General features: G+C 73.2%; 55 protein-coding genes and 1 pseudogene (1 of these 56 only partly in view). 34 read left to right on the top strand and 22 right to left on the bottom strand.

What is annotated here, in order from left to right; all coding sequences use genetic code 11:
* The 4 genes from ACZ4WV_RS20155 to ACZ4WV_RS20140 all read left to right on the top strand — a co-directional run.
* Positions 1-1,208 carry the 3' portion of a sensor histidine kinase gene (locus ACZ4WV_RS20155; RefSeq protein WP_465748500.1) on the top strand. Its footprint begins 55 nt before the window's first position, so the window shows 1,208 of its 1,263 coding nt (coding positions 56-1,263); its start codon lies off the left edge, out of view; its stop codon occupies positions 1,206-1,208.
* Complete coding sequence (locus tag ACZ4WV_RS20150) at positions 1,205-1,888, top strand: response regulator transcription factor (protein WP_465748498.1); 684 nt, start codon at positions 1,205-1,207, stop codon at positions 1,886-1,888. Before ACZ4WV_RS20155 ends, ACZ4WV_RS20150 begins: the two co-directional genes overlap by 4 nt.
* Positions 1,889-2,123: 235 nt before the next feature.
* Positions 2,124-2,771: a Pr6Pr family membrane protein gene (locus ACZ4WV_RS20145; protein ID WP_465748496.1), complete on the top strand. Its 648-nt coding sequence runs from the start codon at positions 2,124-2,126 to the stop codon at positions 2,769-2,771.
* A gap of 431 nt (positions 2,772-3,202) precedes the next feature.
* Entirely contained in the window at positions 3,203-4,603 is a 1,401-nt protein-coding gene (locus ACZ4WV_RS20140; protein ID WP_465748494.1) for a S41 family peptidase, read from the top strand.
* A 47-nt stretch (positions 4,604-4,650) separates the two neighbouring features.
* Here ACZ4WV_RS20140 and ACZ4WV_RS20135 read toward each other — a convergent pair whose 3' ends face one another.
* Positions 4,651-6,258 carry an ABC-F family ATP-binding cassette domain-containing protein gene (locus tag ACZ4WV_RS20135; protein WP_465748492.1) on the bottom strand — a complete coding sequence of 536 codons (1,608 nt, stop codon included), beginning with the start codon at positions 6,256-6,258 and terminating at the stop codon, positions 4,651-4,653.
* A 527-nt stretch (positions 6,259-6,785) separates the two neighbouring features.
* Here ACZ4WV_RS20135 and ACZ4WV_RS20130 point away from each other — a divergent pair.
* The 4 genes from ACZ4WV_RS20130 to ACZ4WV_RS20115 all read left to right on the top strand — a co-directional run bounded on the left by ACZ4WV_RS20130 (position 6,786) and on the right by ACZ4WV_RS20115 (position 11,319).
* Entirely contained in the window at positions 6,786-8,003 is a 1,218-nt protein-coding gene (locus ACZ4WV_RS20130) for a trypsin-like serine peptidase (protein ID WP_465748490.1), read from the top strand.
* Between the two features lie 209 nt (positions 8,004-8,212).
* Positions 8,213-9,850, top strand: coding sequence for an ABC-F family ATP-binding cassette domain-containing protein (locus tag ACZ4WV_RS20125; protein ID WP_465748488.1), 1,638 nt, complete (start codon positions 8,213-8,215; stop codon positions 9,848-9,850).
* A gap of 116 nt (positions 9,851-9,966) precedes the next feature.
* Entirely contained in the window at positions 9,967-10,650 is a 684-nt protein-coding gene (locus tag ACZ4WV_RS20120) for a nitroreductase family protein (RefSeq protein ID WP_465748486.1), read from the top strand.
* Between the two features lie 99 nt (positions 10,651-10,749).
* A complete protein-coding gene (locus tag ACZ4WV_RS20115) occupies positions 10,750-11,319 on the top strand; it encodes a GNAT family N-acetyltransferase (protein ID WP_465748484.1) in 570 nt (189 codons plus the stop codon).
* Between the two features lie 20 nt (positions 11,320-11,339).
* Here the strand turns inward: ACZ4WV_RS20115 and ACZ4WV_RS20110 are convergent, their stop codons facing one another.
* From ACZ4WV_RS20110 to ACZ4WV_RS20100, 3 genes are all read right to left on the bottom strand, one after another.
* Positions 11,340-12,299 carry an aldo/keto reductase gene (locus tag ACZ4WV_RS20110; RefSeq protein ID WP_465748482.1) on the bottom strand — a complete coding sequence of 320 codons (960 nt, stop codon included), beginning with the start codon at positions 12,297-12,299 and terminating at the stop codon, positions 11,340-11,342.
* A gap of 161 nt (positions 12,300-12,460) precedes the next feature.
* Positions 12,461-13,099: a GDSL-type esterase/lipase family protein gene (locus tag ACZ4WV_RS20105; RefSeq protein ID WP_465748480.1), complete on the bottom strand. Its 639-nt coding sequence runs from the start codon at positions 13,097-13,099 to the stop codon at positions 12,461-12,463.
* Positions 13,100-13,361: 262 nt separating this feature from the next.
* Entirely contained in the window at positions 13,362-14,108 is a 747-nt protein-coding gene (locus tag ACZ4WV_RS20100) for a LysR family transcriptional regulator (protein ID WP_465748478.1), read from the bottom strand.
* Between the two features lie 109 nt (positions 14,109-14,217).
* Between ACZ4WV_RS20100 and ACZ4WV_RS20095 the strand changes: the two genes are divergently transcribed.
* The 4 genes from ACZ4WV_RS20095 to ACZ4WV_RS20080 all read left to right on the top strand — a co-directional run bounded on the left by ACZ4WV_RS20095 (position 14,218) and on the right by ACZ4WV_RS20080 (position 19,336).
* Positions 14,218-15,108: an NAD-dependent epimerase/dehydratase family protein gene (locus tag ACZ4WV_RS20095; RefSeq protein ID WP_465748476.1), complete on the top strand. Its 891-nt coding sequence runs from the start codon at positions 14,218-14,220 to the stop codon at positions 15,106-15,108.
* Positions 15,105-16,013 carry an aldo/keto reductase gene (locus tag ACZ4WV_RS20090; protein WP_465748474.1) on the top strand — a complete coding sequence of 303 codons (909 nt, stop codon included), beginning with the start codon at positions 15,105-15,107 and terminating at the stop codon, positions 16,011-16,013. The genes ACZ4WV_RS20095 and ACZ4WV_RS20090 overlap by 4 nt, the downstream gene beginning before the upstream one ends.
* Positions 16,014-16,198: 185 nt before the next feature.
* Positions 16,199-17,722: a carbohydrate binding domain-containing protein gene (locus ACZ4WV_RS20085; RefSeq protein ID WP_465748472.1), complete on the top strand. Its 1,524-nt coding sequence runs from the start codon at positions 16,199-16,201 to the stop codon at positions 17,720-17,722.
* A 204-nt stretch (positions 17,723-17,926) separates the two neighbouring features.
* The gene (locus tag ACZ4WV_RS20080) at positions 17,927-19,336 is read left to right on the top strand and encodes an SDR family NAD(P)-dependent oxidoreductase (protein WP_465748470.1); all 1,410 of its coding nucleotides are present in this window, start codon (positions 17,927-17,929) and stop codon (positions 19,334-19,336) included.
* 107 nt (positions 19,337-19,443) lie between these two features.
* Here ACZ4WV_RS20080 and ACZ4WV_RS20075 read toward each other — a convergent pair whose 3' ends face one another.
* The gene (locus tag ACZ4WV_RS20075) at positions 19,444-20,187 is read right to left on the bottom strand and encodes an SDR family oxidoreductase (protein ID WP_465748468.1); all 744 of its coding nucleotides are present in this window, start codon (positions 20,185-20,187) and stop codon (positions 19,444-19,446) included.
* Between the two features lie 115 nt (positions 20,188-20,302).
* Here ACZ4WV_RS20075 and ACZ4WV_RS20070 point away from each other — a divergent pair, with 115 nt between their 5' ends.
* On the top strand, positions 20,303-20,953 hold the full coding sequence (locus ACZ4WV_RS20070; RefSeq protein ID WP_465748466.1) for a TetR/AcrR family transcriptional regulator: 651 nt from the start codon (positions 20,303-20,305) through the stop codon (positions 20,951-20,953).
* A gap of 100 nt (positions 20,954-21,053) precedes the next feature.
* Here ACZ4WV_RS20070 and ACZ4WV_RS20065 read toward each other — a convergent pair whose 3' ends face one another.
* Together ACZ4WV_RS20065 and def are read right to left on the bottom strand one after the other, a co-directional pair.
* Positions 21,054-21,578, bottom strand: a complete 525-nt coding sequence (locus ACZ4WV_RS20065; RefSeq protein WP_465748464.1) for a hypothetical protein — start codon at positions 21,576-21,578, stop codon at positions 21,054-21,056.
* Between the two features lie 203 nt (positions 21,579-21,781).
* Entirely contained in the window at positions 21,782-22,456 is a 675-nt protein-coding gene (def, locus tag ACZ4WV_RS20060) for a peptide deformylase (protein ID WP_465748462.1), read from the bottom strand.
* A gap of 60 nt (positions 22,457-22,516) precedes the next feature.
* On the opposite strand from def, the gene ACZ4WV_RS20055 reads away from it, so the two are divergent.
* Positions 22,517-23,053 (top strand): winged helix-turn-helix transcriptional regulator, encoded by a 537-nt coding sequence (locus ACZ4WV_RS20055; RefSeq protein ID WP_465748460.1) that lies wholly within the window; start codon positions 22,517-22,519, stop codon positions 23,051-23,053.
* A 43-nt stretch (positions 23,054-23,096) separates the two neighbouring features.
* Here ACZ4WV_RS20055 and ACZ4WV_RS20050 read toward each other — a convergent pair whose 3' ends face one another.
* Both ACZ4WV_RS20050 and hemC read right to left on the bottom strand, forming a co-directional pair.
* Entirely contained in the window at positions 23,097-23,633 is a 537-nt protein-coding gene (locus tag ACZ4WV_RS20050) for a VanZ family protein (RefSeq protein ID WP_465748458.1), read from the bottom strand.
* Between the two features lie 111 nt (positions 23,634-23,744).
* A complete protein-coding gene (gene hemC / locus ACZ4WV_RS20045) occupies positions 23,745-24,680 on the bottom strand; it encodes a hydroxymethylbilane synthase (protein WP_465748456.1) in 936 nt (311 codons plus the stop codon).
* Between the two features lie 88 nt (positions 24,681-24,768).
* On the opposite strand from hemC, the gene ACZ4WV_RS20040 reads away from it, so the two are divergent.
* The 5 genes from ACZ4WV_RS20040 to ACZ4WV_RS20020 all read left to right on the top strand — a co-directional run bounded on the left by ACZ4WV_RS20040 (position 24,769) and on the right by ACZ4WV_RS20020 (position 28,831).
* A complete protein-coding gene (locus ACZ4WV_RS20040; protein WP_465748454.1) occupies positions 24,769-24,933 on the top strand; it encodes a hypothetical protein in 165 nt (54 codons plus the stop codon).
* Between the two features lie 173 nt (positions 24,934-25,106).
* Complete coding sequence (locus ACZ4WV_RS20035) at positions 25,107-26,312, top strand: cytochrome P450 (RefSeq protein WP_465748452.1); 1,206 nt, start codon at positions 25,107-25,109, stop codon at positions 26,310-26,312.
* A gap of 129 nt (positions 26,313-26,441) precedes the next feature.
* Positions 26,442-27,599, top strand: coding sequence for a type III polyketide synthase (locus ACZ4WV_RS20030; RefSeq protein WP_465748450.1), 1,158 nt, complete (start codon positions 26,442-26,444; stop codon positions 27,597-27,599).
* A complete protein-coding gene (locus ACZ4WV_RS20025) occupies positions 27,596-28,288 on the top strand; it encodes an NUDIX domain-containing protein (protein WP_465748448.1) in 693 nt (230 codons plus the stop codon). Before ACZ4WV_RS20030 ends, ACZ4WV_RS20025 begins: the two co-directional genes overlap by 4 nt.
* A 108-nt stretch (positions 28,289-28,396) precedes the next feature.
* Complete coding sequence (locus ACZ4WV_RS20020) at positions 28,397-28,831, top strand: SHOCT domain-containing protein (protein ID WP_465748446.1); 435 nt, start codon at positions 28,397-28,399, stop codon at positions 28,829-28,831.
* Positions 28,832-28,912: 81 nt separating this feature from the next.
* Here the strand turns inward: ACZ4WV_RS20020 and ACZ4WV_RS20015 are convergent, their stop codons facing one another.
* Positions 28,913-31,405: a Tex family protein gene (locus tag ACZ4WV_RS20015; RefSeq protein WP_465748444.1), complete on the bottom strand. Its 2,493-nt coding sequence runs from the start codon at positions 31,403-31,405 to the stop codon at positions 28,913-28,915.
* Between the two features lie 234 nt (positions 31,406-31,639).
* Between ACZ4WV_RS20015 and ACZ4WV_RS20010 the strand changes: the two genes are divergently transcribed.
* The 4 genes from ACZ4WV_RS20010 (at position 31,640) to ACZ4WV_RS19995 (ending at position 34,309) form a co-directional block, all read left to right on the top strand.
* Positions 31,640-32,557 (top strand): aminoglycoside phosphotransferase family protein, encoded by a 918-nt coding sequence (locus tag ACZ4WV_RS20010; protein ID WP_465748442.1) that lies wholly within the window; start codon positions 31,640-31,642, stop codon positions 32,555-32,557.
* 213 nt (positions 32,558-32,770) lie between these two features.
* Positions 32,771-33,283, top strand: coding sequence for a DUF6232 family protein (locus ACZ4WV_RS20005; RefSeq protein ID WP_465748440.1), 513 nt, complete (start codon positions 32,771-32,773; stop codon positions 33,281-33,283).
* Positions 33,280-33,612, top strand: coding sequence for a hypothetical protein (locus ACZ4WV_RS20000; protein WP_465748438.1), 333 nt, complete (start codon positions 33,280-33,282; stop codon positions 33,610-33,612). The genes ACZ4WV_RS20005 and ACZ4WV_RS20000 overlap by 4 nt, the downstream gene beginning before the upstream one ends.
* A 64-nt stretch (positions 33,613-33,676) precedes the next feature.
* Positions 33,677-34,309, top strand: a complete 633-nt coding sequence (locus ACZ4WV_RS19995) for a TetR/AcrR family transcriptional regulator (protein ID WP_465748436.1) — start codon at positions 33,677-33,679, stop codon at positions 34,307-34,309.
* A gap of 34 nt (positions 34,310-34,343) precedes the next feature.
* Here the strand turns inward: ACZ4WV_RS19995 and ACZ4WV_RS19990 are convergent, their stop codons facing one another.
* Positions 34,344-35,141 carry a hypothetical protein gene (locus ACZ4WV_RS19990; protein WP_465748434.1) on the bottom strand — a complete coding sequence of 266 codons (798 nt, stop codon included), beginning with the start codon at positions 35,139-35,141 and terminating at the stop codon, positions 34,344-34,346.
* A 20-nt stretch (positions 35,142-35,161) separates the two neighbouring features.
* A complete protein-coding gene (locus ACZ4WV_RS19985) occupies positions 35,162-36,094 on the bottom strand; it encodes a pentapeptide repeat-containing protein (RefSeq protein WP_465748432.1) in 933 nt (310 codons plus the stop codon).
* Between the two features lie 129 nt (positions 36,095-36,223).
* Here ACZ4WV_RS19985 and ACZ4WV_RS19980 point away from each other — a divergent pair, with 129 nt between their 5' ends.
* Entirely contained in the window at positions 36,224-36,883 is a 660-nt protein-coding gene (locus ACZ4WV_RS19980) for a GNAT family N-acetyltransferase (RefSeq protein WP_465748430.1), read from the top strand.
* A 29-nt stretch (positions 36,884-36,912) separates the two neighbouring features.
* Here ACZ4WV_RS19980 and ACZ4WV_RS19975 read toward each other — a convergent pair whose 3' ends face one another.
* The gene (locus ACZ4WV_RS19975; protein ID WP_465748428.1) at positions 36,913-37,716 is read right to left on the bottom strand and encodes an SGNH/GDSL hydrolase family protein; all 804 of its coding nucleotides are present in this window, start codon (positions 37,714-37,716) and stop codon (positions 36,913-36,915) included.
* A gap of 212 nt (positions 37,717-37,928) precedes the next feature.
* Positions 37,929-38,294 (bottom strand): annotated as a pseudogene (locus ACZ4WV_RS19970) (winged helix-turn-helix transcriptional regulator); the annotation flags it as partial.
* A gap of 85 nt (positions 38,295-38,379) precedes the next feature.
* Here ACZ4WV_RS19970 and ACZ4WV_RS19965 point away from each other — a divergent pair.
* Positions 38,380-39,594, top strand: coding sequence for a pyridoxal phosphate-dependent aminotransferase (locus ACZ4WV_RS19965; RefSeq protein WP_465748426.1), 1,215 nt, complete (start codon positions 38,380-38,382; stop codon positions 39,592-39,594).
* Positions 39,595-39,615: 21 nt separating this feature from the next.
* Positions 39,616-39,948, top strand: coding sequence for a YnfA family protein (locus tag ACZ4WV_RS19960; protein WP_465748424.1), 333 nt, complete (start codon positions 39,616-39,618; stop codon positions 39,946-39,948).
* 101 nt (positions 39,949-40,049) lie between these two features.
* Here the strand turns inward: ACZ4WV_RS19960 and ACZ4WV_RS19955 are convergent, their stop codons facing one another.
* From ACZ4WV_RS19955 to ACZ4WV_RS19940, 4 genes are all read right to left on the bottom strand, one after another.
* Complete coding sequence (locus tag ACZ4WV_RS19955; RefSeq protein WP_465748422.1) at positions 40,050-41,717, bottom strand: purple acid phosphatase family protein; 1,668 nt, start codon at positions 41,715-41,717, stop codon at positions 40,050-40,052.
* Between the two features lie 231 nt (positions 41,718-41,948).
* A complete protein-coding gene (locus tag ACZ4WV_RS19950) occupies positions 41,949-42,203 on the bottom strand; it encodes a hypothetical protein (RefSeq protein WP_465748420.1) in 255 nt (84 codons plus the stop codon).
* A gap of 105 nt (positions 42,204-42,308) precedes the next feature.
* Positions 42,309-42,725, bottom strand: a complete 417-nt coding sequence (locus ACZ4WV_RS19945; protein ID WP_465748418.1) for a (2Fe-2S) ferredoxin domain-containing protein — start codon at positions 42,723-42,725, stop codon at positions 42,309-42,311.
* 94 nt (positions 42,726-42,819) lie between these two features.
* Positions 42,820-44,475 (bottom strand): FAD-binding dehydrogenase, encoded by a 1,656-nt coding sequence (locus tag ACZ4WV_RS19940; protein ID WP_465748416.1) that lies wholly within the window; start codon positions 44,473-44,475, stop codon positions 42,820-42,822.
* Positions 44,476-44,792: 317 nt separating this feature from the next.
* Here ACZ4WV_RS19940 and ACZ4WV_RS19935 point away from each other — a divergent pair, with 317 nt between their 5' ends.
* Positions 44,793-45,731, top strand: a complete 939-nt coding sequence (locus ACZ4WV_RS19935) for an SGNH/GDSL hydrolase family protein (protein WP_465748414.1) — start codon at positions 44,793-44,795, stop codon at positions 45,729-45,731.
* 124 nt (positions 45,732-45,855) lie between these two features.
* Here ACZ4WV_RS19935 and nicT read toward each other — a convergent pair whose 3' ends face one another.
* Positions 45,856-46,971 carry a Nickel transporter NicT gene (nicT, locus tag ACZ4WV_RS19930; protein ID WP_465748412.1) on the bottom strand — a complete coding sequence of 372 codons (1,116 nt, stop codon included), beginning with the start codon at positions 46,969-46,971 and terminating at the stop codon, positions 45,856-45,858.
* Between the two features lie 278 nt (positions 46,972-47,249).
* On the opposite strand from nicT, the gene ACZ4WV_RS19925 reads away from it, so the two are divergent.
* Together ACZ4WV_RS19925 and ACZ4WV_RS19920 are read left to right on the top strand one after the other, a co-directional pair.
* Entirely contained in the window at positions 47,250-49,100 is a 1,851-nt protein-coding gene (locus ACZ4WV_RS19925) for a CocE/NonD family hydrolase (RefSeq protein ID WP_465748410.1), read from the top strand.
* 82 nt (positions 49,101-49,182) lie between these two features.
* The gene (locus ACZ4WV_RS19920; RefSeq protein ID WP_465748622.1) at positions 49,183-49,878 is read left to right on the top strand and encodes an aspartate/glutamate racemase family protein; all 696 of its coding nucleotides are present in this window, start codon (positions 49,183-49,185) and stop codon (positions 49,876-49,878) included.
* Between the two features lie 16 nt (positions 49,879-49,894).
* On the opposite strand, the gene ACZ4WV_RS19915 is transcribed toward ACZ4WV_RS19920, so the two are convergent.
* Positions 49,895-50,233: a hypothetical protein gene (locus ACZ4WV_RS19915; RefSeq protein WP_465748409.1), complete on the bottom strand. Its 339-nt coding sequence runs from the start codon at positions 50,231-50,233 to the stop codon at positions 49,895-49,897.
* Positions 50,234-50,536: 303 nt separating this feature from the next.
* Here ACZ4WV_RS19915 and ACZ4WV_RS19910 point away from each other — a divergent pair, with 303 nt between their 5' ends.
* The 3 genes from ACZ4WV_RS19910 to ACZ4WV_RS19900 all read left to right on the top strand — a co-directional run bounded on the left by ACZ4WV_RS19910 (position 50,537) and on the right by ACZ4WV_RS19900 (position 52,202).
* A complete protein-coding gene (locus ACZ4WV_RS19910; protein WP_465748408.1) occupies positions 50,537-51,055 on the top strand; it encodes a hypothetical protein in 519 nt (172 codons plus the stop codon).
* Between the two features lie 13 nt (positions 51,056-51,068).
* Entirely contained in the window at positions 51,069-51,686 is a 618-nt protein-coding gene (locus ACZ4WV_RS19905; protein ID WP_465748406.1) for a class I SAM-dependent methyltransferase, read from the top strand.
* Between the two features lie 87 nt (positions 51,687-51,773).
* Positions 51,774-52,202, top strand: a complete 429-nt coding sequence (locus tag ACZ4WV_RS19900) for a hypothetical protein (RefSeq protein WP_465748404.1) — start codon at positions 51,774-51,776, stop codon at positions 52,200-52,202.
* Positions 52,203-52,321: 119 nt separating this feature from the next.
* Here the strand turns inward: ACZ4WV_RS19900 and ACZ4WV_RS19895 are convergent, their stop codons facing one another.
* Both ACZ4WV_RS19895 and ACZ4WV_RS19890 read right to left on the bottom strand, forming a co-directional pair.
* Positions 52,322-52,594 carry a hypothetical protein gene (locus ACZ4WV_RS19895; RefSeq protein ID WP_465748402.1) on the bottom strand — a complete coding sequence of 91 codons (273 nt, stop codon included), beginning with the start codon at positions 52,592-52,594 and terminating at the stop codon, positions 52,322-52,324.
* On the bottom strand, positions 52,591-52,965 hold the full coding sequence (locus tag ACZ4WV_RS19890) for an ATP-binding protein (protein ID WP_465748400.1): 375 nt from the start codon (positions 52,963-52,965) through the stop codon (positions 52,591-52,593). Before ACZ4WV_RS19890 ends, ACZ4WV_RS19895 begins: the two co-directional genes overlap by 4 nt.
* 296 nt (positions 52,966-53,261) lie before the next feature.
* On the opposite strand from ACZ4WV_RS19890, the gene ACZ4WV_RS19885 reads away from it, so the two are divergent.
* Together ACZ4WV_RS19885 and ACZ4WV_RS19880 are read left to right on the top strand one after the other, a co-directional pair.
* Positions 53,262-54,125 (top strand): helix-turn-helix domain-containing protein, encoded by an 864-nt coding sequence (locus tag ACZ4WV_RS19885; RefSeq protein WP_465748398.1) that lies wholly within the window; start codon positions 53,262-53,264, stop codon positions 54,123-54,125.
* Positions 54,122-54,415 carry a DUF397 domain-containing protein gene (locus ACZ4WV_RS19880; RefSeq protein ID WP_465748396.1) on the top strand — a complete coding sequence of 98 codons (294 nt, stop codon included), beginning with the start codon at positions 54,122-54,124 and terminating at the stop codon, positions 54,413-54,415. The genes ACZ4WV_RS19885 and ACZ4WV_RS19880 overlap by 4 nt, the downstream gene beginning before the upstream one ends.
* Positions 54,416-54,528: the final 113 nt, after the last annotated feature.

The following is a 54,528-nucleotide window of genomic DNA, read 5'->3' as shown; positions in this document are numbered from 1 at the left end:
GGGCCCGGCTGCGCTGGGTGCATCTGGTGCTGGGCGGCGCCCTGCTGATGCCGTACTGGCTCCTGTCGGTGGTGACGCTCGGCGCTCTCAACCCCGGCCAGGGGCACCTGGAACAGGTGCTGCTGCAGCTGGTCGCGCTGTTCACCTCGCTGCCGATGGCCGCCGTCACCGCGCTGGTGCCGACCGTCCGGGCGCTGGAGGGCGCGGCCGCGCGGGCGCTGTGCATGGTGGCGCGGCCGGACGAGCTGGCCACCGGGCCGGGCCGCTCGTGGGCGGCGAGGTGGCGCGCCGCGGCCTGGTTCGTCCTGCACCTGTTCTGTGGCGGAGTGGTCGCCGGGATGACGCTCGCCGGGGTGCCGTTCTCGGTGGCGCTGATGACGGGCCTCGGTGAGTCCGGGGGCCTCACCCGGGACTGGGCGGACCGCTTCCCCGGCTCGATGCTCACCGGCCCCGCGCTGGGCCTGGCCGTGCTGCTGCTGATCGTCGGCACCAACGCCGCCGGCGGCGCGCTGCTCGCCCGCTGGGCACCCGCCCTGCTCGGGCCGACCCCGGAGGAGCGGCTGGCCGCCGCCGAGCGGCGGGCCACCGTGCTGGCCCAGCGCAACCGGCTGGCCCGCGAGCTGCACGACTCGGTCGGGCACGCGCTCAGCGCGGTCGGAATCCAGGCCTCGGCCGCCGCCCGGGTGCTGCGCACCGACCCGGACTTCGCCGCCGAGGCACTGCGGGCGATCGAGGAGGCCGCCCGCGGGGCCGTCGCCGAACTGGACACCGTGCTCGGGCTCCTGCGCGAGGAGGAGGCCGCCGCCGAACCGCCACGGCCGACGCTCGCCGAGCTGGACGACCTGCTGCGCCAACTCGCCCGCACCGGCGTCACGGTGGACGCCGAACTGGACCCGGGCCTGGCCGGGCTCCCCGCCGAGGTCTCGCGCGAGGCGTACCGGATCGTGCAGGAGGGCCTGACCAACGTGCTGCGGCACGCCGGGCCCGCCCCGGCCGGACTGCGGGTCGCCCTCGGCACCGGCCGGCTGGAGATCGAACTGACCAACCCGCTCGGCGCCGCCCGCCCCAGCCGCCCCGGCGGCGGGCGCGGACTGCGCGGGATCGGGGAACGCGCCACGGCCCTGCGCGGCGGCAGCGCGGCAGGACCGAGCGAGGACGGAACGACGTGGCGGCTGGCCGTCTGGCTGCCGGTGGGAGGGACATCGTGAACGAGGGCACCCGGCACGGCGACATCCGAGTGGTGATCGCGGACGACGAGCGGCTGGTCCGGATGGGCCTGCGGGCGGTGATCAACGCCGAACCGGACCTCACCGTGGTCGGCGAGGCCGCCGACGGCGCCGAGGTCATCCCGCTGGTGCGCGAGCTGCGCCCGGACGTGGTGCTGATGGACGTCCGGATGCCCGGCATCAACGGGATCCGGGCCACCGAGCAGCTGGTCGGCGGCATGGCCGAGCCGCCGAGGATCCTGGTGGTCACCACCTTCGAGCACGACGACCACGTGTACGACGCGCTGCGCGCGGGCGCCGCCGGCTTCCTGCTCAAGCGGGCGCGGGCGGAGGAGATGGTCCAGGCGGTGCGGCTGGTCGCGCGCGGGGACTCGCTGCTCTTCCCGGCGGCCGTGCGCCAACTCGCACTGCGCCACGGCGCGGGCGGGCAGCGGGAGGCGTCCGTGGCCCCGGGGCCGATCGGGCGGCTGACCGAGCGGGAGGGGCAGGTGCTGCGGCTGATGGCCACCGGGCTCAACAACGGCGAGATCGCCCGGCAGTTGGTGGTGAGCCAGGAGACGGTGAAGACGCACGTGGGGAGCGTGCTGGCCAAACTGGGGGCCCGGGACCGCACCCAGGCGGTGATCGCGGCGTACGAGTCGGGCTTCGTGCTGCCCGGCTGACTCCACGGGAGAAAGGTCGGCGGCGAAGGCCGCGTGCGCCGCCCGGCGCGTGCGGGTCGGGGTCGGTCGTGGTCGGGGTCGTGGTCGTGGTCGTGGTCGTGGTCGTGGTCGTGGTCGTGCGACGACGCACCGGATCGAACGGAGGTTCCCTCCGGGCGGTACCGGCACGTAGAGTGCGGTCCTCCCCCTCGCCGTCCGATACCGCCCGTATCGCCTGGAACGAACTGGTGGCCGCATGACAGTCCGGACCCGCCCCGCGCTGTGGTGGCGCACGGGCATCGTGCTCTCCGCGGCCCTCGGCCTGTCCCTCGGGACGTCGTCGCTGGTGTACTTCACCGTGCAGAGCAACGTCATCGTGCTCGGCTACTACATCGGCGCGGTGTACTGGATGATCAAGCGCGACACCGTGGACGCGCCGGCGCCCCGGCTACGCGGCGCCGCGACGCTGTACATCCTGATCATCGGGCTGGTCTCGCACATCCTGCTCCAGCACGGCGCCGACCCCCTGCCCGGACTGGTCAGCGGGCCCGACCGGCTGGCGCACTGGTCGTCCTTCTTCCTGCACTACGTGACGCCGCTGGCGGTGCTCACCGACTGGCTGCTGCTGAAGCCGCGCAACGCGGCGGCCTGGCGGGACATCCCGCTCTGGCTGACCTTCCCGCTCGGCTACGCGGCGATCGTGCTCGCCCGCAACGCACTGTTCGCCGACTTCCCGACGCCGTACCCGTACTTCTTCTTCGACCCGACCACCGAGGGCTACGGGTACGTGTGGGGCCAGATCGCCCAGCTGACCGTCGAGTTCACCGCGCTCGCCGCACTCGTCGTCGGGCTCGACCGGCTGGGCACGCTGGTCGCGGCGAAGCTCCGACCAGCGAACGCGTGAGGCGGGCGGCGGCAGCCTCGCGGATCGTGGCGCGCCCCCGCTCCGCGTGCTCGATGATGTCCACCCGCCGTCACAGGCCGTGCTGTCGATCCCTCCCAGGGACCGTTCGGCCCGCCCGGCGGTAGGCCCGGAGGAGGACACGGGTACGGCGCGTCGGATGACGCCCGGCCGGCGCGGCCGGGCGTAGCGTCGGAGGCCGCGGTGGCGGAGGGGTTCCGCGGGGGAGGCCGGGGATTCGGCGGAGGCCGGGAATGACGCACAAGCCCAGGACGACGCACCGACGGGCCGGCAGGGCGGCGGCCGCGGCGGTGGCACTGGCGACGACGGCGGGGGTGGCGACCACGGCCGGACCGGCGATTGCGGTCACGGCGACGACGGTCACCGCGACGGGGACGGCGGTCACGGGGCCGGCGGCGGGGACGGGGATGGAAATGGCGCCGGAAACGGCCGCGACGCCGGGCCGGCCGGGGGGTTCGCCGGAGGGCGTCTGGCGGATGGACGGCTACGGCACGGTGGTGGCCGTCTCCGGGAGCCGGCTGACCACCTACGACGTGACGGCGCACAGCTGCGTGCCCGGGTGGTTCACCGCGACGCAGGCCGGCCCGCCCGGACCGGACGGCACCACCCGCTACGTCCAGGGCATCGACGCGCTGACGCTCACGCCGCGGGGGCGGGACCGCGTGCTCGACCGCGAGGAGGGCGAGGTCGGCACCAAGACGCTGGTCCGGCTCGACGCCCTGCCGCCGCTGTGCACCCGCCCGGCGCCGAACGACCCGCTCGCCGTCTTCGACCGGTTCTGGGAGACCTTCGAGGAGAACTACCCCTTCTTCGCGGCCAAGGGCATCGACTGGCACGCCGTCCGGGACGAGCAGCGGCGCAGGATCACCCCGGCGACGACGGTCGAACAGCTGGAGGAGGTCTTCGTCGCCATGCTCCGGCCGCTCGGCGATGCGCACACCGGGCTGGCCCGGGTGGTCGACGGGCAGCCCCAGCCGGTCTTCGGCGGCCGACGGCCCGGCACGACGCAGCGCACCAAGGAGCTGACCGAGCGGGCCCGGCAGGCGTCCGCCGCCCAACTCACCGGTCCTGAGCAGCTCTTCGCCGGCGGGAAGCTCGGCGTGGGCAGGCTCCCCGACGGCATCGGCTACCTTCGGGTGAGCAGCTTCGACGCCTACACCGACGGCGACTACGGCAGCCAGGTCGCCGAACTGGACCGGGCGCTGGACGCCCTGGGGGCCGGGCCCGGCCGGCTCCGCGGCCTGGTCGTCGACGTACGGCTGAACGGCGGCGGTTCGGACGCGCTCGGGCTGCACATCGCCGCCCGGCTCACCGACCACCCGTACCTCGCCTACCGGAAGACGGCGCGTGACGACCCGGCCGACCCGACGAAGTTCACCCGGCCCGAGCCGATCGCCGTGCGGCCCTCCGCAGGCCCGCACTTCACCGGGCCGGTGGCGGTGCTCACCTCCTCGATCTCGGCCAGCGCGGCGGAGACCTTCACCCAGGCCCTGATGGGGCGCCGCCCGCTCGTGACCCGGATCGGCGAGAACACCCAGGGCGTCTTCTCCGACGTCCTGCTCAAGCCCGTCTCGCCGGACCTGATGGTCGTCCTGCCGAACGAGAAGTACCTCACCCGGAACGGCGACACCTTCGACGGTCCGGGCATCCCGCCGGACCTCCGCACCCCAGTGTTCACCCCCGACGAGCTGGCCGGGCTCAAGGACTCGGCCCTGAGCACGGCCCGCCGGGTGCTCACCGAGGAGGCCCAGGACGGCCGCGGTGGTCAGGACGGCCAGGACGGCCGGGACGGCCCGGGTGACCGGAACCGGTAGGTGACCGCCGCGCCGGCCCGACCGCGCCTCCCCGGCACCCGCTGCCGCTACATCGGGTCCACCGCCCGCAGTTCGCCGTCCAGCTCCAGCCACCTGGTCAGCCCCAGGCCGCGCAGGAACGGCAGGTCGTGGCTGACCACGATCAGCGCGCCCTGATAGGCGGCGAGCGCCTGGGTGAGCTGGCGGACGCTGGCGAGGTCGAGGTTGTTGGTCGGCTCGTCGAGCAGCAGCAGCTGCGGCGGCGGGTCGGCCAGCAGCAGGGCCGCCAGTGTCGCCCGGAACCGCTCGCCGCCGGACAGGGTGCCGGCCCGCTGGTCGGCCCGGGCGCCCCGGAACAGGAAGCGGGCCAGCCGGGCGCGGACCGCGTTGTCCCCGGCGCCGGGGGCGAAGAGCTTGACGTTCTCCGCGACGGTCAGCTCGTCGTCCAGCAGGTCGAGCCGCTGCGGCAGGTGGCGCGACGACACCGGCGCGGTGATCCGGCCCTCCACCGGGGAGAGTTCGCCCGCGATGGTGCGCAGCAGCGTGGTCTTGCCGGAGCCGTTGCGGCCGACCAGGGCGATCCGCTCGGGGCCGCGCAGGTCGAGGTCGGCGGTGGCGCCGCAGGGCAGCCGGACCTTCTGCAGGGTGAGCACGGTGCGGCCGGCCGGCACGGCGGTGCGCGGCAGGTCGATCCGGATCTCCGCGTCGTCGCGCACGGCCTCCTCGGCGACGGCGAGCCGCTGTTTGGCCTCCTCCAGTCGCTCGGTGTGCATGCCGGCCACCCGGCCCGCCGTCTCCTGGCCCTTGCGCTTGAGCATTCCGGCGAAGATGTGCGGGTCGTTGCGGGTGACCGAGCGCTTCTTGCCGTAGGCGGCGCTGCGCTCCAGCTTGGAGCGGGCCTCGACCAGGTCCCGCTTCTGGCGCTGGACGTCGGCCTCGGCGTTGCGCAGCAGCCGCTCGGCCGTCTCCTGCTGGGCGGCGAGGGTCCGCTCGTACTCGGTGAAGTTGCCGCCGTACCACGTCACCTCGCCGTCCCGCAGATCGGCGATCTGGTCGACGCGGTCGAGCAGTTCGCGGTCGTGGCTGACGATCACCATGACGCCGTTCCAGCCGGCCACGGTGTCGTAGAGCCGCTCGCGGGCCGTCCGGTCGAGGTTGTTGGTGGGCTCGTCCAGCAGCAGGACGTCGGGCCGGCGCAGCAGCAGGGCGGCGAGCCGCAGCAAGACCGCCTCGCCGCCGGAGAGTTCGCCGGTGGTGCGGTCGAGGCCGAGGCGGTGCAGACCGAGCCGGTCGAGGGTGGCGCGGGCGCGCTCCTCGACGTCCCAGTCGTCGCCGACCGCGTCGAAATGCCGCTGGTCGGTGTCACCGGACTCGATCGCGTGCAGGGCCTCCCGGGTGGCCCGGATGCCGAGCGCCTCGTCGACCCGCACACCGGTGTCGAGCGTCAGGCCCTGGGGCAGGTAGCCGAGTTCGCCCGCGATCCGGACGGTGCCGCCGCTCGGGGTGAGCTCACCGGCGATCAGCCGCAGCAGGGTGGACTTGCCGGAGCCGTTGAGCCCGATCAGTCCGGTGCAGCCTGGGCCGACGGCGAGGTTGAAGCCGTCCAGGACGGGCTTGCCGTCGGGCCACTCGAAGGTGAGGTCGGTGCAGAGGACGGCGGTGGTGGGTTGTGCCATGTAGGCCTCCCGGATGGTTGCTGAAGGGGGTGATGAGCAACACGGGAGGACACCGCGGGTGCGGGACCGGTACGGCTTGGGAACAGGGGCGGAGCAAGCAGCAAGCAGCAAGGCGCCACGGCCGTGACTGAGGTCGCACACGTCGCACACCGCGCGGCAACGAACCTGGCCTGCGCGGCGGGGCGGTGTCCTGGGACCTCAGTAGAGCAACGGCCTTCTCCTTGTCTGGCTGACGACGCGTTCCACGGTAAGGACGCCGGAAGGGGCGTGCAACCGGATTTCCGGCACCCCGCCCGTCCCGGCTGCCCCCGCCCCCGGTTGCCCCCTCCGCCCCCGGTTCCCGGTCCTCGACGGAGGCCGGGTGCCGATCCGGTGCCGATCCGGTGACAGCTCCGTACCGGTCGGGGGCGGGTGTAAGGACTTCCTTATCCGCATGGCAGACTCCTCACCTGCCGTGCCTGCGGCCTCCGGGGGCCGCACCCGCCGACCGGGCCGCACGGCGGTAGTCAACAGGGGGATTTGAACTCATGTCATCGATATCCCGGCCCAGCCGTGCCGTTCTGGGCGCCTCCGTCGCCGCGCTGACCATGGTGGTCGCCACCGGTTGCGGGCCGGACAACAGCGATCCGGCCGGAGCCGAGACCTCGGCTCCCACCGTCGCGGCGAGCGCCTCCGGCAAGCCGGGCGCGGCCCCGATCAAGCTTCCGACGCTCGAAGAGCTGAAGACCTGGAAGCTCGAGGACTGGGACAAGTGGGCCCAGGCGAACGTCATCACCCCGGCGACCAAGGGCTACTGGACGCTGCAGAAGCTCCTGAACGCCAAGCCGAAGCCGCTGCCCCAGGCCCCGGCCCAGGGCCCGACGCAGGCTCCGACCCAGGCCCCGGCGCAGCCGACCGGCGCGGCCCCGGCCCAGCCCACCGCCGCCCAGCCGCCGGCCGCGCCGGACCAGCCGCCGGCCGTCGTCCCGGCGAAGCCCGTGGCGCACCCGTTCCCGAAGAACATGCACGTCAACGGCAAGATCTTCTTCAAGGACGGCAACGAGGACTACGTCTGCTCCGGCACCGTCGTCTCCGACCCGGCCAACCCGGGCAAGAGCAACCTGGTGTGGACCGCGAGCCACTGCCTGCACGGCGGCAAGGGCAACAAGTACTACACCGACATCACCTTCGCCCCGGCCTTCAACAGCAACGGCGTGCTGAGCAACGGCAACAAGCAGAAGTCCAAGCTGGAGGACGCCGAGCCGTACGGCGAGTGGGGCGCGACCGCCGGCATGGTCTCGCCGCAGTGGACGGCCGAGGCCGACCCGGAGCACGGCGGCCCGTGGAGCCAGTACGACTTCGGCATCATCAAGGTCGCCAACCCGGACCCGAACGGCAAGTCGCTGGAGGAGACCGTCGGCGGTTCGGTGCCGCTGTGGTTCAACGCCCCGCGTGACCAGCTGGCCGCCGTCTCCAACTACGGCTTCCCGGAGGGCAAGCCCTTCGACGGCGTCGAGCTGGAGCACTGCGACGGCGGCAAGCCGGCCGCGAAGACCGGCGACCCGAGCCGTCCGGCGATGCTGATGATCGGCTGCAACATGACCGGCGGCAGCAGCGGCGGCGGCTGGTACGCCACCAAGGACGGCAAGCCGGCCCTGGTCAGCGACACCTCGATCGGCAACGGCGCCAACACCTACGAGGCCGGCCCGTACCTGGAGGACGTCGCGGCGCACATGTTCGACTACTTCTCCAAGAAGGCCAAGTGACCGGTCCCTCCGAGAGGGCCGCGTGACCGGTGCTCGGAAGCCCGGGACCGGCCGAATCGATAGGCCCACGGGTTGACCGGAGACCCACGGGTCGACCGGCCGAACCGGAGACCCGACCGAGTGAGCGCCCCCGGGGGCCGCGGCTGCCACGTCCGCGGCCCCCGGGCTTTTCCGCTGCCGCCCCCGCTCCTCCTACAATCGGCTGCATCATGAGCGCCACACTCGTAGTCAAGGACCTCAGCGCCGGCCACGGCGAACGCACCCTCTTCTCCGGCCTGGACCTGGTCGTCGCCCCGGGCGACGTGATCGGCCTGGTCGGCGTGAACGGCGCCGGCAAGTCGACCCTGCTGCGCCTACTGGCGGGCTTGGACACCCCCGAGGGCGGCACACTGCGGCTCAGCCCGGCGAGCGCCAACATCGGCCACCTCCCGCAGGAGCCGGAGCGGCGCGCGGGCGAGTCGGTGCGCGACTTCCTGGCCCGGCGCACCGGCGTCGCGGCCGCCCAGGCGGCGCTGGACGAGGCCACCGAGGGCCTGGTCGAGGGCCGGGCGGGTGCCGACGACGACTACGCGGCGAGCCTGGACCGCTGGCTGGAGCTCGGCGGCGCCGACCTCGAGGAGCGGGCCGAGGAGGTCGCCGACTCGCTCGGCCTGAAGGTCTCCCTCGACCTGCCGATGACGGCGCTCTCCGGCGGTCAGGCCGCCCGCGCGGGCCTGGCCTCGCTGCTGCTCTCCCGCTACGACGTGTTCCTGCTGGACGAGCCCACCAACGACCTCGACCTGGACGGTCTCGAGCGGCTGGAGGCCTTCGTCAAGGGCCTGCGCGCCGGCACCGTGGTGATCAGCCACGACCGCGAGTTCCTGGCCCGCACCGTGACCAAGGTGCTGGAGCTGGACCTCCACCAGCAGCAGGTCAACCTGTACGGCGGCGGTTACGAGGCGTACCTGGAGGAGCGGGCGGTGGCCCGCCGGCACGCGCGCGAGGAGTACGAGGAGTACGCCGACACCAGGGCCGGGCTGGAGTCCCGCGCCCGGATGCAGCGCGGCTGGATGGAGCACGGCGTGCGCAACGCCCGCCGCAAGTCCTCCGACAACGACAAGATCGGCCGCGCGATGCGGGCCGAGTCCACCGAGAAGCAGGCCTCCAAGGCCCGGCAGACCCAGCGGATGATCGAGCGGCTGGACGTGGTCGAGGAGCCGCGCAAGGAGTGGGAGCTGCGGATGGAGATCGCCACCGCTCCGCGCTCCGGCTCGGTGGTCGCCACGCTGCGCGGGGCCGTCGCCCGGCGCGGCGACTTCGCCTTCGGCCCGGTGGACCTGCAGATCGACTGGGCCGACCGGATCGCCATCACCGGCGCCAACGGCGCGGGCAAGTCCACGCTGCTGGCCGCCCTGCTCGGGCGGCTCGAACTCGACGGCGGCAGCGCCTCCTTGGGCTCCGGCGTGGTCGTCGGCGAGGTCGACCAGGCGCGTGGGCTGTTCCTCGGCGGGGAGCCGCTGTCCGACGCCTTCGCGGCGGCCGTACCGGAGTTCACCCCGGAGGAGGTGCGCACCGTGCTGGCCAAGTTCGGCCTCAAGGCGGCGCACGTGCTGCGCCCGGCCGGCACCCTCTCCCCCGGCGAGCGCACCCGGGCCGCGCTGGCGCTGCTGCAGGCGCGCGGGGTCAACCTGCTGGTGCTGGACGAGCCCACCAACCACCTGGACCTGCCGGCGATCGAGCAGTTGGAGGCCGCGCTCGGCTCCTACACCGGGACGCTGCTGCTGGTCACCCACGACCGGCGGATGCTGGAGACCGTGACGGTGAACCGGCGGATCGAGGTCCGGGACGGGCGGGTGCACGAGCTGTAGCCCGACCGCGGCGAGTTCCGGAAGCGCCCGCGGGGGGAGCTCCGGAAGCGCCCGGGCACCCCGGGATTGGTCTCGACCTCTTCCCGGGCGGGCCGTCATGTGCTGTGCTGTCGCCCATGGTTGACAGCCCAGACGGAGACGCGGCCGGGACGCCGTACCCGACCGTCCCGCTCACCCCGATGACGGTGCCGGCCCACGAGGCCGAGGCCCGCAGCAAGGCCTTCCACGACGTGATGGCACGGCGCCGGACCGTCCGCCAGTTCGCCACCCGGCCGATCCCGGACGGGGTGGTCGAGTGGGCGGTGCGCACCGCGAGCACCGCGCCGAGCGGTGCGCACGTCCAGCCGTGGCGGTTCGTGGTGGTCACCGATCCGGAGCGCAAGCGGCGGCTGCGCGAGGCGGCCGAGGCCGAGGAGCGCGAGTTCTACGGCCACCGGGCCTCGGCGGAGTGGCTGGCCGCGCTGGCGCCGATCGGCACCGACTGGCACAAGCCGTTCCTGGAGGACGCGCCGGCCGTGATCGTGGTGTTCGAGGTGCACAAGGGGCCGCGGTCACCGCGGCCGTACTACACGAAGGAGTCGGTGGGCATCGCGGTCGGGCTGCTGCTGGCCACGCTGCACCAGGCCGGGCTGGCCACGCTGACCCACACGCCGAGCCCGATGAGGTTCCTGAACGAGGTGTGCGACCGCCCGGCGGAGGAGCGGGCCGCCTACGTCATCCCGGTCGGCTACCCGGCCGAGGGGGCGCGGGTGCCGGATCTGCGGCGCAAGGAGCTCGACGAGGTGATGGTCCGGCTCTGACCACCGGCCGTGCGCCGGGTGCGCGGGACGCGCCCCCGGCCGGGCGCGGGCGCGGGTGCCGGATGGTGACAGGTCCGGGCCAAGGACATAATCGCCGCCATGACGCGAGGACAGCCACGGCCCTGCAACCCACCGGAGGTCTCCCCCGGACGCCCGCCCGAGCTGCTCCGGCTGCCCGGCGGCCTGCGCCTGCACCGCCGCCGCAGCACCCACGCGGCGGCGCTGAACCGGGCCGTCCGCGCCAACCTGGACCATCTGCGGCCCTGGATGGAATGGGCGGCCGAGGCTCCCACCCGGGCACGGACCATGGAGCTCACCCGGGCCGGCACGGCCGCCTGGGAGGCCGGCACGGACTTCATGTACCTGGCCGAACTGGACGCCGAACCCGGCCGGGTGGCTGGCGCCTTCGGGCTGCACGGGCGGATCGGCCCGGGTGCGCTGGAGATCGGCTACTGGGTCGCCGCCCGGCACGTCGGCCGCGGCATCGCCACCACCGCGGCCGGTGCGCTGCCCGGGATCGCGCGGGTGGAGATCCGCTGCGACCAGGCGAACCGCGCCAGCGCGGCCGTCCCCCGCAAGCTCGGCTACCGGCTGGAGCGGGTCGCCGAGGCCGCCGTACGGGCTCCGGGCGAGACCGGACGGCAGCTGGTGTGGGTCATGGAGCGCTGACGACGCGGCCCCGGCGGCGGTCAGCTGTAGCGTCCGCCCTCCGCGGCCGGCAGCGCGTCCAGCTCGGCCAGGTCGGCCGCCGAGAGCCGGACGTCCGCCGCGGCCACGTTCTCCACCAGGTAGCGCGGCGTCTTGGTGCCCGGGATCGGGAAGACGTACCGGCCCTGCGCCAGCACCCAGGCCAGGGCGACCTGCGCGGGCGTGGCGCCGACCCGCTCGGCGATCTCCCTGACCTTGGCGACCAGCGCCAGGTTCGTCTTCAGCGCGTCCTGCTGGAAGCGCGGCAGCCGGCGGCGGAAGTCGTCCTCGGGCAGCTCGTCGAAGGAGGAGATGCTGCCGGTCAGGAAGCCACGGCCGAGCGGCGAGTACGGCAGGAAGGCGATGCCCTGCTCCTCGGTGTAGGGCAGCACGTCGGCCAGCACGTCCCGGGTCCACAGCGACAGCTCGGACTGCACCGAGGCGACCGGGTGCACCGCCTGGGCCCGCTTGATCTCCTCGACGGTCACCTCGGAGAGGCCGATCCGGAGCGCCTTGCCGGCCTGGACGGTCTCGGCCAGCGCTCCCCAGGTCTCCTCGATCGGGACGTCCGGGTCGACCCGGTGCAGCTGGTAGAGGTCGACGTGGTCGGTGCCCAGGCGGCGCAGGCTGTCGTCGATCGAACGGCGGACGTGCTCGGGGCTGCCGTCCCGGGCGGCCGCCGCGCCCACCTCGCCGGGGACGATGCCCACCTTGGTGGCCAGGAAGGCTCGCTCGCGGTAGGGGCCGGCCAGCGCGGTGCCGACCACCTCCTCGTTGGTGAAGGGGCCGTACATGTCGGCGGTGTCGATCAGGGTGACGCCGAGGTCCAGGGCCTGGCGGATCACCCCGACCGACCTCTCGTCGTCGCGGTTCCGCACGTCGTAGGCGAAGGTCATTCCCATGCAGCCGAGGCCGATGACGCCGACCTCAGGGCCGTTGCTGCCGAACGAGGCGTTGCGCATGCCAGTGCTCCGATTCGATGTCCGTGGGCTCGTTCACCCTGGGCTGGGCCGCCCTGGGGTGGTTGCCCTGGGTTTGATCACCCCGGGTTCGGTTCGCCCCGGGGTGGATCACGGTGGATTGGATCAACGCGTCCAGCTTTCACCTTCGAGTGCACTCGAGGTCAAGCCCGACCCGGCCTTGGCTTGATCCAGTCACCGAAGCCGCCGTCGAGCACCAGCTCCGCGAGCCGGGCGTAGCCGCCGGCACCCGGGTGGGCGCCGTCCGTCGCCTCCGCCTCGGCCGTCCAGGTCGGATCCTGGGCCAGCGCCTCGGTGACGTCGACGAACGGGACGTCGCGCGAGGCGCAGATTCCGGCCATCGCGGGGACGAGCCGCAGCAGCCGCTCCAGGTGGTCCGCGCCCATGCCGACCACCGGGGGCGGGCCGACCACCAGGGCGGCGATGCCACGCTCGCGGGCGCCGTCGAGCAGGGCGGTGAGGTTGGCCAGGGTGTCCGCGTGGGCGACGCGGGTCGCGCCGCCTTCCACCACCGCGTCGTTGGCGCCGAAGGAGAGCACCAGCCGGTGGTCCGCGCCGGGGAGGGTACGGGCCTCCACCTCGGCCCAGCAGCGCTGCCGCACCTGCGCCGAACTGTTGCGCCGGACACCGAGGTTGAAGGCGCTGGCGTGCGGGGCGGCGGCCTGGAGCACCCGGCCGACCCAGCCACGGAACTCCGGGTCGCCGAGGCCCTGGACGAAGGAGTCGCCGAGGAAGTGGATCCGCGGGCCGTCGAAGGGATCGTGCGGTGTTCGTATGGTCATCGGGCCAACGTAGAGGTGCGAGCGGGGCGCGCGCCTCCGGGTTTCACCACGTCCACCTGGGCCTGGACCTGCTCCGCCGCCGTCTCCTCAGCCGCAGTCTCCGCCGCCGCAGCCGCGAGTCGGGCCGCCAGTTCCTCCGCCAGTCGCGCGGCGGGTCCCCGGCGGCGGCGGGCGAGGGCCACGCCCAGGTGCCGGCGCGGGCCGGGCTCGGCGAGCGGGAGGGCGGCCAGGTCCGGGTGCCCGGTCAGCCCGATCTCGGGAATCAGCGCGATACGCCTGCGCGGACCAGGGACTGGGCGAACTCGTAGTCCGTCGCGGTGCAGGAGATCCGCAGGTCGACGCCGGCCAGGGCGGCGTGGCGGGCGAGCTGGCCTGCGGACTTGCGACAGCCCAGGATCCAACGCTGGTCGGCGAGTTCGGCCAGGTGCAGCGGCTCGGGGCGGAGCCGGTAGCCGGCCGCGACCGGGTGGTGGCGCGGCAGCACGACCCGCAGCGGGTCCTCGCCGAGCGGCGTCCAGTCCAGCCCGGAGCGGTCGCCGGGGCGGGCGGGCGGCGGGCCGTCCAGGTGGTAGGCGAGGGCGAGGTCGGCCCGCCCCTCGCGGACGGCGGGCAGGCTCTCCTCCGGCTCCGCCTCCAGGATCGTCAGTTCCACCTCCGGGTGGTCGGCGACGAACCCGCCGAGCGCCGCGGGCAGCAGCCGCCGGCCGCCGCTGGTGAAGGCGGCTACAGCGAGGGCGGTGCGCTCGGCGGTCAGCTTCCCGATGCGCTGCGCGGTGTCGGCCAGTTCGGCGGCGATCGCGTCGGCGGCCTCCACCAGCAGGCGCCCCGCCTCGGTGAGCGTGACCCCGCGCGTGGAGCGCTCCACCGCGGGCGCACCGAGGCCGCGTTCCAGCGCGGCGATCTGCTGCGACACCGCCGAGGGTGTGCAGTGCAGCGCCGCGGCCGCCTGGTTGAAGCTGCCGCAGCGGGCGACCTCCCGCAGCACCGCGAGCCGCTGAACGTCGATCAACAGTTCTCCTAATGACGAGGCATTCGAAGCGACACTACCGCTGTCGACCCGGCCACGGCAGGCTGATCACCGGGAACGGGCAGTACCGGACCGGGAGGGGAACGAGAGCGTGGACGTGTGCGTGATCGGCGGCAGCCGCCACTTCGGAAGACGGGTGGTCGAGGAACTGCGGGCGGCGGGCGCGGCGGTGACCGTCGTCAACCGCGGCTCGGCGCCCGCGCCGCCGGGCGTCACCCACCTGCGCGCCGACCGCGACGACGAGACCGCGCTGCGAGCGGCGCTCGCCGGCCGGCGCTTCGACGCGGTGGTCGACCAGGTCTGCTACACGCCCGTCCAGGCGGCCGTGGCCGCCCGGGTCTTCGCCGACCGCACTCCGCGCTACGTGCTGACCTCCACCGTCGAGGTCTACGCCCACCTCGGCCGCCCCGGCGGACCGGCCCTCGCCGAACCGGCCCTCGACCTGTCGGCCCAGTCGGTGGACCTCCGACTCCCCTGGCACGACCGGGCGTTCCTGGAGGACCACTACGGCGACGGCAAACGCCAGGCCGAGGCCCTGCTCACCCGGCAGGCGCCCTTCGACCTCGTCACCGTGCGCACCGCGCACGTCCTCGGCGGCGCCGACTTCACCGGGCGGCTGGCGCACTACGTGGAGCGGATCGAGCGCGGCCTGCCGATCGCCGTCCACTCGGCGCCGCAGCGCGCGTCCTTCGTCTCCGCCGCGGAGATCGCCCGCTTCCTGGCCTGGACCGCGACCGCCGACTTCACCGGCCCGGTCAACGCCGCCTCCCACGGAACGCTCGACGTCCGCGAGTTGTGCGCGGCCGTGGCGCGGGAGACCGGCACCGAGCCGAGGCTCGTCACCGGGGCCGGTGAACCGCCCTCGCCGTTCTCCTTCGACCGCTGCTACCCGATGGACACCGGCCGGGCGGCCCGCCTCGGTTTCCGCTTCTCCCCGATCACCGACTGGCTGCCCCAGGCCGTCAAGGAGTCCCGCCGATGACCACCGCCCCCGCTCCGACCCGCACCATCGGCGGCACCCCGGTGCGCGCCATCGGCCTCGGCGCCATGCCACTGTCGGTGGAAGGCCGCCCGGACGAGGACCAGGCGGTCGCCGTGATCCACTCCGCCCTGGACGCGGGCGTGACGCTGATCGACACCGCCGACAGCTACCACTGGCACGCCGGCGAAACCGGCCACAACGAACGCCTGATCGCCCGGGCGCTCGCCGCCCACCGCGGCGGCGGACCGGACGAGGTCCTGATCGCCACCAAGGGCGGCCGGGGCCGCCCCGGCGACGGGACGTGGACGGTCAACGGCGACCCGCGCCACCTGCGCCGGGCGGCCGAGGCCTCCGCCGCCCGCCTGGGCGTCGAGACCATCGGCCTCTACCAGCTCCACAAGCCCGACCCGGCCGTCCCCTTCGCCGATTCCGTCGGCGCGCTGCGGGAGCTCGCCGACGCCGGGACCATCCGGATGGTGGGCCTGTCCAACGTGGACCGCGGGCAGATCCGCACCGCGCACGAGATCCTCGGCGCACGCCTGGTCTCCGTGCAGGACCGCTTCTCCCCCGCCCACCAGGGCGCCCGCGACACCCTGGACCTCTGCACCGAACTGGGCCTGGCCTTCCTGCCCTGGAGCCCGCTCGGGGGGATCTCGCCCAGCGCCGTCGACGACCCGGGCACCGGCGCACCCAGCGCGGACACCCCCTTCCACGCCCTCGCCCGGGCCCGCGGCGTCAGCCCCCAACGGATCTGCCTCGCCTGGCACCTGGCGCAGTCCCCCGCCGTCATCCCGATTCCCGGCGCCCGCCGACCGGCGTCCATCCGCGACTCGGCCGCGGCGGCCGAACTCACCCTGTCCGCCAGGGAACTGGCGGAGCTGGGGGGACTGACACCCCGTCCTTAAAGCACCCCTAAAACCTGCCCTCGACGGGTTCCCGGACGCCACAAGCGCTTGACGTGCCCAGCTGGTCTAGTCCAGTTTGATCCTCAGCACCGCGCTCCTCCCCGCACCGGACCAGCCCCCACGCTGCCGCCCGCCCCGCACCCCTGCCCGGAGCGGGGCGGCCCACCGTCCCGAGAGGCACCCCCATGCCCAGTGCGCTCCAGCACGCCCCCACGCACCGCCGTCCGGCCGGCCGGCCCACACTGCTGAGCCTCGCCGCCGCCACCGCGCTCGCCGCCGGCGGCCTCGCCGCCCTGGCCGGGAACGCCGGCGCCGCCGACGGAAACCTGCTCGCCAACGCCGGGTTCGAGAGCGGCGCCCTCGCCCCGTGGAGCTGTTCCGCCGGGACGGGCGCCATCGTCGGCTCCGGTGCGCACAGCGGGAGCCACGCGCTCAAGGGGGCGGTGAGCAACAGCGACACCGCGCAGTGCGGGCAGACCGTGAGCGTCCAGCCCAACACCGCCTACCACCTGAGCGCGTGGGTCCAAGGGCAGTACGTCTACCTCGGCGCGACCGGCAGCGGCGTCACCGACCCGGCCACCTGGACCGTCGGCGGCCCCGGCTGGCAGCAGCTGTCCACCGGTTTCACCACCGGCCCGAACACCACCAGCGTCACCGTCTACCTCCACGGCTGGTACGGACAGGGCGCCTACCTCGCCGACGACATCACGCTCACCGGCCCCGGCGGCGGCCCCAGCACCCCGCCGCCCACCGGCACCCCGACCGCAACACCCACCGGGACACCCACGGGCACGCCCACCGGCGGCCCGACCACCCCGCCGCCGAACGTCGCGCTGCCCGTCGCCCCGTACATCGACATGGGCGCGTGGCCCACCCCGTCCATGCCCGACATGGCCACGTCGGGCGGCGTCAAGGGCTACACCATGGGCTTCGTCACCGGCGTCGGCTGCAAGGCCAGCTGGTTCAACGCCTATGACCCGCGCACCGGCTGGGCCAAGGACCAGGTGGACGCGCTGCGCGCGGCCGGCGGCGACGTCAAGCTCTCCTTCGGCGGCGCCAGCGGCACCGAACTCGCCGCCGCCTGCGGCTCGGTGGACTCGCTGTTCACCGAGTACGACGCCGTGGTCAGGGCCTACGGCCTGCGCTACGTCGACTACGACATCGAGGGTGCGGCGATCGCCGACACCGCCTCCAACGACCGCCGTTCCGCCGCGCTCGCCAAGCTCCAGCAGGCCCACCCCGGCCTCAGGGTCTCGCTCACCCTGCCGGTCCTGCCCGAGGGCCTGACCAGCGACGGCGTCGCGATCGTCAAGTCCGCCCGGGACGCCGGGGTCGACCTCGACCTGGTCAACGTCATGGCGATGGACTACTACCGGCCCGGCACCGACTACGGCAACGCCGCCGTCCAGGCCGCCCAGTCGCTCTTCGGCCAGCTCAAGGCGCTCTACCCGGCGAAGACCGACGCCCAGCTGTGGGCCATGGTCGGGGTCACCCCGATGATCGGCGAGAACGACGACCACCAGGTCTACGACCAGGCCGCCGCCCAGCAGTTGGTGACCTTCGCCCAGCAGCACCACCTCGGCCTGCTGGCCTTCTGGGACGCCACCCGGGACGCCAACGCCTGCACCGGCGGCTCGCTGTCGAAGTGCACCGACATCCCGCAGCAGCCGTACGAGTTCGCGAAGATCTTCAGCCGGTACACCGGCTGAGTCCGACGTCCGGGGCGCCGGTGGGCCGGGGGGCCGCCGGCACCCCGGGCACCTTCGACCGGGGGCACGGCGGGTGACCGCCGCCCGCCCGCCCGGCCTCCGCGGCAGGCCGACCAGCCCGGTCACGCCGAGCGAAATTGGCATCTCATCGGCCCGGACCGTCGATTACAGTCCGTCCCACCTGTACGGCACGAGGGGGCGGACATGACGGTCCGGGACGACCACGACCAGCTCAGCACGATCTTTCCGACCGGCGACGCCGCCTGCGCGGCCGGCTTCACCCCCGAGGAACTCGCCGCGTTCAGCCGCACCCTGGGCCGGCTGCGCGCCCTCCCGCCGCACGACCGCACCCGGCTGCACGTCGAGCGGCAGCTCAGCTCCTTCGTCATGGAGAGCCGCAAGCGCCGCCGCCAGGAGGCCAAGCAGGCCGTCCGGGAGGCCGACGCCGAGCTGCTCGCCGCCACCGCGACCGGCGCCCGGCACCGGCGCGAGGACGCGCCGCTCGCCCCGGTCACCGCCGGGCCGGTCGGCGAGCTGGTGACCCCGCGCAAGTGCTACGTCTGCAAACGGGCGTACCGCCAGGTCGACGGCTTCTACCACATGCTCTGCCCGGACTGCGCGGCCGACAACACCGCCCGCCGGCGCCTGAGCACCGACCTGCGGGGCCGCCGGGCGCTGCTCACCGGGGGGCGGGTGAAGATCGGCTTCCAGCTCGCGCTGATGCTGCTGCGGGACGGCGCGGAGCTGATCGTCACCAGCCGGTTCCCCCAGGACACCGTGCGGCGCTTCCGGGCCGCCGAGGGCAGCGAGCGCTGGTGGGACCGGCTGACCGTGGTCGCCATCGACCTCCGCGACCCGCGCCAGGTCCTCGGGCTGACGGAGGAGTTGCGGGCGCAGGGCTGCCCCCTGGACATCCTGGTCAACAACGCCGCGCAGACCCTGCGCCGCCCGCCCGAGTCCTACGCCCTGCTCGCCGCGGGCGAGTCCGCCGCGCTGCCCGCGGCCGACCGCCGGGCGATCACCCACGCCCCCGGCTTCCGCCCGCTCTCCGGCTCCGGCGCCCAAATCACCAGCCGACCGGGGTCGTTGCTCGACTTCACGGACGAGGCCGGACTGCTGCCCGATCTCGCACCAGCCAACTCCTGGTCTGCCACGCTCGGTTCGCTCGACCCGGCCGAGGTGCTGGAGACCCAGCTGGTCAACGCCCTGGCTCCGGCCCTGCTCTGCGACCGGCTGCTGCCGCTGCTGCTCGCCTCCGGGCACCCGGCGCGCTACATCGTCAACGTCACGGCGGTGGAGGGCCGGTTCGCGGTCCGCAACAAGACCGCGCGCCACCCGCACACCAACATGGCCAAGGCCGCGCTCAACATGCTCACCCGCACCAGCGCGGCCGACCTCGCCACCCGGGGCGTGCACATGTGCGCCGTCGACACCGGCTGGATCACCGACGAGAACCCGGCGCCGAAGAAGACCCGGATCGCCGCCCGGGGCTTCCGCACCCCGCTGGACGTGGTGGACGGCGCGGCCCGCGTGTACGACCCGATCGTGCGCGGCGAGGCCGGGCATCCCGTGTCGGGGGTGTTCCTGAAGGACTACCGGGTGGCGGAGTGGTGACGGGCCGGTTGTCGTAGCAGCCGGCTCGGCCCGGGTCCGGCCCTTGAGAGGGCCAGGGTCCGGGCCGGGGCCGGCCGGGTCGGGTCGCGTCGGCTCGGGCGGTGTGGTCAGCGGCCGGTGGGCAGGTTGGCCCCGCCGGTGCAGTCGAGGACCACGCCGGTGACGAAGGTGTTCGCCGCCAGCATGTGGATCGCCCGGGCCACGTCCTCGGGGCGGCCGACCCGCCCGACCGGGGTGGTGGCGGCCAGGCCGTCGAACAGGGCGGTGCGCTGCTCGGCCGGGACGCGGTCCCACCACGGGGTGTCGATGACACCGGGCGAGACGGCGTTGACCCGCAGCGGGGCGAGCTCGACGGCCAGCGGCGGGACCATCGCCTCCAGGGCGCCGTTGATGGCGGCCAGACCGGCGGTGCCGGGGATGGCGGCGCGCGCGGAGGCGGCGGTGATCAGGGTGACCGAACCGTCCTCGCGCAGGTGCGGCAGCGCCCCCTGGAGGACGCGGACCTGCGCCCAGAACTTGGCGTCGAAGCCGGCGGCGAGGTCGGCCAGGTCGAGCCCGGCGAACGGACCGCTGCCGGCCGCGCCGCTGACCGCGACCACCAGGTGGTCCACGCCGCCGAGTTCGGCGAAGAAGGCGGCGATGGCGGCCGGGTCGGTCGCGTCCACCTGCTGACCGGTGGTCTTGCCGCCGATCCGCGCCACGGCGGCGTCCAGCCGCTCGCGGCCGCGGCCGGTGATCACGACCTCGGCGCCGTCCGCCGCGAAGGCGGCGGCCGCCGACTCGCCGATGCCCGAGCTGCCGCCCATCACGACGACGCGCTGTCCGGCGAAGAGGTTTGACGCAGTGCTCATGGTGGTCGGCCTTTCCGGCTTGTCTGGGGCTCTTGTCGAGACCGTCGGTTCTGACAATGATGGTTGTCGAGACTGTTAGTCTTGTCAAGTGGGGCATCAAGGAAGGGACACCACGATGAGCGAGACCGACGCCCGAGCTGACACCCGAACCAACTCCCGAGCCGGGCAGGGCTCGTCCGCGCGCCCCCACACCGGCCGCCGCCGCAACGAGGCCGCCCAGCGGGCGATCCTGGACGCCGCACTGCAGCTGCTGGCCGAGTCCGACGGCACCCCCGTCACCGTCGACGCCATCGCCCGTACGGCCGGCGTCGGCAAGCAGACCGTCTACCGCTGGTGGCCCTCCAAGGGCGCGGTGCTGCTCGACGCCCTCACCGACCGCGCCGACCAGGGCGTCTCCGGCCCCGACACCGGCGCCCTCCACACCGACCTGCGCGCCTTCGTCGCCACCACCTTCGCCGCCGCCCAACGCGGCACCACCGCCTCCGCGCTGCGGACCGTCGTCCGCGAGGCCGCCCGCGACCCGCACCTGGCCGAACTGATGCAGACCTTCACCGCCACCCGCCGCACCGCCCTGCTGGACCTGCTGTCCCGGGGGCGCGAGCGCGGCGAACTCGCGGCGGACGCCGACCTGGACCTGATCGTCGACCAGGTCTACGGGGTCTTCTGGTACCGCTTCCTGCTCGGCCACGGCCCCCTGGACGACACCGTCGCCGAGCACCTGGCCGACTCCCTGGTCGCCGGGAACCGGGCCGGTCCGGCCACCTGAGCAGTCAGCGGGGCGGTCGGCGAGTACGGCCGGACGCACCGAGCACGCGCGAACCCCTGCGCGGGACGTCGGACCCGCCGACTTCCCGTGCACACGGGGTTCACGCGGTACGGCGTCGGCGGCGGTGATAGGCGACGGCCAGGGCGATGGTGATCGGCCCCCAGAGCATCGCCGGACCGATACAGACGCGGGCCAGGAGCAGCCACCAGCCGTTGCTGAAGCCGACCTCGTCGATCACGCCGAACCAGGCGAGCGGCTCCAGGCCGAACAGCCCGAAGAGCACCAGCCCGCCCAGCACCGCCGGGACGACCGCCGCGAGCGGCGGCACCCGGCGCCCCCGCAGGACCGGCACCCAGCGCGGGAACACCTCGCCCCAGCCGCTGACCAGCCCCAGGGTGAGCAGCGCCACCGCCTCGGTGAGCAGGCTCAGGCCGAACACGTACGGGGTGGCCCACCAGACGTAGCCGGGGGCGTCCGGATCGACCGTGCCCATCCGGAAGTCGAAGGCGAACGGCAGCCGCCACAGGCAGTGCGGGAGGACCACGAACGGTAGGGCCTGGGCGAGGCGCAGGGCCCAGCGGGGGACGGGGCTTTCGGTGTCACCGACCGGGATGTTCATCAGCATGGGTCCACCGTCACCGACCGCGCCCCGCCCGCACCTCGTGCGCGTGGTCGATCCCGCTCGGCCCCGCTCCCCCGCCGGAGTGATCCACGGGTGCGCCGACAGGCCGACGCCGCCCCGCTCCGGACGCTCCGGCCGGGCCTGTTCCAGCCGCGCGGCGACGGTGCCCGGCTCGGCTCGGCTCGGCTCGGCTCGGCTCGGCTCGGCTACGAGAACGCTTCCAGCGCCACCTGGTCCGGTGCCATCCGGTCCAGCCGCCGGCACCGGCAGGAGGCCGCGCAGAACTCCACCGCACCACGCCAGTTGAACCGGTCGGCGGCCCTGTCGCGCTGGGCGAACACCTTCTCCCGGCGCCGCTCCACCTGCTGCAGCACGTCCTTGCGGTCGCGCTTGGAGAGCCGGTCCACGTACAGCTGCCCGTCGAGGTGGTCCGTCTCGTGCTGGAGGCAGCGGGCGAAGTAGCCGGTGGCCTCGATGGTGCGGGCGCGGCCGTGCCGGTCGTAGCCGTGGACCACGGCCCGGGCCGGGCGGGCCAGTCGGGTGGTGGCGCCGGGGACGGAGAGGCAGCCCTCCTGGTCCTCGATCAGCGGCCGTCCGGGAGCCTGGGCCTCGACCACGGGATTGAGCAGGTGGCCGGTGTGGCGGACGCCGTCGTCGTCGGGGCAGTCGTAGACGAACAGGCGCAGGTCCACGTCGACCTGGTTGGCGGCGAGCCCGCAGCCGTCGGCGACGTACATGGTCGCGAACATCGAGTCGATCAGCCGGTCCAACTCCTGGCTGCCGAAGTCCCGTTCGGTCGCGGGGCGGCAGGGGCCGTGCAGGATCGGCTCCCCCGCCTCGGTGATCCGCAGGACGGGTGGACGTTCAGGCAGGCCGGTCACGGACGCTCCCTCAGGACGGCGGACTTGTCAAGGACTTTGCAAAGTAGCAGACTTTGCAAAGTGACTGAAGATCCCGCCCGAACCGGCACCCTCCCCGAGCACGCCGTACGGACCGCACTCCTGGAGCTGCTGGCCGAACACGGCACCCTCACCTCCACGGAGGCGGCCGCCCACCTCGGGCACAGCTCCGGGCTGTGCTCGTTCCACCTGCGGCAGCTGGCCCGCTTCGGACGGATCGAGGAGGCCCCCGCGAGCGACGGCCGCGCCCGGCCCTGGCGACTGCCGCAACCCCCACAACCCGAACCGCCGCCCGCAGCCGAAGAATTCGGCGAGCTGGCGCGCGGCCTGGAGGACGAGAGCCACCGCCGCTGGCTGGCCCGGCGTGCCGAGGCCCCGGCCGACTGGCAGCAGGACGAGGCCTTCAGCACCGTCGTCTACCTGACCCCCGCCGAGCTGACCGCCCTCGGCGAAGCCGTCCGCGGACTCCTCGCCCGCTACCGCGGCCGCGAGGCCGACCCGGCCACCCGCCCCGCCGACGCCCGCCCGGTCGCCGCCGTCACCCGGCTCTTCCCGCTGCTCCCCGACGAACAGCCGTAGTGGCCGCCGCGACCCGCAGCAGCGGAACGGCCGCGGCCGGAGCTCACACCGAGCGCACCCGGGCCCTGGTCACCGTCCGCCCCACCGGCCCGGCCACCAACCCCAGCGCCGCCCCGAGCACGACCCCCTGCACGCCGTCCCAGACGTCCTGCACATCGCAGCTGCGCCCGATCACCGGCACCGCGTACTGCAACGCCGACACCGCGAACGGCAGCGCGGCGGTGCCCAGCAGCGCCACCGCCGCCCGCCGCCGCGTCCCGGCCAGGGCGGCGGCGAAGCCCACCGGGGCGTAGGTCGCCAGTTTGAGCTCGATGTGCCGCACGTGCAGCAGTTCGTACGGTGAGCGCGGCCGGCCGCCCCGCACCGTGCAGTGCCGCACGGCGTCCTCGGACAGCCGGAAGGCCTCCGGCAGCAGCGTCGCCACGACCACCCCGCCGAGTCCGAGCAGCAGCAGGAAGCCGACCACCCAGTGGGCCCGCAGCAGCCGCCCCACCGGCCGGTTCAGCAGAGCCGCCGGCACCAGCGAGAGCAGCAGCCCGGGCCAGAACATCGGCATCCCGCCGAGCACCGCACTGATCACGCCTCAACGGACGCCCCGCACGTCCGCCCGGTTCTGCCCTCCGCGGCCCGGCCTGCGCGCCGGAGACGCAGCGGGCCGGGGCGGGGCCGGGGGCGGGGGCGGGAGCCGAGCTCAGTGCGGGATCGCGGTGATCAGCTCCTGCGCCCCCTGCCGCTTGAGCGCCAGGGCCACCGAGGTGCCGAGGTCCTCGGGGCTGAGCGCGCCCGCCCACTCGTGGGCGTCCAGCACCCGCTTGCCGTCCGGGGTGAAGACCCGGCCGCGCAGCGAGAGGCGGCCGTCCGGCTCGGCCTTGGCGTAGCCGGCGATCGGGCTGTTGCAGTGGCCCTGCAGCACGTGCAGGAACATCCGCTCGGCCGCCGCCTCGCGCCAGGTGTCGTGGTGGCCGAGCCCGGTGACGGCCTCGATGGTCGCGGCGTCGTCCTCCCGGCACTGCAGGACGAGGATGCCGGCGCCGATCGGCGGGCACATCTGCTCGACGCCGAGGACCTCGGTGATCCGCCCCGGCTCGCCGATCCGCTCCAGGCCGGAGACGGCGAGCAGCAGGGCGTCGACGTCCCCGGCCGCCAGCTTGGCCAGCCGGCTGTTGGCGTTGCCGCGGATCGGGACGCATTCCAGTTGCGGGTGGGAGGCGGCGAGTTGGGCGATCCGGCGGACGGAGGAGGTGCCGATCCGGGTGCCTGGCGGGAGTTCGGCGAGGGTCAGGCCGCCGGGGTGGACCAGTGCGTCGCGGATGTCGTCGCGGCGCAGGTAGGCGGCGAAGACGGTGCCGGCTGGCAGCGGGCGGTCGGCGGGCACGTCCTTGAGGCAGTGCACGGCGACGTCGGCCTCCCCGGCGAGCAGCGCGGCGTCGACCTCCTTGGTGAACGCGCCCTTGCCGCCCAGCTGGGCGAGGTCGCCGGTCCAGCGGTCGCCCGAGGTGGTGACCGGCACGACCTCGGTGCGCAGGCCGGGGTGCAGGGCGGCGAGTTCGGCGCGGACCCGCTCGACCTGGGCGAGCGCCATGGGTGAGGAGCGGGAGACGATGCGGATCAGCTCAGCGGTGGCCATGGCGCGATGATAGGCGCTCGAACACCGCTGGTTGTCGGGGCGTCAGCCGCCCGGCCGAACGAGCCGAACGAGCCGAGCAGGCCGAGCTGTGAACCACCCGACCGTCGCCGTGAGCGGGTCCACGGTGAAGACGCACGTCGCCCGGATCTTCACCGAGTCGAACCTGCGCGACCGGGCCCGGGCGGTGGTGCCCGCCGACGAGACCGGACTCGTCTCACCCGATCGACACCGGCCGATCCGCCAAGTCCCATAAGGGCCGCGACAATTCACCTGACAATCAGCCATCTCACTCAATCGAGGGAACAGCTCGGCGGATTCACATCTTTGCCAGCCCATGGGGGAACATCTGCATTCCGCGCCCGAACCGCGACGCCGCACCGTTCGGGCGCCACCACCCCGGCATGACGATGACAATTGGACAGGCCCGTGACCACCACCGCCCCCGTGTGGGACTGCCCCTTCCACCACACCGACGGTCTGGAGTTCGACCCCCTCCTCAAGCGGCTGCTCACCGAGGCCCCGATCGCCAGGATCCGACTGCCGTACGGTGCGGGCGAGGCCTGGCTCGCCACCCGCTACGAGGACGTCAGGGTGGTCACCACCGACCGCCGGTTCAGCCGCGCCGCGGGCATCGGACGGGACCTGCCCCGGATGACGCCCGCCCCGATCGCCCAGGCCGAGGCCATCAACCTGATGGACCCGCCCGCCCACAACAGGCTGCGCCGCCTGGTCGCCCAGGGGTTCACCAACCGCCAGGTGGAGCGGATGCGCCCCAGGACGCAGGACGTCGTCAACGGCTACCTGGACGACATGGAGGAGCACGGCGCCCCGGCCGACCTGGTCCGTTTCCTGTCCAGCCGGCTCCCGCTGCACACCATCTGCGAGCTGCTGGACATCCCGCCGCAGGACCGCGCCCGGCTGCGGACGTGGGCCGTCGCGATGATGCGGATGGGCCCGGGCAGCCGGGAGGGCCAGGAGGAGGCCAAGGCCGGGCTGCGCGGCTACTTCACCGAGCTCACCGCCGCCCGCCGCGCCGATCCCGGCGAGGACCTGATCAGCGCGCTCGCCACGGCCCGCGACGGCGAAGAGCTGCTGGACGACCAGGAGTTGGCCGTCATGGCGATGGTGCTGCTGGTGACCGGCCACGACACCAGCACCTACCAGCTCAGCAACATCACCTACACCCTGCTCACCCACCCCGAGCAGCTCGCCAAGCTCCGCGCCCGCCCGGAGACGCTGCCGCAGGCCCTGGAGGAACTGCTGCGCTTCATCCCGTTCCGCCAGGGCGTGGGCATCGCCCGGGTAGCCGTCGAGGACGTGGAGCTGGGCGGGGTGCTGATCCGGGCCGGCGAGGCCGTGCACGTGTCCTACCTCGCCGCCAACCGGGACCCAGCGGTCTACGAGCGCCCGGACGAGCTGGACCTCGACCGCGGCGTGCCCACCCACATGGCCTTCGGCCACGGCCAGCACCACTGCCTCGGCTCGCACCTGGCCCGGATGGAGCTGCAGGTGGCGGTCGGTACCCTGCTGCGGCGCTTCCCCCGGCTGCGCCTGGCCGTCGATCCGTCCGAACTCGACTGGAACTCCGGCTCCATCTGGCGCTTCCCGCAGTCCCTGCCCCTCGCCTGGTGACCTCCCGCGCCCGGCGCGCCCTCCGGACGGCCGCCGAGCGACTCCCGCACACCCTTCCACGCACACCACCGGCCCGCCGCCAGGCCGCCACCGGCACGCCACGGCCGCCCCCACGGGGAGACCCACACCATGGCCACACTCTGCCGCCCCGCCGTCGCCGTGCCCGAGCACGTCATCACCCTCGACGAGACCCTCGACCTGGCCCGCACCCTGCACGCCGGCCACCCCCAACTCGGCCTGGCACTGCGGCTGATCGAGAACACCGGGGTGCGGACCCGGCACCTGGTCCAGCCGATCGAGCAGACCCTCACCCACCCGGGTTTCACCGTACGCAACCAGGTGTACGAGCGGGAGGCCAAGGCCCGCGTCCCCGAGGTGGTCGAACGCGCCCTGTGTCACGCCGAGTTGGCTGCCCGGGACATCGATCTGATCGTCTACGTCTCCTGCACCGGCTTCATGATGCCGTCGATGACGGCCTGGCTGATCAACACCATGGGGTTCCGTTCCGACACCCGCCAGGTGCCGATCGCCCAGCTCGGCTGCGCGGCCGGCGGCGCCGCCGTCAACCGGGCGCACGACTTCTGCCGCGCCTACCCGGGCGCCAACGTGCTGATCGTGGCCTGCGAGTTCTGCTCGCTCTGCTACCAGCCGAGCGACCTCGGCGTCGGCTCACTGCTCTCCAACGGCCTGTTCGGGGACGCGATCGCGGCCGTGGTGATGCGCGGCCACGGCGGCTGCGGGGTGAGCGTCGAGCGCAACGGCTCCCACCTCGTGCCGGACACCGAGAACTGGATCTCCTACGGGGTCGAGGACACCGGCTTCCACTTCCAGCTGGACAAGCGGGTGCCCGGCACCATGGAGCTGCTCGCTCCCGCGCTGCGCGCCCTGGCCGGGCAGCACGGCTGGGACGCCTCCGGACTGGGCTTCTACATCGTGCACGCGGGCGGCCCGCGGATCCTGGACGACCTATGCCGCTTCCTGGACGTGCAGCCCGCGATGTTCCGCTACAGCCGGGCCACGCTCACCGAACGCGGCAACATCGCCAGCGCCGTCGTCTTCGACGCCCTCGCCCGGCTGTTCGCCGACGGCGGTGTGCCCGAGGGCACGCCCGGGCTGATCGCCGGATTCGGGCCGGGCATCACCGCCGAGATGTCGCTGGGGAGTTGGGTGGGCGCCCCGGTGGAGCCGGTGCGCCGCCGGCCGCGCGCCGCGGCCACCTCCGACATCGCCCTCGTCCATCAGAGCGCTCCCCGCCGTTTTCCGGCCGGCACTACGATCACCGAATGACCGACACCACGGACCGCACTGGGGCCAGAAACCGCACGGACACCACGGACCGCACCGGCAGCAAGGACCCCACCGGCAGCACGGATCTCACCGGCAGCACGGATCTCACCGACCCTGCCGACACCGCCGACACCGCCGTCAGGGCCACCGAACTCGCCGCCCGGTTCCCCGCGTTGCACGCACCGCAGTACTGGGCCTGGGGCCGCTACGACGCGCGGTTCTCCACTGTGCTGCCGCCGGACGCCCTGGTCACCAACATCCACCTGGTCGGCTTCGCGGACGGCGGCGTGGTGCTGTGCCGGGACGACCGCGACCACTGGTTCCTGCCCGGCGGCACCCGGGAGCAGGGCGAGTCCGTCGCCGCCTGTCTGGCCCGCGAACTGCGCGAGGAGGCCGGCGCCCGGCTGCTCGGCGAGCCTGCCTGGCTGGGCGCGCACCGCTGCCGCACCGACGACCCGGTGCCGTACCGGCCGTGGCAGCCGCACCCGGAGAAGGCCTGGCTGTGGGGCTGGGGCGAGGTCGTACTGGACTCCACGCCGACCAACCCGGCGGACGGCGAGCAGGTGGTGGAGGTCCGGGCCGTCCCGGCCGCCGAGGCGCAGCGGCTGCTGCTCACCGGGCACGACGCGTGGTGGGGCGAGCTGATCGGGCTCGCGGTGGAGCTGCGCGAGCGGGCCGGCCGGGGCTGAGGCGCCGCGCCGGCACCGCCGGCGGAGGTGTTCCGGTGACTGCGGGAGCTCACTGGAACGGTGGAACACAGAACCATGGTGTCCGTTTTGCGATGATATGACTCGACCATGGACACCTACGCGTTGGCCTCTTCGCTGGCCGGGGACTACCCGCTGCTCAACATCTTCTGGACGATGCTGGAGCTGTTCCTCTGGGTGCTGTGGTTCTTCCTGCTGTTCAAGATCATCACGGACATCTTCCGCAGCCACGACCTCAGCGGCTGGGGCAAGGCCGGCTGGCTGATCCTGGTGATCCTCCTGCCGCTGATCGGGATCCTCGCGTACCTCATCGCCCGTGGTCAGAGCATGGGCAGGCGGGACGTCGAACAGGCCCAGCAGACCGATGCGGCGCTCCGGGCCTACATCCAGGACGCGGCCGGAACGCCACCGGAGGGCGGCGGCCGCGGCCACGTCGAGGACCTGGCGAGGCTGGCGGACCTGCGCGACCGGGGCGCCATCTCCGACGAGGAGTACCGCAAGGCCAAGGACAAGCTCCTGGCGTGACCGGACACGACGGCCGGGGCCGGTGGGCGCATCCCGCACCCACCGGCCCCGGTCGTGCCGGCCACCGCCGCTGCCGTGCGCTCAGCGCCGCCCGGAGCGCCGGGCGGCCGAGCCGCCGTCGCCGCCACCGGTCAGGCCCGCGCGGCGCAGCGCGTCCGCCATGGCGCTGTTCGCCGGCGCGCCACCGCCGAAGCCGCCCCGGTCCGCCGGACCACCCTGGCCACCCCGGTCCTGGCCGCCGCGGCCGCCCTGACCGCTCTGCCCGCCCTGACCGCCGCCTTGGCCCGCGCCGCGCCGCTCCTGGCGCGGCGGACGGGCCTGCCGGTCACCCCGGTCGCCGCCCCGGTCGCCGCGCTCGCGACCGACCTCGTCGTCCAGCCGCAGGGTCAGCCCGATCCGCTTGCGCGGCACGTCCACCGAGAGCACCCGGACCTTGACGATGTCCCCGGGCTTGACCACCTCGCGCGGGTCCTTGACGAAGTTCCTGGACAGCGCGGAGACGTGCACCAGCCCGTCCTGGTGGACGCCCACGTCGACGAAGGCGCCGAAGGCCGCGACGTTGGTGACCACGCCCTCCAGCACCATGCCGACCTCGAGGTCGCCGATCTTTTCGACGCCCTCCTTGAAGACGGCGGTGCGGAAGGCCGGGCGCGGGTCGCGGCCCGGCTTGTCCAGCTCGCCGAGGATGTCGGTGACGGTCGGCACGCCGAAGGTGTCGTCGGCGAAGTCCGCCGGGCGCAGCGCGCGCAGCCGCTCGCCGTTGCCGATCAGCTCGCGCAGCTCCCCGCCGGTCGCGGCGAGGATGCGGCGCACCACCGGATAGGCCTCCGGGTGCACGCTGGAGGCGTCCAGCGGGTCGTCCCCGCCGGGGATGCGCAGGAAGCCCGCGCACTGCTCGAAGGCCTTCGGGCCGAGCCGGGCGACGTCCTTGAGCTGCCGGCGGGTGCGGAACGGGCCGTTGGCGTCGCGGTGGGCCACGATGTTGTCCGCCAGCGTGGCGGTGATGCCGGAGACCCGGGTGAGCAGCGGCGCCGAGGCGGTGTTGACGTCCACGCCGACGGCGTTGACGCAGTCCTCGACGACGGCGTCCAGCGAGCGGGAGAGCTTCACCTCGCTCAGGTCGTGCTGGTACTGGCCGACGCCGATCGACTTGGGGTCGATCTTGACCAGTTCGGCCAGCGGGTCCTGGAGGCGGCGGGCGATGGAGACCGCGCCGCGGATCGACACGTCCAGCTCCGGCAGTTCCTGCGAGGCGAACGCGGAGGCCGAGTAGACGGAGGCGCCGGCCTCGCTGACCATCGCCTTGGTGAGCTTCAGCTCCGGGTGGCGCTTGAGCAGGTCCTCGGCGAGCTTGTCGGTCTCCCGCGAGGCGGTGCCGTTGCCGATCGCGATCAGGTCGACGTCGTGCTTCTTCGCCAGCGCGGCCAGGGTGTTCAGCGCCGCGTCCCACTTGTTGGCGGGCTGGTGCGGGTAGATCGTCTCGTGGGCGACGACCTTGCCGGTGGCGTCCACCACCGCGACCTTCACACCGGTGCGGAAGCCCGGGTCCAGGCCCATGGTGGCGCGGGTGCCGGCCGGGGCGGCCAGCAGCAGGTCGCGCAGGTTGGCGGCGAACACACGCACCGCCTCGTCCTCGGCCTCGGCGCGCAGCCGGGCGCGCAGGTCGAGGCCGAGCCGGACCAGGATCCGGGTGCGCCACGCCCAACGGACGGTGTCGCCCAGCCACTTGTCGGCCGGGCGGCCGCGGTCGGCGATGCCGAAGCGGGCGGCGATGCGCTGCTCGTAGTCGTTGGCACCGGGCAGGTCGCCCTCGGTGTCGCCGTCGTAGGGCGAGAGTTCGAGGTCCAGCACCTCCTCCTTCTCACCGCGCAGCATGGCCAGGATGCGGTGCGAGGGTAGCTTGGTGTAGGGCTCGGCGAAGTCGAAGTAGTCGGCGAACTTGGCGCCGTCGGCCTCCTTGCCGTCGCGGACCCTGGCGACCAGCCGGCCCCGGGTCCACATCCGCTCGCGCAGCGAGCCGACCAGGTCGGCGTCCTCACCGAAGCGCTCGACCAGGATCGCCCGGGCGCCCTCCAGCGCCGCCGGGGCGTCCGCCACCGACTCGTTGAGGTACCCGGCGGCGAGCGCCACCGGGTCCTGCGTCGGGTCGGCGAGCAGGGTGTCGGCCAGCGGCTCCAGACCGGCCTCGCGGGCGATCTGCGCCTTGGTGCGCCGCTTGGGCTTGAACGGCAGGTAGATGTCCTCCAGCCGCGCCTTGGAGTCGGCGGCGAGCACCTGGGCGCGCAGCGCGTCGTCCAGCTTGCCCTGGGCCTCGATCGACTCCAGGACGGCCGCCCGGCGCTCCTCCAGCTCGCGCAGGTAGCGCAGCCGCTCCTCCAGGGAGCGCAGCTGGGAGTCGTCGAGCGAGCCGGTGACCTCCTTGCGGTAGCGGGCCACGAAGGGGACGGTCGCGCCGCCGTCGAGCAGGTCGACGGCCGCCTTCACCTGCCCCTCGCGGACCCCCAGTTCCTCGGCGATCTTCCGCTCGATCGCCTGCTGGGCCCGTCGGGCCCCCTGTTCGACTGAGGTGGTCACGAAGCCGGTCACCTTCTCCTTCAGTGCTTTCGCCGTACGCCCTGCATTCTGGCAGGTACCGGTGACGGCTCCCGGACGCGCCCGGGGCGGCGGGCGTGGCGCGGCCCGGCGGTGATACCAACCGGACTGGAGCGGGGTCCAGTTGGGGGCGGGCCCCGGGATTGGCGAGCGAACCGGCCCGGTAGTTCGGGAATCCGGCTGAAGGGCGGCGGTCCGCGCTGTACGCTGCCGGGCATGTGCGCTGCCGCCCGGATGCACCCCGAGGAACCGGTCGTCGACGCGGCCCTGGTACGGCGGTTGATCTCCGCCCAGTTCCCCCAGTGGGCGGGCCTTCCCGTCACACCCGTCACACCCGGCGGGTCGGCCGGGTCCGCCGGGACGGACAACGCGATGTTCCGGCTCGGGCCCGAACTCGCCGTCCGGCTGCCCCGGGTGGAGTGGGCGGCCGGTGGCGTCCGCCGGGAGCACCGGTGGCTGCCCGGGCTTGCGCCGCGACTGCCGCTGCCCGTCCCCGCACCGGTCGCCGTCGGCCGCCCCGCCGCGGGCTACCCGTGGGAGTGGTCGGTGCTGCGCTGGCTGGACGGCGTCAACCCGGCGGTCGGCGCCCTCGCCGCGCCCGGGGCACTGGCCCGCGACCTGGCCGGCTTCGTCAACGCCCTGCGCGCCGCCGACCCCGCGGGCGGCCCGCCCGGCCCCCGCAGCGTCCCGCTCGCCTCCCGGGACGGCGCCACCCGCGCCGCGATCGCCCAGCTCTCCGGCACCGTCGACGCTGCGGCCGCAACCGCCCTGTGGGACAAGGCCCTTCAGCTCCCCGAGTACGACGGCCCACCGGTCTGGATGCACGGCGACCTGACCCCGGGCAACCTGCTGCTCTCCAGAACCGGCCGGCTGGCCGCCGTCCTCGACTTCGCCCTGATGGGCGTCGGCGACCCCACCGCCGACCTGATCGCCGCCTGGTACCTGCTCCCCGCCTCCGCCCGCCCCGCCTTCCGGGCCGCCGTGCGCGCGGACGACGCGATGTGGGCCCGCGCCCGCGCCTGGGCCTTCTCCATCGCGCTGGTGACGATCCCGTACTACCGCCACACCGACCACGCCCGCACCGCCAACGCCCGGCACGTCGTCCGCGAGGTCCTCACCGACCGCAGCATGTGACCGGCGGGTGCCCCGACGCGGGGTACCCGGGCTCTGCACGGCGGGTCTCGTGATGCCAGTGGGCGCACGGTCCCAGTGGGCGCGGAGTTCCCCCCGTCACGCCAGCGCCGGGCTGTCCGGCGTCGCGGCACCTACGGTCCTGTCTCCGTCAACGGCCCGATCGTCCGTGGCCGTTGCTATGGTTCTCCCGCCACTACGGGCAGGGGAGCGGACTTGGCAAGCAGTGTGATCGAGGTCAGGGTCAGTCGGCGGATCCTTTGGATCGGCGGAGACGCGTACCCGCTGCAGCACATCGCCCGGGCGCGGCAGTTGGCGTGGTGGCCGCCCAAACGCTCGAGGACGGTCATCAGGTTCGTCCGCCAGGTCTTCGCGCTACTGTTCGCCGCCTCCCTCCTCGCCACGCTCACCAGGACGGCGCACGACCAGGCGGAGGCGGCCGCCGTCCCGGGCGTCCTACTGGCCGCCGCCTTCCTGTTCTGCCTCTACCGGATGGTGACCCGACTACGGCAGAAGCCGGTGTACAAGCTGGTCATCGAGACCTCCAACTCCGCGACCACAGCGGTGGTGAGCCATGACGCCTGGCAGATCGGGAACCTGATCCAAATGATCATGGAGGCGATCGACAATCCCCAGGCGGAGTTCGCACTCCAGGTCGAGAGCGTGCACATCGGCGACAAGATCACCCAGCACGGCGACCACAACACCGGAAAGCGGGTCGGACTGTGAGCGACAACCAGGGCAACTCCTTCCACTTCGGCGACTCGGTCACCCAGCACGGCGACCACAACATCGGCATCATCAAGCACCAGGCCGCGGTCGACCCCCAGGCCGCACTGCGCGAACTCGTCACCTTCGTCCGACAGTTGCGGGCGCAGGTGCCGGCCGAGGACCGAGAGGTGCTGGACGAGTCGCTGGAGACCATCGGCGACGGCACCGCCTCACCGTCCGTCCTGCGGCGGGCGTTGCGCAACATTTCCGGCGTCGCCTCGCTGGTCCGGGCGGGCGCTCCGGTGGTGGAGTCGATCCGGCGGATCCTGGAGTCCTTCGACGCGTGAGCCGAGCCCGCCGAACCGGGTCAGAAACCTGCCCTGGTCAACCGCGACTGTTAGCCTGGCCGGCATGAGTGGACTGCGGGAGCGCAAGAAGGAACGGACGCGCCGGGCGATCTCCGAGGCGGCCATCGCGCTGTTCCTGGAGCACGGCTTCGACCGGGTGTCGGTGGCGGACGTCGCGGCCGCCGCCGAGGTCTCCAAGCCGACCCTGTTCAGCTACTTCCCCAGCAAGGAGGACCTGGTCGTCCACCGCTTCGCCGACCACCAGGACCAGGCCGCCGACGTGGTCCGGGGCCGCGGCGCCGACGAGTCGGCGCTCGACGCCCTGCGCCGGGACTTCCTGGAGGGCCTGGCCCGTCGCGACCCGGTCACCGGCCTCAACGACCACCCGCAGGTCCTGGCGTTCACCGCCCTCGTCCACGGCACCCCGAGCCTGGCCGCCCGGGTCGGCGCCTACACCGCCCGCGCCGAACAGTCCCTCGCCGACGCCCTGCGCGAGGACCCCGACCTCGCCCCGCCCCACGAACTCACCGCCCCCCTGCTCGCTGCCCAGGTCACCGCCACCCAACGCGTCCTCGCCCTGCGCACCTGGCACCACATCCACCACGACGGCCGCACCGCCGACGACCTCCACCCGGAGGCGGCCGCCGCCGCCAACCGCGCCTTCGACCTCCTGACCCGGGGCTACGCCGGCGCTTGAGAAGCGGCTACCGGGGCCTGACGCGCCTTGGGGATCAGAGCCCGATCACCGGGCGGACGGAGAAGTTCTCGTACAGGTCCTCGCCCTCCGGCCCGTGCACCAGCTCGGCACAGTCAGCGTTGCGGTTGGCGGTGGCCAACGGCAGCCAACCGAGCAGTGCGCCATAGCCGCCACAGGTGGACTCACCGCCGTCGCCGCCGTGCACGGCAGTCGGGTCGCTGGTCAGTTCGCCGCGGTAGGTGTCGTAGGCGATGCGCAGGCCCAGGGCGTTCGGCCGCTGCTGGGGGCCGGAGGGGTGCTCGTACGGAACGCGGTCGAGTGGACAGTCGTCACCCCAGCGGAACAGGGTGGCCGCGCCGGCTCCGCAGGCGTGCTCCCATTCGTCAGGTGTCGGCGCCCGCAGACCGCGGGCGGCCAGGGCGGCCGGCAACACGGAGGGAGCTTCGGTCAGGTGCTCGTCCTCAACCGCCATCAACACCGCCGCCAGGGCGACGGTCCTGCGCGGGCTGAGCAGCCGGGCGAGGTGGGCCCGCAGGTCGGGGCCGTAGCCGAAACCCTGATCCACGCTCTCGCGGTAGTCGGCCTCCTGCTCCGGGGTCGGCCGCCAGGCGTCGAGGTCGAGGCCGAGGGTCGCCGTGCCGCCCGGCACCAGGGCGAACTCCCGCCCGTCCCGCTCGATCCGGACCCGGTGCAGCGGCGCCCCGAGGTGCTCGCCGGACTCGACCGCGATCAACCGGCCGCCGGTCGACTCGGCCGCCCGCCGGGCGATACGGCGGGCGGCCGACAGGTCGAAGGACCGCCAGTGGTCGAGGGTGAGGTCGGCGAGGGACATGCGCGGCAGTCTGCCACGAGCTAACGACGACGCCCGCGGGCCGGACGGGCGCCGTTGGGCCTGCCGGGACCACTGGGCTTGCGGGCCTTGGACCCGGGGGCGGCGGGCGCCGCGGTCTCCGGCCAGTGGGTGGGGCGGGTGAGGGCGGGCGGGAGGAGGGTGGTGGCGTCGCCGCGGGCGGCGTTGAGCTGGGCCTGGGTGAGGAACAGGGCCGAGGTGAGGTCGGCGCCGGTGAGGTCGGCGTCGCGCAGGTCGGCGCCGATCAGGTCGGCGAGGCGCAGGTCGGCGCCGGAGAGGTCGGCGGCGACGAGGAGAGCGCCGCGGAGGTTGGCGCCGCGCAGGTCGGCCCCGCGCAGGCGGGCGCCGAAGAGGTCGGCGCCGCGGTGTTCGCGGCGGCGGGGAACGGCGGCGCGGACGAGTTCGCCGGCGCGCAGGAGCAGGTCGCTGACCCGCTGGCGGTGGGCGGGCACGTCGACGGCGAGGATCTCCTCCGGCGTGCCGCCGGCCAGCCGGTCGGTCTCCTGGAGGACCTGTCGCAGGTCGGCGTGGAGGGGGCGGGCGGGTTCGAAGGTGAGCGCCTCGGTGAGGTACCAGAGCAGTTCGTGGAGCTGCCGCACGACCGGGAACACGTCGAACATCGACTGGCCGCGGGCCGGCTCCTCCCGCCAGCTGACCCCGCCGAAGGTGACCTGGGAGACCCGCTGCCCGGCGCCGAAGCAGTCGTAGACGGTGCAGCCCTGGAAGCCGCTGTCGCGCAGCCGTGCGTGGATGCCGCAGCTGAAGTCGGTCTGCAGGTTGCGGCAGGGGGTGCCGGCGGCCTTGTCGACGGCGAAGTCGGCGGTGGCCGCGAAGGGGAGGGCGACGCAGCAGAGCCCGAAGCAGCTCCGGCAGTCGGACTGCAGCGGGGTCGGCGCGGCCGCCGTCGGGTCCTGCGGCGGCTCGGTCTCGCGCACGTTCCGGGTCCTTCCACCTGCTGGGCACCGCTCCGGCGCCGTGGACCAGAAATCCTACTGGGCAGGACCACCTCCGAGCCGGTAAGGTACGCAGAGCCAGTGGGACTATTACGCAAGGGGGTAGGCGCGATGGCGCAGCCGAGCATCACCGAGCTGGTCCGGATGTGGATCAGCGGCTGGATCGTCTCCCGGGGTGCCGCCGATCCGGTGGAGCAGCCCTGGGGCTGGAGCATCGACGTGGGCGCGCCGACCGGGGAGGTGGCCCGGCACGTGGTGCCCGAGCCGACCGAGGCCGAGGTCCGCAAGCTCGCCGAGACCGTCACCGCTCCGACCACCTGGCTGAAGCTGTTCGCCGATGACGCCACCGTGCGCCCCTGGGTGGGCCCGCAGTGGCGGCTGGACCTGACGGGCTTCCTGATGACCGTCCCGCTCGCCCCGGAGCGGGCCGGACTCCCGACCGGCTACACCCTGACCACCTGGACCAGGGGCGGGGTGGTGCGCGCGCTGGTGCGCACCGAGGACGGCCTGCTGGCCGCCCGGGGCCAGGCGGGCCTGGCCGGCCCGGTGGCCGTGCCGGACCAGATCGAGACCGCCCCCGAGCACCGCCGCCGGGGCCTGGGCGCGGTGGTGATGCGGACCCTGCAGTCCGCCGCGTACGAGGCCGGTGCCCGCACCGGCGTGCTGGTCGGCACGACGGAGGGGCAGGCGCTCTACGCCGCGCTGGGCTGGACCACCCATTCCCCGATGGCGAGCCTGGTGCTGGCCCCGGGCGGCCTGGCGGAGGGCTAGCAAAGGGCGAGTGGAGGACGAGTAGCGGCCTAGCGGTAGGGCAGCAGCTCGGGCCGCTTCGGCGCGCGGCCGTCGCCGGAGGAGCGGCCGGTGAGGCGGCGGCCGATCCACGGGCCGAGGTGGGTGCGCAGCCAGCGGGCGTCGGAGCGGAGCTTCTCGGCGCGGCCGGGCGGGGTGGCGGCGGGCAGCGGGGCGCGCCAGTCGGAGGCGGCGGGGCGGCCGAGGGCTTCGAGCACGCCCTCGGCGACCCGGCGGTGGCCCTCGGGCGACAGGTGCAGGCGGTCCTCGGCCCAGAGCCGGCGGTCGTCGAAGCAGGGCGCCGAGAAGAGGTCGACCACGGCGAAGCCGTCCTGCTGCCCGAGTTCCTGCACGAAGGCCTTCATCCGCAGGATGGCGGGCAGCAGCCGGGCGCCGCCCGCCAGTCGGCGGGTGGGGTCGGTGCTGGTGAACAGGACGACGGTAGCGCCGGTGGCGCGCAGGTCGGTGGCGCAGCGGCCGAGCAGCCGCTCGACCCGGGCGATGTCGCAGCCGGGGCGCAGCACGTCGTTGAAGCCGCCGGCCAGGGTGACGAGTTCGGCGCCCATGGCGGCGGCGGGGGCGAGTTGCTCGTCGTGGATCTGGCCGATGAGCTTGCCGCGGACGGCGAGGTTGGCGTACCGGAAGTCCCCGACCGCCGGCCCGACCCGCTCCGCGTGCTCGGCGGCGAGCGCCGAGGCGACCCGGTCGGCCCAGCCGCGGTAGTGGCCGTCGGGCAGCAGGTCGTCGCACATGCCCTCGGTGAAGGAGTCCCCGACGGCGACGTAACTGGCGTAGCTGCGCTGGGTGGTGGGCACGGGGCTGCCTCCGCTCTCCTGAGTCGGCCCTGAGATGGCGCCGCGGTCCGACGATCGTACGTGTGCGCCCCCGGGCCGGTTCGCCGGGGGCCCGGCAGGCGGCGGCAGGCAGAGGCAGGCAGGGGCCGACCCCAGGGGCGCGGCGCCCCCGCAAGCCCCTCGGCAGCCGTTCACCCCGCGACCGCCGCCTCCTGCGTGGCCCCGCGGGTCGTGTACCAGTGCTCGCGCACCGCGTCGGTGGGCCGCTGTTCGCCGAGGGCGCCCAGCCCCCAGGCCCCCAGCGCCTCGATCACCGGCCGCAGTTCGCGTCCGCGTTCGGTCAGCTCGTAGACCGTCACGCTGGCCGGCCGTTCCAGCTTGCGGCGGACGGCGAGCCCCTCGCCCTCCAACTGCTTGAGCCGGGCGGCGAGGATGTCGGTGGAGACGCCGGGCAGGTCGGCGTGCAGGTCGGTGTAGCGGCGCGGGCCGCCGAGGAGTTCACGGACGATCAGGAGGCTCCAGCGCTCCCCCACCGCGTCCAGGGCGCGGGCGACGGCGCAGTACTGGTCGTAGCTTCGGCGTGACATGGGAATCAGCATAGCCAAGAGGTTGGACTTTCCAAGTGCCGGCTTGGTAGAACAAAGCAGTAGCAACGGAGCGGTGGTGACGGTCGGGAGGCCGCAGATGGAGTTTCGGCAGTCCAGCAAGCTGAATGACGTGTGCTACGAGATCCGGGGCCCGGTGGTCGACCAGGCCAACGCCCTGGAGGAGGCCGGGCACAGCGTGCTGCGGCTGAACACCGGCAATCCGGCCCCGTTCGGCTTCGAGGCGCCCGAGGAGATCATCCAGGACATCATCCGCAACCTCCCCGCCGCGCACGGCTACAGCGACTCGCGCGGCATCCTGCCGGCCCGGCGCGCGGTGGTGCAGTACTACCAGCAGCGCGGGGTCCAGGGCGTCACCGTCAACGACGTCTACCTCGGCAACGGCGTCTCCGAGCTGATCCAGATGGCCGTCACCGCGCTGGTGGACGACGGCGACGAGGTGCTCGTGCCGATGCCCGACTACCCGCTGTGGACGGCGTCGGTCCGGCTGGCCGGCGGCAAGGCCGTGCACTACCTGTGCGACGAGGAGGCCGAGTGGTACCCGGACCTCGACGACATCGCCGCCAAGATCACCGCCCGCACCAAGGCGATCGTGGTCATCAACCCCAACAACCCCACCGGCGCGGTCTATCCGAAGGAGCTGCTGGAGGGCATCCTCGACCTGGCCCGCCGCCACCAGCTGATGGTGTTGGCCGACGAGATCTACGACAAGATCCTCTACGACGGCACCGAGCACCACTGCCTGGCCGCCCTCGCCGACGACGTGCTCACCCTCACCTTCAACGGCCTCTCCAAGGCCTACCGGGTGGCCGGCTTCCGCAGCGGCTGGCTGGTCGTCTCCGGCCCCAAGCAGCACGCCGTCGACTACCTGGAGGGCCTGACCATGCTCTCCGGCATGCGGCTGTGCCCCAACGTGCCCGCCCAGTACGCCGTCCAGGCGGCGCTGGGCGGCCACCAGTCCATCAACGACCTGGTGCTGCCCGGCGGTCGGCTCACCGAGCAGCGCGACATCGCGGTCAAGGCGCTCAACGAGATCCCCGGCGTCAGCTGCGTCAAGCCCAAGGGCGCCCTGTACGCGTTCGCCAAACTCGATCCGGCGGTGCACCGGATCGTCGACGACGAGCGCTTCGTGCTGGACCTGCTGCTGCGCGAGAAGATCCACGTCGTCCAGGGCACCGGCTTCAACTGGCCCCGCCCGGACCACTTCCGCTTCGTCACCCTGCCGCGCGCCGACGACCTGGAGACGGCGATCAACCGGATCGGGCGCTTCCTTGCGACGTACCGCCAGAGCTGACAGCACGTACGCTGGGCAGCCATGACCGTCCTGCGCTCCGCCGCCCTGTTCGTCCTCGCCGCAGTCGCCGAGATCGGCGGCTGCTGGCTGGTCTGGCAGAGCGTGCGGGAGCAACGGCCCTGGTGGCTGGCCGGGCTGGGGGTGGTGGCGCTCGGCGCGTACGGCTTCGTGGCGGCGCTGCAGCCGGACGCCCACTTCGGGCGGGTGCTGGCCGCGTACGGCGGGGTGTTCGTGGCCGGCTCGCTGCTCTGGGGCATGGCCGTGGACGGCTTCCGGCCGTCCCGCTACGACGTGCTGGGCGCGCTGATCTGCCTGGCCGGGGTCGCGGTGATCATGTACGGTCCGCGGCGCTGAACGCACCGGTGCCCCGGTGTCGGACCTCCCGACACCGGGGCACCGTCACGACCGCCCGGGCACCGTCACAGCCGCCGGGCCACCGTCACGGCCGCCGGGTACTACCAGCCCCAGCCGCCGCCCTCGCCGTCGTCGTCCCGGCCGGAGTCCCAGCCCTCGCCGACCTCGCGCAGGATGGTGTAGTCGTCGATCTGCCGGCCGTCCTCGGTCAGCGCGGTGACCTTCATGGACGACTTGCGGCCCAGCTGCGCCGGGGTCACGTCGACCTTGATGAACGAGTAGCCGGTGTAGCGCACCCGCGACCACTGGATGGTCTCGGGGGTCTTCACCCGGCCCTTGCTCCAGTAGTAGGTCGTGACCTCGTCCTGGTGGTTCTCGTGCCCCTCGTAGGTGTCCGGCACGTCGAACTTGTACAGGCTGCGGCCGGCCGCGCCCGCGGTCACGTAGACCACGCCGTCCTTCTCCGGCTCGATGACGGCGCCGCTCGGCACCTGCTTCGAGACCTTGTTGCCGAGGATGGCGTCGGTGCGCTCGTAGATGTGGTTGTGGCCGTTGATGACCAGGTCCACCCGGTACTTCTCGAACAGCGGCACCCAGGCCTCGCGGACACCGCCCTCGGAGGCGTGGGCGACGGTGGTGGAGAAGGCGCAGTGGTGGAAGAAGACCACGATGAAGTCGACGGTCTCGTCGCCGCGCAGGTCCTTGAGGGTGCGCTCCAGCCACTTGGTCTGCTTGCCCGCCGAGAGGCCCAGGTTGGCCGGGATCTCGTAGGAGACGTCGTTGGCGTCGAGGGAGATGACGCCGACGTTCTTGTAGCGGAAGGTGTAGACGCCGGGGACCTTGCGCGGGTCCGGGCCGTTGTCCGGCAGGTAGAAGCGGGTGTTCTCGCCGCCGTAGCCGTTGGGCGAGTACCAGGCCTCGATGTCGTGGTTGCCGTAGGCGACCATCCACGGGATCTCGGCGGCGACCGTCTCGGTCTGGACCAGGAAGTCGTCCCAGGTCCTGGCGTTGTAGACGGACTTGTCCGGGTCGGTGCCGGAGCCGGCCGGGTCGGCGTAGCAGATGTCGCCGGCGTGCAGGTGGAAGGCCGGCTGCTGCGCCTTGATGATGTGGTCGTTGCCCGCCGCGTGCGAGCTGACGCCCTGGTCGCCGAAGGCGGTGAAGGTGAACGGCTCGTACACCTTGCCCCAGCGGTGGTCGCGCGAGGGCGCGGTGCGGAAGGTGTGCAGGGTGGAGATCTGCTGCTGCGAGGCCGGGTCGAAGCCCTCGTGGCCGACACCGTAGTAGTAGGTGGTGTCGGGCTGGAGGTCCTCCAGCGCCACGTGCAGGTAGTACTGGTCCACCGGCTGGCTGCTCGGGGTCAGCGCCGGGGTGTGCAGGGCGCGGACCTCGGCCTGGATCTTGTGGCTGAGCTCCCACGGGTGCTTGCCGAAGCGCAGGAACGGCTTCTTGACCGGCGCCGGGACCTGCCAGGAGATGCGGAACTGGGTGTCCGGCTCGGCGCCGAACTGGAGGTGGCGTCCGATCGGCGCGACCAGCGAGCCGTCGATGCCGTCCGCCGTGCCGCCCGTCAGCAGCTGCGGCCCGGCCGGGGCCGCGACGGCCGTGCCGCCGCCGAGCGCGCCGCCGACGGCGATGGCGCCCACGGTCACCGCACCGGCTCGCAGCATCCGACGGCGGGAGAAGCGGGCCCGCAGGTACTCGTGCTGCTCGGCCATGCTCATGCGGTCGGCAAGCTTGGCCGGCACGCCCATGTTGGGGATATCCATGCGCGGGACTCTGTCAGCGGCGCGTTGACCCCACACGGACGTTCGGTGAACGGGCGTCAGCGCGTCGCCCATTCGAACACCAACGTTCGACCATGATTCGGCAAAGAGCGCGTCGGCTCGCGGCCGACGCCGGATCATGGGCACCGGCCTGCGGCCACCTGGCCAGGCGTTGCGGTCGCGCAGCCGGCCGCGACACCGACGGGTGCAGTCGCCGTGCGCGCGAGGTGCCGCTCAGGTTGACGGTTCGTCCCAGTGGGTGGCGGCCCGGTCCCCGGTGCCGTCGCAGGTGCGGCAGATCTCGTCCCGGTAGGGCTGCTTGGCGCCGGTCGCGTCCACCCGGTAGCGGACGTACACCCCGGTGCCGTTGCAGAGGAAGCAGTTGCCGCCCCCGCCGCCCACCTCGGTGGTGCCGGTGCCCTGGCAGGTACGGCAGTTGAGGCCGGCGGTCCGGCCGGTGCCCGCGCAGATGCGGCAGACCGTCGTCATCGTCTTCCTCCCCTTGCGCGGAACCCCTCGATCACGGGTCATGGTAGTGGCCCGGACCCACCGCCGCCCCGGGGCGTCGACCTGACGATCCGTCATGGCAGGAGGCTATTCCGGCAGGGCCTCGCGCACCCGCCGGGAGACCGAGATGAGCTGGAGGTCGAGCAGGCCGGGCGGATCGGCCAGACCCGGACCGCCCGCCTGCACCCAGGCGGCTATGTCGTCGATCATCTCGTCCATCAGCACGAAGCCGAGCCAGACCGGGCGGCCGCCCGCCGCCCTGCCCTCGCTGGAGGGGCCGACCACCACCACGTTGGACTGGGTGCAGACGTCCAGGCACTTCACCGCCCGGACCCGGCCCGCCGAGCCCACCGCCGTCCGCAGCCGCTCGTACTGCCCCGCGTGGTCCACTCCCGGATGCTTCGCCTCGGTGCCGCAGCAGCAGCCGCGGCAGACGGTCACGGTCACCGGGGAACCGCCCCCGGGCCGGCGGTCACGGTCGCGGTCGCGCTCTCGGCGGCTCATCGGCCCTGCTCCCCCTCCTGGTCGGCGAGCCCCGTCGACGGCGCGCTCTGCACCGGAACTGTACCCGCCGCCGGGGAGCCCCGGCGGGGGCCGGCTACGCCACCGCCTCCGCCGCCGCCCGGCCCGCCGTGCGCCCCGAGAAGAGGCAGCCACCGAGGAAGGTGCCCTCCAGCGAGCGGTAGCCGTGGACGCCCCCGCCGCCGAAACCGGCCGCCTCGCCCGCCGCGTAGACGCCGGGCAGCGGCTCGCCGTCCGGGCGCAGCACCCGCGAGGAGAGGTCGGTCTCCAGTCCGCCGAGCGACTTGCGGGTCAGGATGCTGAGCCGGACGGCGATCAGCGGGGCGGCGGCCGGGTCGAGGACGCGGTGCGGGGCGACGGTGCGGATGAGTTTGTCGCCGAGGTAGCGGCGGGCGCCGTGGATGGCGGTGACCTGGAGGTCCTTGGCGAAGGGGTTGGCCACCTGCCGGTCGCGGTCCTCGACGGTGCGGCGCAGCTCGTCCGGGTCGATCAGCGGCTCCCGGGTCTTGGCGTTCATGCCCCGGGCGAGGTCGGCGAGGTTGCCGGCGACCACGAAGTCGGGCCCGTGCCGCAGGTGCGCCTGGACCGGCCCGGGGACGCCTGGCAGCGCCCGTCCGAGCACGCCGCGCAGGGACCTGCCCGTCAGGTCGGGGTTCTGTTCGGAGCCGGAGAGGGTGAACTCCTTCTCGATGATGCGCTGGTTGAGCACGAACCAGGTGTGCTGGTACCCGCTCGCCATGATGTGTTCGAGGGTGCCGAGGGTGTCGAAGCCGGGAAAGAGCGGGACGGGCAGCCGCTTGCCGCGGGCGTCCAGCCAGAGCGAGGAGGGGCCGGGCAGGATGCGGATGCCGTGCCGGGCCCAGATCGGGTCCCAGTTCTCGATGCCCTCGGTGTAGTGCCACATCCGGTCGCCGTTGATGAGGTTGGCGCCCGCCCGCGCGGTGATCCCGAGCATCAGGCCGTCGACGTGCGCGGGCACTCCGGAGAGCAGTTTGGCGGGTGGGGTGCCGAGCCGGGCGGGCCAGGCCTCGCGGACCAGGTCGTGGTTGCCGCCGATGCCGCCGGAGGTGACGATCACGGCCTGGGCCCGCAGTTCGAAGCTTCCGGCGCTCTCGCGGGAGCTGGCCTCGCCGCGGCCCACCGGGCTGGGGACCAGCACCTCGCCGGTGACGGTGTCGGGGACGCCCGCGGTGGCGGTCAGCCCGGTGACGCGGTGCCGGAAGCGCAGGTCGACCAGTCCGCGGGCGGCGGCGGAGCGGACCCGCCGGACGAAGGGGGCGAGCAGTCCGGGACCGGTGCCCCAGGTGATGTGGAAGCGCGGCACCGAGTTGCCGGGCCCGTCGGCGAGGAAGCCGCCGCGCTCGGCCCAGCCGACCACCGGGAAGAACCGCACGCCCATGCCGTGCAGCCAGGAGCGCTTCTCGCCGGCGGCGAAGTCGACGTAGGCCTCGGCCCAGCGGCGCGGCCAGGCGTCCTCGGGCCGGTCGTAGCCGGCGGTGCCGAGCCAGTCCCGCAGGGCGAGCGCCTGCGAGTCGCGGATGCGCATCCGGCGCTGCTCGGCCGAGTCGACGAGGAAGAGGCCGCCGAAGGACCAGTGCGCCTGGCCGCCGAAGGAGGCGGCGGGCTCCTGGTCGAGGAGGATCACCTTCCGTCCGGCGTCCGCGAGTTCGGCGGTGGCGGCGAGGCCGGCGAGTCCCGCTCCGATGACGATGACGTCGGCGTCCAGGGCCATTGCGCAGTCCTCCGTCGCGGCTGTTCGGTGTGCGCCGATAGTGCGTCCTGGGGTGACGCCCGGTCAACCAGCCGGTAACAAGCGTGTCCGCGAATTCCGCTCCACGGCGTTTCGGAAACACCTTCGATACGCGGTGGAGCGGAATTCGAAATGTCACCCGCCGTCGGCTGACGGGATTTCGGCGATTTCCGTCGAAACGATGGACGTACGCGAAACCTCGCAGTAACTTACCTGCGAGTAGCTGCGGCCCGGCTCGGCACGACCCCCACCAGTCGAACCACTCCCCCACCCGTCGTTTCTCTCCCCCAGGAGGAACCGTGCTCCGCCCTGCCCGGAATTCCCGGCGACTCCGCCATTCCACCGCGCTCGCCGCCGTCGCCCTCGGCGCCGCCCTCGCGCTCACCTCCACCACCGCCCAGGCCGCCACCGCCGCGCCGAAGCACTACGTGGCCCTCGGCGACTCCTACGCCGCCGGCGCCGGCGTACCCGGCCAGTCGGCCGGCCTCTGCCTGCGCTCCGACCACAACTACGGCCACCTGGTCGCCGGCGCGCTCAAGGCCGGCACGTACACCGACATCACCTGTTCGGCCGCCAAGGTCAAGGCCATGACGCAGCCGCAGTACGACGCCTTCATCCGGGTCAACGACCCGCAGCTGGACTCGGTGACCGGCGACGCCGACCTGGTGACCCTCGGCATCGGCGGCAACGACCTCGCCGCCAGCGACCTCGGCCTCGGCGAACTCGTCGCCACCTGCATCGCCGGTGCGGTCGTCAACCCGACCGGCACGCCCTGCAAGGACGTCTACCACCACGGCTACTGGGACTGGAACACCTGGTCCTGGCAGTACGGCGACGACGACCTGGCCGAGCGGATCACCAGCACGATCGTCCCGCAGATCGCCACCACCCTCCAGCAGATCCACGCCAAGGCCCCCAGGGCCAAGGTGCTGCTGGTCGGCTACCCGTCCGTCCTGCCCGCCGACGGCTCCAGGTGCGTGCTGCGCCAGCCGGTGACGCCGGGCGACGTCGAGTACATGCACGGCGTGCTCGACAAGCTGAACGCCGCCCTCAAGTCCACCGCCGCGGCGAACGGCGCGACGTACGTGGACACCGCGACGCCCACCGTGGGGCACGACGTGTGCTCCGACGACCGCTGGATCGAGGGCGCGCTGCCCGGCTCGCCCGCGGTGCCGTTCCACCCGAACGCGACCGGCGAGCAGGTGATGGCGGCCGCGGTGCTGGCCGCCCTGCGGTAGCGGGCCGCCGAGCGGAGCCCGGGCCGACCGAGCGGAGCCCGGAGTCAGCGCTGCGCAAGCCCCGGAAGCCCCGAGGGGCCGGTGACCAGACCCCGGTCACCGGCCCCTCGGTCGTGCCGACGGCTCACTCCGACTCGGCCGCGGCCAGCCCCGCCGACCACTTCTCCTCGACCTTGCCGAACTTCCAGAACGCGATCGCCCCGATCCAGGTCAGCACGAACAGGCCGACGATCGCGTAGCCGACGGAGTTGAGGTCCAGCTCGCCGATCCAGGCGATCGGGCCGCTGGTGATGTCCAGCTTCTCGCCGACCAGGCCGATCAGCTCGACCAGGCCGATGACCAGCGCGACCAGCACCGACAGGCCGGTGACGGTCAGGTTGTAGTAGATCTTGCGGACCGGCTTGGAGAACGCCCACTCGTAGGCGAAGTTCATGAACGAACCGTCGATGGTGTCCAGCAGGCTCATCCCGGCCGCGAACAGGATCGGCAGCGTCAGCAGCGCGTACCAGGGCAGCGAGAAGGCCGCCGCGCCGCCGGCCAGCACCAGCAGCGACACCTCGGTGGCGGTGTCGAAGCCCAGGCCGAACAGCAGGCCCACCGGGTACATGTGCCAGGGCTTGGTGACGGCCCGGGTGACCTTGCCGAGGATCCGGTTCATCAGCCCGCGGCGCTCCAGCTGGCGCTCCAACTCGGCCTCGTCGTACTCGCCCTGGCGCATCCGGCGGAACACCCTGAGGATGCCGTTGAACGCGCCCAGGTTGATCAGGCCGAGCAGCAGCAGGAAGGTGCCGGAGACGGTCGTGCCGATCAGGCCGGTCATCCGGTGCAGGGTCGAGTCGTCCGCCTCCACCTCGTCGGCGAGCGAGCGGATGCCGAAGGCCAGCAGCGCGCAGAGGCCGAAGACGATCGAGGAGTGCCCCAGCGAGAACCAGAAGCCGACCGACAGCGGCCGCTTGCCCTGGCCCATCAGCTTGCGGGTGGTGTTGTCGATCGCCGCGATGTGGTCCGCGTCGAAGGCGTGCCGCATCCCGAGGGTGTAGGCGGTCAGGCCCATCCCCGCGCCGAAGACCTGCCCGCCGACGTCGTAGTGCTCGGGCGCGACCATCGCGAGCAGGGTGAACCAGCCGACCACGTGCAGCGCCAGGATGAAGCCGCCCATCCCGGCCAGGCGCGTCCACTCCTCACGGGTGAGCCGGTCGCGCCATCTGACGGGCGGGGCACCTGCGGCGGCGCTGGACATCCTGTGGTCCTTTCGGGTGGTCCGGGCGGAGCTGGGCCATCTTTCCCCCGTTGGGCGAGCAGTTGCAAGTCATGCGCAATTACGGCTCGGTCTCCTGCGGTGCCGCCCGGAGCCGCGGACCCCCGCCACCGCACGGGCTACAACCGGTTCGTCCGGGCTCATCAGGAAATCCACCGCTTCCTCCCCTAGGGTCGGAATGCCGACGCCCGCGGCGCGGGTCCCCGAACGCGCCGCGGGGCCACTCGGTGCTCACCGCCCGGGACCCGATGGGAGCGGCCATGCCGTCCTACCCCTTCCACACCACCCGCGAGGACGTCCGCATCCCCCTGCCCGACGGCACCCAGCTGGCCGCCCGGCTGTGGCGCCCCACCGGCGACCAGCCCGTCCCGGCCCTGCTGGAGTACTCGGCCGACCGCCTCACCGACCGCACCGTCGCCGAGGACGCCCGCCGCCACCCCTGGTACGCCGGCCACGGCTACGCCGCCGTCCGGGTCGACACCCGGGGCCACGGCAACTCCGGCGGCCTGCCCGGCGAGCCCGGCGACGAGCAGGACCTCGCCGACGGCGCCGCCGTCATCGACTGGATCGCCCGCCGCCCCTGGTGCAACGGCCGGCTCGGCCTGCTCGGCACCGGAGCCGCCGCCACCACCGCGCTGCGGCTCGCCGCCCGTAGCCCGGAGACCGTCGGCGCCGTGGTCGCCGCCTGCCCCGAGGGCGGCCACCGGCTCGGCGGCGCCGTTCTCGCCGCCGACCTCCACACCCGGCTCACGGCACTGATCGCCGACGCCGCCCTGCCACCGGACCCGCGGCACACCGGAGACGCCTGGCGGTCCGCCTGGCTGGCCCGGCTGGAGTCGCTGGAACCCCCGGTCGACCGCTGGCTCGCCGCCGGGGACACCACCGTGCCGGTGTCCGTCCCCGTGTTCGCGGTCGCCGGCTGGGGCGACCCGTCCTGCGCCTTCGTGCTGCGCCTGCTGGCCGAGTCCCCCACCGCCCACGCCGTGCTCGGCCCCTGGCCGCACGGCCTGCCCGAGGCCGTCCTGCCCGAGACCCTGCGCTGGTGGGACCACTGGCTGCGCGGCGCCGACACCGGCGCCCTCAAGGAACCGGCCCTCCGCAGCTGGATCGGCACCCGCTGGACCGGCGAGGACAGCTGGCCCTCCCCCGACGTCCGCGAGATCCACTACCAGCTGGACGGCCAGCTGCGCACCGCCGGCACCTCCGCCGACGACCGCTACGTCCACGTCCGCTCCCCGCAGCACACCGGCCTCAACGCCGGCGCCTACGTCCCGCACGGCCGGCCCGCCGACCAGCCGCCGGACCAGCGCGAGGAGGACGGCCGTTCCGTCTGCTTCGACTCCCAGCCGCTGCCGGAGCCGCTCGAACTGCTCGGCATCCCGACGGTTCGGCTGCGACTGCGCTCCCGCGCGGGCGGCGGGCCCGTCCAGCTGGTCGCGCGGCTCTGCGAGGTCGCCCCGGACGGCACCTCGCAGCTGCTCACCCGGGGCGTGCTGACGGCCTCCGGCCCGGACGCCGAGATCGAGCTCGCCGCCTTCGCGGCCACCGTCCCGGCCGGGCACCGGCTGCGGCTCGCCCTGTCCTCCGTCTACTGGCCGTGGGTGTGGCCGTCCGCCGACGACACCGGCTACGCCGTCGACCCGTCGCGCTCCACCCTCAGCCTGCCGGTGCGCCACCTCGCGGCGGACGTCGGTGCCGCGCCCGTCAGCTTCGAGACGCCAGCGCTGCCCGACCCGCCGGACATCCACCTCACCGAGCCGCTCACCGCCCGGCCCGAACACCTCACCGTGCACGACATCGGCCGCCACGAGTGGCGCACCGAGCTCTCCCCCGCCGGCGGCGGCACCCGCACCCACCCCGACGGGCTGGTCCGGGACGAGCACACCATGACCGCGTACCGCGTCCTCACCGGCGCCCCGCTCAGCGCCCAGGCCCGTACGGACCACACGGTGCGGCTGGAGCGGCCGGACATCGGCTGGGACATCACGGTCCAGACCCGCACCCAACTGCGGTGCGATGCCGGGCACTTCATCAGTGTCGTGCAGCTGCGGGCGCTGGAGGCGGGGTCGGTGGTGTTCACCCGGGAGTGGCAGCACCGGGTGCCGAGGTAGGACCTGGAGGGTTGCAAAGCTTGACTTATGAGATTGCCGGTTCTACTCAGCTCGGCTTATAAATGGGCCCATGAAGACCCCCATGAAGACCCTCGGCCTGATCGGCGGCATGAGCTGGGAATCCACCGCCGAGTACTACCGCCTGCTGAACGAGCTCACCCGCGACCGCCTCGGCGGGCTGCATTCCGCCCGCCTCGTGCTCCACTCGGTCGACTTCGCCGAGATCGAGCGCTTGCAGGCGGCCGGGCGGTGGGAGGAGGCCGGCTCGGTCCTGGCCGGCGCGGCCCGCTCCCTGGAGGCGGCGGGCGCCGACCTCCTGCTGATCTGCACCAACACCATGCACAAGGTCGCCGACCAGGTCGCGGCGGCGGTCTCGGTACCGCTGCTGCATCTCGCCGACGCGACCGCGCAGGCCGTCCGGGCGGCGGGCGTCCGGCGGGTCGGGCTGCTGGGAACGGCCTTCACGATGGAACAGGACTTCTACCGGGGGCGGTTGGCGTCCCACGGCCTGGACGTCCTGGTGCCCGGCGAGGAGTCGCGCGCCCTGGTGCACCGGGTGATCTACCAGGAACTGTGCCTCGGGATCATCCGGGAGGAGTCCCGGGCGGCGTACCGGCGGGTGATCGGAGAACTGGTGGCAGCGGGCGCGGAGGGCGTCGTCCTCGGCTGCACCGAGATCGAACTGCTGGTGCGGCCCGAGGACAGCCCCGTCCCGGTCTTCCCCACCACTCGTCTGCATGCGGAGGCCGCCGTGGCCGCGGCACTTGACGGGCGGTGAGGAGAAAGAGCGTGGCTTATAGCCCCTCGATTCGAGGACAGTTCGTGACTGGAAGTTGGACAAAGTTACCGTCCACCGGATCGCACTGGTGTTGCAGCACTGGGAGATCCGCACCGCCGCAATGGTTGTGCGGCCCGCTGACCGGGAGTTGTACGAGGAGGCCGCTCACGCTGCCCATGACCTGGCGAGTAGCACCTGCGGGGCCGGACGAGTGGCCATTGACGCAGGAGTTGTTGTAGGAAGGGGAGCCGACGACGATGATGCCGCCCGCCGACGCGGGGGCCGCGGTAGCGATTCCCGCGACCAGGGCCGCAGCCCAGGCGACCACGGCGGTGACAATCTTGCGTGCGTTCATGCCTGGCAAACGATGGATTCCGCTCGCTGTCACGCCCCGCCCGGTACCGGCCAGGCACCACGCGGGGCGATGCCACATCAACATTGGAGCGCCGCTCGCCCCGTCAGCCGGGGCCCCCGCTTCGAGGCCGACGGCGCCGCCCGTTTCTTCGCCCGCCACCTGATCCGGGCGCGCTGATCCCTCCTGCGGCACCCCGGCCCGGCCGTGGGGTCGGGCGCCGCGACTCACCTTCCGCCCCAACGCCTGTTGGCTGACGGATACTTGAGCGTCACACCGTCACCGCCGACCCACCGAGGGGAAACCGTGTTCCACAGCTCCGGCCCGCCGCAGCCATCCCACCTCCCCACCGACCGGCAGACCGCCGCCGAGTGGGCGGGCCGCATCGCCGTCCTCCGCGACACCCCGCCCGGCTGGTTCGTCCTCCTCGGGCGGCAGTCCACCGACGACTACCTCTGCCACCTCGATCTCAACTACCACCTGGGGCACGACTTCATCGCCATCGTCCAGACCTCCCGCCCCGCCCCGGACCACTTCCGGGTCACCGCGGACACCACCCCGCAGTCCCAGCTCACCAACTACCTCGCCAACTCCGACCGCATCGACCACCGCACGATGCTCGCCCCGCTCGCCACCACCACCAGCCGGGGCGTCATCCACCTCGACGGCACCGCCGTCCCCGTCGAGATCCACCACAGCCACGGCTGCCGTAGCGCCATGGTCCCCCGGCTCCCCGACCAACCGGGCCACGTGATCGTCACCGCCCCCGACGAGCACTGGCCCGCCGTCACCGACCTCACCCTCCGGCCGCCGGCCGCCTCCTGACGACACCGAGATGATGGAACACTCACGAGTACGGCGCGAGCCGCACGAAGCTCCGTACTGGAACACCAACGTGGCCCGCCACCGGGGCATCCTGCGGGCCGTGCCGCCCGGGTGCCGGGCGGCACTGGACGTGGGGTGCGGGGACGGGCTGCTGGCGGCGAAGCTGGCGCGGCGGTGCGAGCGGGTCGTCGGGGTGGACGCCTCGGGCGCGATGGTGGCGCGCGCGAGGGCCGTCCATGGTGAAGCCACCTTCCTGGAGGGCGACTTCCTCACACTCGAACTGCCGACGGGAGGCTTCGACTTCGTCTGCTCGGTCACGGCCGTCCACCACATGGACTTCGAGGCCGCACTTATCAGGATGCGGGAGCTGCTGCGGCCCGGCGGCGTCCTGGTGGTGGTCGGCCTCGCGCGAGAGGAGTCGGCGGCCGACTGGACTCGACGGGTGGCGGCCGCGCCGCTGGTGCGGACGGTGAAGGCCCTGCGACGGGCGGCCGAACCGGAGGGCATGCCGATAGCCGCACCGGTGATGAGCTACCGGGAGGTGCGGGAGACGGCCGCACGGGTACTGCCCGGGGTGCGCTACCGGTGGCATGTTTTGCGGCGCTATTCGTTGACCTGGTGCAAGGCCTGAACAGGCTTTTGCTGGTGTGTCAGTGCCGGGTGCGAGAGTGCGGCTGTGACTTGTGACGTCTGTGGACACGGGATGCGGCAGGTTCCGGTGTCGGAAACCCGAGCGGACTGGGCCCTGCCAGTGCAGGAGCGCTGGTCCTGCGGCTGGTGCTACGCCTGGACGGAGCGCGGCCACGGCCCGACGGAGGTCTCGCGCCCTGTCTACGAGCCGCCCGAGTGGCGCTGGGAGCGGGCCGAGTCCGAGCACTTGTCTCCTGAGATGGCACACGCCTACGGGCACTTCGGCACCACGCTGTGCGGCATACGGCAGGACGGGATGCACGCCTCCCCCTACTACTGGCTGCCGGGCCGGGACGACGCCTGCGGAGCGTGCAAGGAAGCTGCGGTCGTCATCGACCGGCGCTGGCCGACGGACCCGCAGGGCGAGAAGTGCGGGCGGCTGGCCGAGCGGGAAGTCGGCCCGTCCGACTTCCTGTGCACGCCCCGGCCGCCCGGTGGGTCCGACCGGGCGGCTTGAGCGGAGCATCGTCCGTCAGAGGGTGTCGTCCGGGCGGTGGGGCATCCGCAGGACGGCGACCGCGCCGAGTGCGACGACGGCGATAGCGAGGAGCAAGAGGGCGAGGAAGGCGAGGCCGATCAGGGGTCGCACGGGTCGGTCTCGGTCCTGCCGTAGTCGCGGAGGAGGTTGAGGAGGTTGAGCACGGTGCTGGCCGGGGCGTTGCCGAAGCGGACGAGGACGCGGCCGTCCACGACGCTGTCGGTCGTGGCGGAGGGCCAGAGAAGACCGAACTTGCGGCCCAGGTCGCGGAGTTCGGCGAGCAGGTAGGAGACTTCGAGCTCGGTGTAGGTGCGCATCAGTGGATCGGCCGGCTCGATCGGGCCCCGGGAGCGGTGGCCGTCGGCGGTCACGCGGCGGCGTCCAGCTCGAACCAGACGGACTTGCCGCTCTTGCGGACGTCCGCGCCGAAGCGGTGGGTGAGCGAGCGGACGAGGTGCAGGCCCCGGCCGGAGACGGCGTACGGATCGGGGTCGGGGTCGTCGCGCGGGTCCGGGAGGAGCGGGCTCTCGTCACTGACGGAGACCCGCAGGACGCCGTCGAGGAGGACGACGACCACCATGGGCGCCGCACTGCCGCCGTGACGCCAGGCGTTGACGAAGAGTTCGAGCAGGGCGAGCTCGGCGTCGGCGACCAGGTCGCGCTTCCACCCGGCGCGCGAGGCGGCTTCGTGCAACTCTTCGCGCGCGGCCGACCAGTCAGGGGGGAGTTCAGGGGAGAACACGAAGGAACCTCCGTGGGATTCGGGAGAACGCCTCCGAGCGATTGATGATCAATCAGGAGAGACAGCCCGGAGCATGATCGTGATGCGAGCACACACAGAGACGCTCAGCGATTGCTGCCCGTGTGCGGCTCGTCACACTCAGCATGGGGCCGGCGAGCCATCTTTGGCAACTCGTCTCTGAATTTTGGATATATCCAATTCGAACGCCAAATCGGGTGCCTACAGTGGCAGTTGCAGGTGGCGAACGTGGCTACCGGGAAGGCAGACTGGTCCGCGAGGGCTCAGAGAGGGCGGGGATGGCCGGAACAACAGGTCCGACAGTTCGGCGGCGGCAACTCGGAGCCGAGCTGCGCCGCAGGAGAGAGGAAGCCGGGCTCTCTCACGAGGACGTCGCCGAAGCCCTCAACGGCATGAGTCAGCCGAAGCTGTCCCGCATCGAGAACGGCCGTGGCGCCACGAAGGTGGACGACGTCAAGCGGCTTCTCGCACTGTACCGTTGCGATGACACCGAGCTGATTTCAACGCTGGTCGACATGGCCAAGAACGGCTCGCAGCGCGGGATGTGGTGGCAGAGCTACGGCGCAAACATCAGCCCCGAACTCGGCGATCTGATCACCCTTGAAGCCAGTGCCGCATCCGTCCGCACCTATGAAGGCGCCTTCATCCCCGGCCTTCTCCAGACACCAGCCTACGCGCGCGAGATCATCAAGAAGCTCAGCATGCAGCCGGACGTCAACATCGAGGCCCTGGTCGACGTACGCATGGCTCGGCAAGGTGCGCTCACCCGGTCCGAGCCGCTGACACTGTGGGCCGTCATCCATGAGGCAGCCATCCGATCCGGCGTGGGCGGCCCAGCCGTGATGGCCGAACAGCTGTCTCGTCTGCTCGATCGGGCCGCCCAGCCGAACATCAACATCCAGGTCATGCCTATCGGTGCACCGGCCCACCACGGGATGGGCGGAGCCTTTACGATTCTCGGCTTCCCACAGCGCCAGGATCTCGATGTCGTCATGGTGGACGGCTCATTGAGCAACCTCTGGGTCGAAGAGGTCACCGACGTAGAAATCTACGGAGCGAAGTTCGATGCAATCCGGGCTGATGCCCTCGGCTTCGACGACTCGCTCGCCATCATCACCGATCAGAGAGACAAGCTCACATGACGTTCCACCCCAATGCGGCCGCCCTTCAGCTCACCTGGCGGAAGTCCTCGCACAGCAATGACTCCGGCAACTGTGTCGAGTTCGCCACCCTGGAGAAGGCCATGACCTTCAAGAAGTCGTCGTACAGCGGGGGCAACGACAACTGCGTCGAGTACGCACTCCTCCCCGAAGCGGTCGCGGTCCGCGACAGCAAGGACCCCTCCGGCCCCGCCCTGGCCTTCGACCGCTCGGCGCACGACTCCTTCATCCAGGCAGTCGCCGCCGGGGAGTTCGACTTCGGCATCATCTGAGCCCCCTCCGCGGGGGGGGGGGGGGGGGGGGGGGGGGGGGGGGGGGGGGGGGGGGGGGGGGGGGCGGGGGGGGGGGGGGGAGGCCATATGTCGCGCTCCCCCGGCAGAACCAC

The sequence above is a fragment of the Kitasatospora sp. NPDC029312 genome (genome assembly GCF_055569215.1).
Note: the sequence above shows the minus strand (reverse complement) of the source record. Positions and strands in the feature narration are given on the sequence as shown.

What these genes read in the sequence shown, in the direction of transcription:
- ACZ4WV_RS20145 (WP_465748496.1), top strand. Translation starts at nt 2,124, where the DNA reads ATGACAGTCCGGACCCGCCCCGCGCTGTGGTGGCGCACGGGCATCGTG.
- ACZ4WV_RS20140 (WP_465748494.1), top strand. Translation starts at nt 3,203, where the DNA reads ATGGCGCCGGAAACGGCCGCGACGCCGGGCCGGCCGGGGGGTTCGCCG.
- ACZ4WV_RS20135 (WP_465748492.1), bottom strand. Translation starts at nt 6,258, where the DNA reads ATGGCACAACCCACCACCGCCGTCCTCTGCACCGACCTCACCTTCGAG.
- ACZ4WV_RS20130 (WP_465748490.1), top strand. Translation starts at nt 6,786, where the DNA reads ATGTCATCGATATCCCGGCCCAGCCGTGCCGTTCTGGGCGCCTCCGTC.
- ACZ4WV_RS20125 (WP_465748488.1), top strand. Translation starts at nt 8,213, where the DNA reads ATGAGCGCCACACTCGTAGTCAAGGACCTCAGCGCCGGCCACGGCGAA.
- ACZ4WV_RS20120 (WP_465748486.1), top strand. Translation starts at nt 9,967, where the DNA reads ATGGTTGACAGCCCAGACGGAGACGCGGCCGGGACGCCGTACCCGACC.
- ACZ4WV_RS20115 (WP_465748484.1), top strand. Translation starts at nt 10,750, where the DNA reads ATGACGCGAGGACAGCCACGGCCCTGCAACCCACCGGAGGTCTCCCCC.
- ACZ4WV_RS20110 (WP_465748482.1), bottom strand. Translation starts at nt 12,299, where the DNA reads ATGCGCAACGCCTCGTTCGGCAGCAACGGCCCTGAGGTCGGCGTCATC.
- ACZ4WV_RS20105 (WP_465748480.1), bottom strand. Translation starts at nt 13,099, where the DNA reads ATGACCATACGAACACCGCACGATCCCTTCGACGGCCCGCGGATCCAC.
- ACZ4WV_RS20090 (WP_465748474.1), top strand. Translation starts at nt 15,105, where the DNA reads ATGACCACCGCCCCCGCTCCGACCCGCACCATCGGCGGCACCCCGGTG.
- ACZ4WV_RS20085 (WP_465748472.1), top strand. Translation starts at nt 16,199, where the DNA reads ATGCCCAGTGCGCTCCAGCACGCCCCCACGCACCGCCGTCCGGCCGGC.
- ACZ4WV_RS20080 (WP_465748470.1), top strand. Translation starts at nt 17,927, where the DNA reads ATGACGGTCCGGGACGACCACGACCAGCTCAGCACGATCTTTCCGACC.
- ACZ4WV_RS20075 (WP_465748468.1), bottom strand. Translation starts at nt 20,187, where the DNA reads ATGAGCACTGCGTCAAACCTCTTCGCCGGACAGCGCGTCGTCGTGATG.
- ACZ4WV_RS20070 (WP_465748466.1), top strand. Translation starts at nt 20,303, where the DNA reads ATGAGCGAGACCGACGCCCGAGCTGACACCCGAACCAACTCCCGAGCC.
- ACZ4WV_RS20065 (WP_465748464.1), bottom strand. Translation starts at nt 21,578, where the DNA reads ATGCTGATGAACATCCCGGTCGGTGACACCGAAAGCCCCGTCCCCCGC.
- hemC (WP_465748456.1), bottom strand. Translation starts at nt 24,680, where the DNA reads ATGGCCACCGCTGAGCTGATCCGCATCGTCTCCCGCTCCTCACCCATG.
- ACZ4WV_RS20030 (WP_465748450.1), top strand. Translation starts at nt 26,442, where the DNA reads ATGGCCACACTCTGCCGCCCCGCCGTCGCCGTGCCCGAGCACGTCATC.
- ACZ4WV_RS20025 (WP_465748448.1), top strand. Translation starts at nt 27,596, where the DNA reads ATGACCGACACCACGGACCGCACTGGGGCCAGAAACCGCACGGACACC.
- ACZ4WV_RS20020 (WP_465748446.1), top strand. Translation starts at nt 28,397, where the DNA reads ATGGACACCTACGCGTTGGCCTCTTCGCTGGCCGGGGACTACCCGCTG.
- ACZ4WV_RS20010 (WP_465748442.1), top strand. Translation starts at nt 31,640, where the DNA reads ATGTGCGCTGCCGCCCGGATGCACCCCGAGGAACCGGTCGTCGACGCG.
- ACZ4WV_RS19995 (WP_465748436.1), top strand. Translation starts at nt 33,677, where the DNA reads ATGAGTGGACTGCGGGAGCGCAAGAAGGAACGGACGCGCCGGGCGATC.
- ACZ4WV_RS19990 (WP_465748434.1), bottom strand. Translation starts at nt 35,141, where the DNA reads ATGTCCCTCGCCGACCTCACCCTCGACCACTGGCGGTCCTTCGACCTG.
- ACZ4WV_RS19980 (WP_465748430.1), top strand. Translation starts at nt 36,224, where the DNA reads ATGGCGCAGCCGAGCATCACCGAGCTGGTCCGGATGTGGATCAGCGGC.
- ACZ4WV_RS19965 (WP_465748426.1), top strand. Translation starts at nt 38,380, where the DNA reads ATGGAGTTTCGGCAGTCCAGCAAGCTGAATGACGTGTGCTACGAGATC.
- ACZ4WV_RS19960 (WP_465748424.1), top strand. Translation starts at nt 39,616, where the DNA reads ATGACCGTCCTGCGCTCCGCCGCCCTGTTCGTCCTCGCCGCAGTCGCC.
- ACZ4WV_RS19955 (WP_465748422.1), bottom strand. Translation starts at nt 41,717, where the DNA reads ATGGATATCCCCAACATGGGCGTGCCGGCCAAGCTTGCCGACCGCATG.
- ACZ4WV_RS19950 (WP_465748420.1), bottom strand. Translation starts at nt 42,203, where the DNA reads ATGACGACGGTCTGCCGCATCTGCGCGGGCACCGGCCGGACCGCCGGC.
- ACZ4WV_RS19945 (WP_465748418.1), bottom strand. Translation starts at nt 42,725, where the DNA reads ATGAGCCGCCGAGAGCGCGACCGCGACCGTGACCGCCGGCCCGGGGGC.
- ACZ4WV_RS19940 (WP_465748416.1), bottom strand. Translation starts at nt 44,475, where the DNA reads ATGGCCCTGGACGCCGACGTCATCGTCATCGGAGCGGGACTCGCCGGC.
- nicT (WP_465748412.1), bottom strand. Translation starts at nt 46,971, where the DNA reads ATGTCCAGCGCCGCCGCAGGTGCCCCGCCCGTCAGATGGCGCGACCGG.
- ACZ4WV_RS19925 (WP_465748410.1), top strand. Translation starts at nt 47,250, where the DNA reads ATGCCGTCCTACCCCTTCCACACCACCCGCGAGGACGTCCGCATCCCC.
- ACZ4WV_RS19920 (WP_465748622.1), top strand. Translation starts at nt 49,183, where the DNA reads ATGAAGACCCTCGGCCTGATCGGCGGCATGAGCTGGGAATCCACCGCC.
- ACZ4WV_RS19915 (WP_465748409.1), bottom strand. Translation starts at nt 50,233, where the DNA reads ATGAACGCACGCAAGATTGTCACCGCCGTGGTCGCCTGGGCTGCGGCC.
- ACZ4WV_RS19905 (WP_465748406.1), top strand. Translation starts at nt 51,069, where the DNA reads ATGGAACACTCACGAGTACGGCGCGAGCCGCACGAAGCTCCGTACTGG.
- ACZ4WV_RS19885 (WP_465748398.1), top strand. Translation starts at nt 53,262, where the DNA reads ATGGCCGGAACAACAGGTCCGACAGTTCGGCGGCGGCAACTCGGAGCC.
- ACZ4WV_RS19880 (WP_465748396.1), top strand. Translation starts at nt 54,122, where the DNA reads ATGACGTTCCACCCCAATGCGGCCGCCCTTCAGCTCACCTGGCGGAAG.